A 53,401-nucleotide genomic window follows, 5' to 3' on the forward strand; every position below is an offset into this window, starting at 1 on the left:
CGGCGCACCAGCTTCGGCCGCATCACCGCCGCCGTCCAGGCGAGGTAGCCGCCCAGGTCGTGCCCGACGAGGGCGGCGTCGGGCTCGCCGAGGGACCGTACGACCCCGGTGATGTCGAGGGCCAGGTTGGCCGGGTCGTAGCCGCGCGGGGTGCGGTCGCTGCCGCCCACCCCGCGCAGGTCCATCGCCACCGCCCGGTAGCCGGCGTCGGCCAGCGCGGTCATCTGGTGCCGCCACGTCCACCAGAACTGCGGGAACCCGTGCAGGAGCAGCACCAGCGGTCCGTCACCCAGCTCGGCGACGTGGAACCGCGCCCCGTTGGCCGCGACGTCCCGGTGCGTGACTTCTCGCCCGCCGGGGAGGGCGATCCGGACCGCCGTGGCGGCGGTGGGGGGCGTACCGGACGAGCCGGAATCCGACGAGGGGGAGGTCATGAGGACGAGCGTGCCACACCCACGGCGTTGTCACTGACCGACCGGGCGTGGGGCTTGACGGTGCCGACGAGGGCCGCCGTCTCCTTGACCGAGGCGATGGTCTTCACCGGCGGCTTGATCTTCTTGAACTTCGCCATGGCGATCAGCCCGATCACGCCCGCGAGCAGCCAGAACGCCACGCCGACGATCAGGAAGGACCACGCCAGCCCGAGCCCGAGGTTGTGGATCCCGTAGGCCGCCGCGAAGCTCAGCACCGGCAGCGAGAAGAGGAGGAGCACGCCGGCGGCGATGGCGGCGCCGCTGCCGATGCCCGCGCGCTTGACGTCCTGCTTGATCTCCACCTTGGCGAGGGCGATCTCGTCGTGCACCAGGGCGGACATCTCGGCGGTGGCCGAGGCGACCAGCTGGCCGAGTGTGCGCTCGGCTCCTGGGGCCCCTTGGTCCACTGCGCTCATCGCTCTCTCCCTCTGTCGTCCGTCATCCGACTGCGACGGCTGTCCTGTCGTCAGGTCAGATCATGCCGGACGGCCGCCGTCGGCGCTGGACCCGCCCGCTGCTTCGGCCACCGCTCCGGCCCCTGATCCGGCCGCTGGTCCGGATACCGCTTCCCGCGCGCCGGCGGCGGCCTCCTCGGCCCTGCGCAGGTGCTCGGCGGCCTTGGCCTCGTAGATCTTCGCCATCCGCAGGTGGTACTCCGGCTTGTCCTGCTCGTAGATGTCGGGGATGCCGTCGAGGTCCTCGTCGCGCTCCTCGTCCTCGGTGAGCGCCTTGTACTTCCGGTTGCGCATCTTCAGCAGGATGCCCGCGAGGACCGCGGCGATCAGCGAGCCGATCAGCACGGCGGCCTTGATCTCGTCGGTCAGGACGGGGTCGTCGGTGAAGGCGAGCTCGCCGATCAGGAGCGAGACGGTGAAGCCGATGCCGGCGAGCGAGGCGACCGCGAACACGTCCGGCCAGGCGAGGTCGTCATTGAGCTCGGCCTTGGTGAAGCGGGCGGCGAGCCAGGTGCCGCCGAAGATGCCGAGCGTCTTGCCGACGACAAGGCCGAGCACCACGCCGAGCGTCTCGGGCCGGGTGAAGACCTGGCCGATGGCCTCGTCGGACAGGGAGACGCCGGCCGAGAAGAGCGCGAAGAGCGGTACGGCGAGACCGGCCGAGATGGGCCGGACCAGGTGCTCGATGTGCTCGCCGGGGGAGTGGTGCTCGCCCTCCTTGCGGTGGCAGCGCAGCATCAGACCCATGGCGACACCGGCGATGGTGGCGTGCACGCCGCTGTTGTACATCAGGCCCCAGATGACCAGGGCGAGCGGGACGTAGACGTACCAGCCGCGCACGTTCGCGCGGAGCAGGAACCAGAAGAGGACCAGGCCCGCGACCGCGCCGCCGAGCGCCAGGAAGTTGATCTCGCTGGTGAAGAACACCGCGATGATCATGATGGCGAACAGGTCGTCGACGACGGCCAGGGTCAGCAGGAACGCGCGTAGGGCGGACGGCAGTGAGGTGCCGATGACGGCGAGGACGGCCAGGGCGAAGGCGATGTCGGTGGCGGTCGGGACCGCCCAGCCGTCCGTGGAGCCGTTGCCGAGCACGTTGGTCAGTACGTAGACCAGCGCGGGTACGGCCATGCCGCAGAGCGCGGCGATCACCGGGAGCGCGGCCGCCTTGGCGTCGCGCAGGTCACCCGCGACGAGCTCGCGCTTGAGCTCGATGCCGGCGACGAAGAAGAAGACGGCGAGCAGGCCGTCGGCCGCCCAGTGCTGGAGCGAAAGGTCCAGGCCGAGGGCGGCGGGGCCGATGTGGAAGGAGCGGACGCTGTCGTAGCTCCCCGCGATGGCGGGCACGTTCGCCCAGACGAGTGCGGCGATCGCGGCCACGAGGAGAAGGACGCCGCCGACCGTCTCGGCGCGCAGGGCGTCGGCCACGAAGCGGCGCTCCGGCAGCGAGAGGCGGCCGAGGAACGTGCGGCTCTGGTGGTCGGTGGGGCTGGGCGCGGCCACGGGGGGCACCTCCGGGGTGGGTTGGACGGCATGGCGAAACACGTTGCCGACCAGACTTCCCGGCGCACCCTGTGGAGTAGTTCTTTAACCGTCTAATACTTTACAGGGTGTACGCATGGGCGTATCCGGCGATCGTCACTTTATGTGCGAAAAGGGCATCCGGCGCGCCGCGCCGGATGCCCCTTCGCCGTGTCGTACGGCTGCTGCCGATCCTGCCGGGCCCTGTGTCAGTCCTCGCTGCCGGCGGCCGGCAGCTTGCTCTGGATCAGGTCCATGACCGAGGAGTCCGCGAGGGTGGTGACGTCACCGACCGCGCGGTTCTCGGCCACGTCGCGCAGCAGGCGGCGCATGATCTTGCCCGAGCGGGTCTTCGGCAGCTCCTGCACGGGCAGGATCCGCTTCGGCTTGGCGATCGGGCCGAGCGTGGCACCCACGTGGTTGCGCAGCTCGCCGACCAGCGTGTCCGTCTCGGAGGCGCTGCCGCGCAGGATGACGAAGGCCACGATGGCCTGGCCGGTGGTCTCGTCGTTCGCGCCGACGACCGCCGCCTCGGCGACCGAGGGGTGCGAGACGAGCGCCGACTCCACCTCAGTGGTCGAGATGTTGTGGCCCGACACCAGCATCACGTCGTCCACCCGGCCGAGCAGCCAGATGTCGCCGTCCTCGTCCTTCTTGGCGCCGTCGCCCGCGAAGTACTTGCCCTCGAAGCGGGACCAGTACGTGTCGACGTACCGCTGGTCGTCGCCCCAGATGGTGCGCAGCATCGAGGGCCACGGCTCGGTGAGGACCAGGTAGCCGCCCCCGCCGTTCGGGACCTCGTTCGCCTCGTCGTCCACGACGGTGGCGGAGATTCCGGGCAGCGCGCGCTGGGCCGAACCGGGCTTGGTCTCGGTGACACCGGGCAGCGGGGAGATCATCATCGCGCCGGTCTCGGTCTGCCACCACGTGTCCACGATCGGGCAGCGGTCGCCGCCGATGTGCTTGCGGTACCAGATCCAGGCCTCGGGGTTGATCGGCTCTCCGACCGAGCCCAGGACGCGCAGGCTGGAGAGGTCGAACTTCGCGGGGATGTCGTCGCCCCACTTCATGAACGTACGGATCGCGGTGGGCGCGGTGTAGAGGATGGTGACGCCGTACTTCTGCACGACCTCCCAGAACCGGCCCTGGTGCGGGGTGTCCGGCGTGCCCTCGTACATCACCTGGGTGGCGCCGTTGGCGAGCGGCCCGTAGACGATGTAGGAGTGCCCGGTCACCCAGCCGATGTCGGCGGTGCACCAGTAGACGTCGCTCTCCGGCTTCAGGTCGAACACCGCGTGGTGGGTGTACGAGGCCTGCGTGAGGTAGCCGCCGGAGGTGTGCAGGATGCCCTTGGGCTTACCCGTGGTCCCCGAGGTGTAGAGGATGAAGAGCGGGTGCTCCGCGTCGAAGGCCCGCGGCGCGTGCTCGGCGCTCTGCCGCTCCACGATCTCGTGCCACCAGACGTCCCGGCCCTCGGTGAAGGCGGTGTCCTGGCCGGTGCGGCGCACCACGAGGACGTGCTCGACCTGCGGGCACTTGGCGACGGCCTCGTCGATGGCGGGCTTCAGGGCAGAGGGCTTGCCGCGGCGGTAGCCGCCGTCGGAGGTGATGACCAGCTTCGCGTCGGCGTCCTGGATGCGGGAGGCGACGGCGTCGGCGGAGAAACCGCCGAAGACCACGGAGTGGGCGGCGCCGACGCGGGCGCACGCGAGCATCGCGACGACCGCCTCGGGGATCATCGGCAGGTAGACGGCGACCCGGTCGCCGGCCTGCACGCCCAGCTCGGTCAGGGCGTTCGCGGCCTTGGAGACCTCGTCCTTGAGCTCGGCGTAGGTGATCGAGCGGCTGTCGCCGGGCTCGCCCTCGAAGTGGATGGCCACGCGGTCGCCGTTGCCGGCCTCGACGTGGCGGTCCACGCAGTTGTACGCGACGTTCAGCTTGCCGTCAGCGAACCACTTCGCGAAGGGCGGGTTGGTCCAGTCGAGCGTCTCGGTGGGCTCGGTGTCCCAGCTCAGACGGCGCGCCTGCTCGGCCCAGAAGCCCAGCCGGTCCGCGTCGGCCTGTGCGTACGCAGCCTCGGTCACATTGGCGGCGGCGGCCAGATCGGCAGGCGGTGCGAACCGCCGCTCCTCCTTGAGCAGATTGGCCAGGCTTTCATTGCTCACGACGCATCTCCCTTTCCCAGGGTGTCCGTTGTGTCCCCGGTTGTGTCCCCGGGCATAGCTCATCAGTCAATGGCCCGGGTGACAAGAGGTTGCCGTGAATTGGTGTAGACCTATTACCCCGCCGGGCCCACGTGCGAGTGGCCTCCTCCCGCGGCAGGGCGCGGAAGGAGGCCACCGAGTGGCACGGATACGGGAGGGTATCGGTTCGAAGATCCCGTCGGCCCCCACTGGGTCCTTGGTAGGTCAGGTCCCGCGGGAGGTTCCGCGGCGGGTGCTGCCCGCTCAGCGGCGCAGCGCGCCCGCGCCGACGGTGTCGAAGACCCGGCAGTCGAAGAAGTCCTGCCCCTCCGACAGCAGGTAGGCCTGCGCCTCGCCGACGTGGAAGTACATCCCGTGCAGCTCCAGCGTGCCCTCGGCGAGCCGTCGGGCCACCGATTCGTGGGCCTTCAGGTGCTCCAGCTGCTGCACCACATTGGTCAGGCAGAGCTGCTCCACGGCGTCCGCCGGCAGCCTCCCGGAGATCCGCGCCCAGGCGTGATGGCGGCTGGCCATCCGCTCCAGGCTCGGCAGCCCGTGCCGCAGCCACCTGCGCAGCGGGGTCATGGGCACCCCGGGCACGGAGTTGAGCAGTGCCTGCATGGCCCCGCACCCCGAATGCCCGCACACGGTGATGCTGTCCACCTGCAGGACGTCCACGGCGTACTCGATGGCCGCCGCGACCGAATCGTCCGTGGACTCGGCCCCCGGGAGCGGGACGAGGTTGCCGACGTTGCGGACCGTGAACAGGTCACCGGGGCCGCTGGCCGTGATCATGCTGGTCACCAGACGGGAGTCCGCGCAGGTGAGGAAGAGCTGCGAGGGCCGCTGCCCCTCCCGGGCCAGCCGGGCCAGCTCCTCGCGCACGTGCGGAGCCGTGTCCCGCTGGAAGGCGCTGATCCCGTTGGCCAGTTGACCGGCGCCGCGCCCGCGGGGCCCGGCCGGCGGTGCCGGGGCCGGGGCGGGGGCGGGGTCCGGAGCCGCGGCCGGGCTCCCGACCGTCGCCTCGTCCGTACGGGCCTCGTCCGTACGGGCCACCGTGCCGCGGTGGTCGCAGTGGTTCTGCCACGGGGTCCAGGGCCGGCAGCACTGGTGATCCCCTCGCTGGGCGCCCCGCTCGGCGCGCTGGGCCTGCTCGGCCTCGGCGATCCTGGCCCCCGACCGGCCGGTGACCTCCAGCGACCCCCCGTGGGCCAGGTGGGAGTCCTGCCAGTCCTGGAGGGTCTCGTAGGCGGCGTGGTCCATGAAGGAGCCGTCGAGCTCGATCACCGCGTGCCCGTGGTGCGGGATCTGGTTCAGCACCCGGCTCAGCCGCGGTACCGCGAGGAAGGTCAACTGCCCGCGGGCCCACACCCGGTGGACCCCGCTGTCGAGCTGCTCGACGGTGATCCGGGTCCGGGCCAGGCGGTGCAGGGCCAGGGCGACGGCCATCGCGATGCCGATGGCGACGCCCTCCAGGACCCCGCCGAGCACCACGGCCAGGATGGTCGTGGCGTAGACGAGGAACTCGCGGTGCCGGGTGACGGTGCGCAGGTGCGTGGCGCTCACCATCTGCACGCCCACCGCCATCACCAGCGCGGCGAGCGCGGCCAGCGGGATCAGGTCGAGGGCGGGGACGAGCAGCCCGGCGGCGAGCAGGATCCACAGCCCGTGCAGCATGGACGAACGGCGGCTGACGGCACCGGCCTTGACGTTGGCCATGCTACGGACGGCGCCGCCCGCGACGGGCAGTCCGCCCAGCGCCCCGGAGATGATGTTGGCGGCGCCCTGGCCGCGCAGTTCGCGGTTGAGGTCGGCCCGTGCGGGACGCGTGCCGGTGCGCCGCTGGGTGGCGATGAGCTTGTCGGTGGCCACCGCCGAGAGCAGGGATTCCACGCTGCCGACCAGGGTGATGGTCAGGACGGCGGCGATGATGCCGAGGACCGGGCCCTCGGGCAGTTCGGGCAGCGCGTGGCTGCGCCAGGACGGCAGGTCCACCCGGGGCAGGCTGAGCCCGGCCAGGGCGGCGCAGGCCGTGGCGACGGCGACGGCGGCCAGCGCGGCGGGCACCTTGCGCAGGTTCCGCCCGGTGCGGCCCGGCAGCCGCGGCCAGCAGAGCAGGACGGCCAGCGTGAGCACGCTGACGCCGAGCGCGGCGGGATGCAGATCGGCCAATTGGTCCGGAAGTCCGCGGACATTGGCCAGGGCGGAGCTCTGCGGGGTGCCGCCGAGCACGATGTGCAGCTGCGCCAGCGCGATCGTGACGCCGACACCGGCGAGCATCCCGTGGACGATCGCCGGGCTGACCATCAGCGCGGACCGGGCGGTGCGCAGCGCGGCCAGGCCGAGCTGGCAGAGCCCGGCGAGCACCGTGATGGCACAGGTGGTGCGCCAGCCGTAGTGCTGGATCAACTCGGCGGTGACGACCGTGAGTCCGGTCGCGGGGCCGCTCACCTGGAGCGGTGTCCCGCCGAGCCGTGCGGCCACGATCCCGCCGGCCGCCGCGGCGACGAGCCCCGCCTGGAGCGGGGCGCCGGTGGCCAGGGCGATGCCGAGGGAGAGCGGCAGGGCGATCAGGAAGACGGCGACGGAGGCGGAGAGGTCGGCCTGGAGGCCGGCCGGGACGCCTTTGGCGGAGGGAGGGGGGGGAGGGGAAGTGGGCGAGGGGGTGGCTGTCATAGGTCCCGTCTCCTCGGGGGAGGGGTGAAGCGGCGGGATTCTCAACACTCGGTAAATGGACGGTAATGGAGAGTAAAGCCCAGTGGGGGGAAATGCGGGCAAACGGCCTAGGAATTAGCGCTCACGAGTGATTAGGCATTTTGTCCGGCTTGTCACACCTTCCTTAAAACGGACCGCATGGGACGTTGCGGCGCGGAAGTCCTGCGATGGAACTGCGAGGGAAGAGGTGCGGCGGATGACTGCCACCACGAAGAGGCCCGCCACGAAGAAGGCCGCCAGGAAGAAGATCGCCGGCGGCCTGGTGGCCACGGCGCTGGTCCTGGGAGTGGCCGGGTGCAGCACCTCGGAGCCCGCCGGCCGTCCGGCACCCGGAGGTCAGGCGGCCAGGATGGGCGCGCCCGCGCCGGAAGGCGCGGCGCCGGGCAGCGTCAAACGGCTCATCGGGGACGGCTCGACCGCGTACACGGGCCTGCAGCCGAACGTGCGGAAGGCGGAGAAGCTGAAGCCCGGCGAAAAGCCGCCCCAGTTCGTCGTGTATTCGTGGGACGGGGCGGGCGAGGACAGCCAGAAGCTCTTCTCGCATTTCCGCGAGGTCGGCAAGAAGTACAACGCCCGTATGACCTACTTCCTCAGCGGCGTGTACATGCTCCCGGAGGAGAAGCGTTCCCTCTACACGGCTCCCCAGCACTCCGCGGGCCGCTCCGACATCGGCTTCGGCGACCCCCAGGGCATCAAGGACACCGCCGAGCAGGTGCGCGGAGCCTGGCTCGAGGGCAACGAGATCGGCACCCACTTCAACGGCCACTTCTGCGGACCCGAGGGCGGCGTCGGGACCTGGTCCGTCGAGGAGTGGAAGAGCGAGATCAACCAGGCGAAGTCGTTCGTCAAGAACTGGAAGACGAACTCGCCGGCCCTGGCGGGCATGGAGGCGCTCCCGTTCGACTACGAGAAGGAGATGATCGGGGCCCGCACCCCCTGCCTCGAAGGCCAGAAGAACTTCATGCTGGCGGCCAAGGAGATGGGCGGCTTCCGCTACGACTCCAGCGGCATCAGCAAGCAGATCTGGCCGAAGAAGACGGATGGCCTCTGGGACATCCCGCTCCAGCTGGTCCCCATGCCGGGCCGCGCCTTCGAAACGCTCAGCATGGACTACAACTACCTGGTCAACCAGTCCGGTACGACCACGCAGGGCGACCCCTCCCAGCACGCGTACTGGGGTGAGCAGATGCGCGACGGACTGGCCAAGGCCTTCGAGCGGACCTACCAGGGCAACCGCGCGCCGCTGATCATCGGCAACCACTTCGAATCCTGGAACGGCGGCACCTACATGCGCGCCGTCGAGGACTCCATCAAGACCATGTGCACGCAGAAGGACGTCCGCTGCGTGCCGTTCCGCGAGCTGGTGGACTGGCTGGACGCCCAGGACCCGAAGGCCCTGGAATGGATGCGCACCCTCGACGTCGGCGAGGCGCCGAAGGAGGGCTGGGACAAGTTCCTGACGGCGGGGCCGCCGGCCAAGCCGGCCGCCCCCGCCGGGGTCAAGCCGGCTGCGGAGCCGGCTGAAGAGAGTCAGAACGAGGAGTGAGCAGTTCCCGTAGGACGAAACCGGGGTCGACCTGCTCGGCCAGGTCGACCCCGGTCTTCGCGTTGCCCCAGCTCTCGGCGTTGCGCAGGTGGAAGTGGACCATCTGCTCGGTGTACCGCTCCCAGTCGCGGTGCGCGTAGGAGTCGTCCGCGGCGTCCTGCAGCGCCTGGAGGGCCAGCCGGTTGGTGGCCTCCAGCAGCTCGAAGGCGGCCGGGCGGCCCTTCTCCATCGCGCGCACCCAGTCCGACTGCCCGACGGTGACCAGCAGGTCCTCGCCGGCCTCGTCCTGGAGGAACTCGATGTCCTCCGGTCCCTGCACCTTGTTGCCGACGACCTTGAGCGTGATCCCGAAGTCCCGCGCGTACTCCTTGTACTGGCGGTAGACGGAGACGCCCTTGCGGGTCGGTTCGGCGACCAGGAAGGTCACGTCGAACCGGGTGAACATGCCCGAGGCGAAGGAGTCGGAGCCGGCCGTCATGTCGACCACGACGTACTCGTCCGGGCCGTCGGCGAGGTGGTTGAGGCAGAGCTCGACCGCGCCGACCTTGGAGTGGTAGCAGGCCACGCCCAGATCGGACTCGGTGAACGGCCCCGTCGCCATCAGCCGTACGGGCTCCCCGTCGAGCGTCAGGGTGCGCGCGCAGGCGTCGTAGACGGGGTTGTCCTCGTCGACGCGCAGCAGCCGGGAGCCGGTGCCGGGCGGGGTGGTCTTGATCATCGTGTCGGCGGAGGCGATGCGCGGGTTGGAGCCCCGCAGGTAGTCCTTGATGAGGGGCAGGTGCGCGCCCAGCGCGGGCAGCGAGGCCGCGTCGTCCTCGCTGAGTCCGAGCGCGGTGCCCAAATGCTGGTTGATGTCGGCGTCCACCGCGACGACACGGGCTTCATTGGAGGCGAGGTGGCGGATGAAAAGGGAGGACAGCGTGGTCTTGCCGCTGCCGCCCTTCCCCACGAAAGCGATCTTCATGTTCACAAAGCGTAGCGGGTCGGTGGCTTTGTGTGGTGTGCCTGAGTGAAGAAGGCCACTCCAAGGAGGGGTCGGTGCTATGGGGGAGCAGTGCGTAGGCTCCTTACTTATGAGTAGCGCCTCTGCTTCCGCCGCCTCTTCGGCCGCCGCTTCCGCTTCCGCCTCCGCCGACCCGCTCGCCCCGCTGTCGGCTCTGCCGGGCGTCTCCGAGTCCGTGGAATCCGTACGCAAGGCCGTGGACCGGGTCTACGGCCACCGCGTCATGCGCCGCCGCGCGGTGGCGGTCGCCTCGGAGGCCGCGCTGCGCGGAGCGCGCGGGAGCGCGGCGCTGTCGGGGGCCGACTGGGCGCTGGAGGAGGTCCGGCGCCGGAGCGACTTCGGCTCGGAGCCGGAGGCCCGCACGGTGGGCGCGGCCCTGCGGCTGACGGCCGAGGCGGGCCAGCTGCTGAGCATCTGGCGCCAGTCGCCGCTACGGGTCCTGGCGCGGCTCCATCTGGTGGCCTCGGGCTCCACGGCGGACGGTGACGTGGTCGGCCGGCCCCGACTGGCCGGTGAGCCGGTGGACGAGCCGCTGATCGATCTGCCCCTGCCCGACGCGCAGGAGGTGGCGGGCCGGCTGGACGGACTCTCCGGCCTGATCATCGCGGGCGGCTCCGCCCCGGCGCTGATCACGGCGGCGGTGGTGCACGGCGAGCTGCTGGCGCTGCGTCCGTTCGGTTCGTACAACGGCCTGGTGGCGCGGACGGCCGAGCGGATCGTGCTGATCAACAGCGGTCTGGACCCGAAGGCGATCTGTCCCGCGGAGGTCGGCCACGCGGAACAGGGTCGGGAGGCCTACCTGGAGGCCTTCAAGGGCTACGTCTCCGGCACCGCGGAGGGGATGTCGGCCTGGATCGCCCACTGCGGCCGTGCGATCGAGCTCGGGGTCCGGGAGTCGACCGCGGTCTGCGAGGCGCTTCAGCGCGGCGCGGCCTGACGTTGGGCGTGGCGGGGAGGCCTGTCGGGGCGGAGGCGGAGGCCCTGCGGGGGCGGAACCGGGCCCGGACATGGTTGCGGCGACACCGTATTACTCTGGTGTCGCCGCTGGCACTTACGCCCAGTTACCAAGCGTCCTCGATGATTGCCCATCAGGTCGGGAGCTTTGCCCGTCACCTGGTGCGGCTGGCCCGTAATCGACGGGTCGACGTCGCGTGGGTGCTCGGCGTTCATGCGTTTCGGTCCGTGGGCCATACTGCGTTTTAAAGATGATCCTCTCGGATGTTCTTTGGTCTCGCGGGCCTTGACTCCTTTGTACTCCGCTTCGGAGTGGAGCGAAACCCCTGGCCACATTTCTTTGCTTTCCGCCGCACATCAGGGCGTTTCGGGCGCCCTGTGTTCTCGCAGGTCAGCGGGGCGCGGCGGCGGCCAGTGCGCGTCGTCGGCTCGCGTACCAGACCAGTCCGGCGGTGGCCGCTGCGGCGCCCACCGCGGCGGCGGCGACCAGTGCCGGCCGTGCGGGCATCGACAGTCCCGGCAGCCGCTGCTTCAGCCGTACCGGCCGGTTGAACACCAGCACCGGCCACTCGCGGGCCACGGCCTCCCGGCGCAGGGCCCGGTCGGGGTTGACCGCGTGCGGGTGCCCGACCGCCTCGAGCATCGGGATGTCGGTCGCCGAGTCGCTGTACGCGTAGCAGCGCGCGAGGTCGTACCCCTCGGACTCCGCGAGTTCCCGTACGGCCTCCGCCTTGGTCGGGCCGTAGGCGTAGTACTCGATCTCGCCGGTGAAGCAGCCGTCCTCGCCCACGACCATGCGGGTGGCGACGACCCGGTCGGCGCCCAGCATCTCGCCGATGGGCTCGACGACTTCGGCTCCGGAGGTGGACACGATCACGACGTCGCGGCCCGCCGTGTGGTGGGCCTCGATGAGGGAGGCGGCCTCGTCGTAGATCAGCGGGTCGATGAGGTCGTGCAGGGTCTCGGCGACGATCTCCCGGACCTGCTGCACGTTCCACCCCTTGCAGAGGGCGGACAGGTACTCCCGCATCCTCTCCATCTGATCGTGGTCGGCGCCGCCGGCCAGGTAGATGAACTGCGTGTAGGCGGTGCGCAGCACGGCCCTTCGGTTGATCAGGCCGCCCTGGTAGAAGGACTTGCTGAACGTCAGAGTGCTCGACTTCGCAATGACCGTCTTGTCCAGGTCGAAGAAGGCTGCGGTGCGAGGCAAGGAGTGCGGCAAGGGCTGATTTTCCACGACCCGAGCATATGCGCCCACCATTCGGCGTAAAGTGCGGCGCGTGGGTTTGCCTGAGAAGCCTCTCGGGTACACCATGGAAGTCACGGATCGTTCGCGACCGTGCTAACCCGGTCTGGCTCCTCCCCCCCCGAGTCGGACCGTGGGGACGACCCCCGCTCTCCCCCCCGGCGGGGGTCGTCGCATGTCCGGACGCGGTTTGCGTCCCTGCCTTCGACCCCAAGTGATCATTCCTCGGGCCTCCTCGTCTTCGAGGGGCCTGCGCGTCGAAGGCCCTCACCCCCACGAACTCGTCACGTTGCGTAGTCGTTCCGGCGCGCTCCGGAACTCACCTGTTGGGGTGAGCGGGTTATTCACAATGGGGCGCCCGTCCACGGTTTTAGAGCAAGATCCACTTCTTTTTCCCGATCCCGTCACGGTGATTCCGGCCGCGAAGTCCGCGGCGCTGGATTTGCGGCGAGAAGGAGGCGGAGATCGTGGCTGGATCGAAGTCGTGTGAAGTCCGGGATCTCGTGGTGGACGGCGGGGGCGGGCCGAATCCCGGGGCCGGCGGGCCTGTGGCCGCCGGTGGACGGCCGCTGATCATCACCGAGAACCCCCTGCTGCTCGACGACCTGCTGCGGCTGTGCGCGGCCGCGGGGGCCGAGCCCCATGTGCACCACGCGGTGCCGGAGCAAAGCGGAGCCGGTCGTGACGGTGGCGACGGGAGGGGCGACGGAAGTGGCGACCGGAGTGGCGACTGGAGTGGCGCGGGCGCCGCGGGCGTCGCGGGTGTCGGCTGGGAGACGGCGCCGCTCGTCCTCGTCGGCGACGATGCCGCGCGGCGGGTGCGCGGTGCGCCCCGGCGGGCCGGGGTCTTCCTCGTCGGCCGGGACCTGGACGACCCCCACGTATGGAAGCGGGCGGTGGAGATCGGCGCCGAGGAGGTGCTGACCCTTCCCGACGCCGAGAGCCTGCTCGTCGACCGGATCGCCGATGTGGTGGAGGGGGCCGGGCGGCCCGCCCTGACGGTCGGGGTGATCGGGGGCAGCGGCGGAGCCGGAGCCTCCACCCTCGCCTGCGCCCTGGCCCTGCGGGCCGCCCGCGCAGGGGAGCGGACCATCCTCATCGACGGAGACCCCCTCGGCGGCGGTATGGACGTCCTTCTCGGGGGCGAAGCCGCCGAAGGACTGCGCTGGCCCGACTTCGCCGCCTCCCGCGGACGTGTCGGCGCCGGAGCACTGGCGGAGTCTCTGCCCGAACTGCACGCCCTGCGGGTGCTCAGCTGGGACCGCGGGGACCGCGTGGTGGTGCCGCCCGCCGCGATGCGCTCGGTGGTGGCCGCCGCGCGGCGCCGGGGCGGGGTCGTCGTGGTCGACCTGCCGCGCCGGGTCGACGAAGCCGTCGCCGAGGTGCTCGCGCAGCTGGACCTGGTGCTGATGGTGGTGCGGGGCGAGCTGCGGGCGGTGGCCGCGGCCGGCCGGGTGGCGGCCGGAGTCCGGATGGTGGCCCGGGACGTTCGCGTGGTCGTACGGGGCCCCGCGCCCGGCGGGCTCGACGCGGAGGCCGTCGCCGGACTCCTGGGGGTGCCGCTGGCCGGCGAAGTCCCCGTCGAGGTCGGGCTCCCGGGCCGGGTGGCCGAGGGCGAGCCCCCGGGAGCGCACGGCCGGGGCGCCCTGGCCCGCTTCTGCGATGGCTTCTGGCAGCGCGCGCTCGGCTCCGCCCAGGGGGTGTCGGTATGAGCGCCGTACTCCTCGACGCGGTGCGCCAGCGGCTCGCCGAGAGCGGGGCGGAGCCCACCCCGGCGCGGGTGGCGGCTGCCCTGCGCGCCCAGGGCCGGCTGCTGGGCGACGCGGAAGTGCTCGGTGTGGCCGCCGAGCTGAGGTCCGAACTGGTCGGCGCGGGCCCGCTGGAGGCACTCCTCGCCGACCCCGAGGTCACCGACGTCCTGGTGGCGGCCCCCGACCGGGTGTGGGTGGACCGCGGCGGCGGGCTGGAGCTGACCGGGGTGACCTTCGCCGACGCCGCCGCCGTGCGCAGGCTCGCCCAGCGGCTCGCCGCCGTCGCCGGGCGCAGGCTCGACGACGCCCGGCCCTGGGTGGACGCCCGGATGCCCGACGGCACCCGCCTGCACGCCGTACTGCCTCCGGTGGCCGTCGGATCGGCGTGCCTGTCCCTGCGGGTGGTCCGGCCGCGCGCCTTCACGCTGGAGGAGCTGGTCGCGGCGGGGACGCTGCCGCCCGGCGGGCAGCGGCTGCTGCGGGACATGGTGCGGGCCCGGCTGTCCTTCCTGGTCTCGGGAGGCACGGGCACCGGCAACCCGAAAACTGGGTTATAGCGCCCCTAGGTCGCGGTTGCAGAGGGTAGCCGGGCATGGGAAAGACCCCGGCCGACGGGGAGAAGTGTCGGCCGGGGATAGGTGGGTCTTACTCAGGCTGTCGACAGGCCTCGCACGCGACGTTCAGGGGGGCCTTGCTGCTCAGGTCCACCATCATCGTCACGCCGAATCCGTGCGGGCAGAGGCGGCGCGGGCGCCGTCCCTGCTGGCGCTGGATTCGGGTCGCGTTCAGGCCCGCCATCAACTCGCGGTACCGAGGGTCAACCCACTCGCGCGGTCCCGAGCTATCACTCACGGAGACACCTCCTGTACGGAACGCGTCGAGAGTAGCGGCTCAGGAGGCCGGCGGTGCGGCGCATCCGGAACCGCCACTAGTGCACTCGGAGTGCATGCAGTCCCCAGCGTGGATCTCGGTGTCTGCGAGCGGCCCCCACAGGTAGGCGTCCGGCTCGTACCCGGCCTCCCGGATGGCGTCCATCGTGCTGTCCAGGGTGTCGGCGTCCCGCCGCAGCGTCTCCGGGCCCTCGGGGCGGTGGTCCACGAACCGGCCGACCCCGCCGCACACCTCGCGGTACATCTCCGTGTGCAGGATCAGGGCATGCCAGCCCATGTCGACGGTCTTGGACGGGCGCAGGTGCCGCCCCGTAGAAGTGGCCGCGGCGGCCACGAACTTCAGGGCCTCGTCGACGATCCGCGCGGCGAGTGCCTCGTCGATGCCGTCGTTGTCGCGCTGTACGAGGTGCGTGACGCGGGTGAATCCCTCCTCGGTCAGGAGGTGCTGGGCGGAAGCGCTCAGGGCGGTCGGGGTTGCCATGATGGTGGCCCTTCCAATCGAGGATGCGGCCCGCCCCGGTCACCGGAAGGGGGGACGATCGGGTGCCGGGGCGGGAGTTCAGTGGGCAGTGCCGATGGCGATCGCGGCGAAGATGCAGAGCACGATCACCACGTACAGGAGCTGCCGCAGGCGCTCGGTCACTGGGCGCCTGACGGCTGCGGCTCGCCGAGCGTGGAAGCCATGGCTCGGATAATGCGGGCGAGGCCGCGGGCGTGGTTCCAGTTGGCGTGATCGCCGTGGCCCAGCGGGCCCGATTCGACGAAGTAGGCCCACTCGGTGAGGGCGGCGCCCGCGCGCTCGGTGCGCTGGGCCGCAGGGATCTGGTTCACCTGAGCGTGGAGCTTGTTCCCGGCGGTGATCAGGTCGTCGACCAGGTGCGCCACGCCCTCGGCGTCCGGCCGCTGGTCGTAGGACGCCAGGGCCCGCGCCGCGAGCTCTTCAATCGTCTGGGTCTCGCCGGTCATACCGGTGCTCCCTACCGTCGTCAGCGGGTGGTGTGACGAGCCTAGATATTCGGCCGGACGCCTCGAAGTGACCCGCAGTACGGGTACTTTGGAGGCCGCTCGCAGGCAAAGGGGGCACCATGCCCATCAACGCGAATCCCACCCTGACCGCCAGTCAGGGAACACGGCAGCGAAGCCGCACCGGCATCGTCTCCGGCTACGTCTTCCGCCTCATCCGGGAGCAGCTCGGCCACACCCAGGAGTCACTCGCAGAGGCGTTCAGCGTGTCCACGGACACGGTTGCTGGCTGGGAGTCCGGCCGCCGACCGCTTACGTCGCTGGCCGTCGGGCAGATGCTGTTCCACCGGCACCGGCTCATGCAGATGGGCATCAGCCCGACACTGCTCCTCGCCCTCGACAAGGCCTTGGAGGCCGACGTCCTCCTGGCGAGCGCGCTCGAGGATGACGGACCCACGAGCAAGAGCCCTATCGGCGCGTGGGTCATGCAGCGCGACCTGGTCGAGGTGTTGGCCTGGCCCCTGAACGGGGTGACCCCAGAACCGATGCGCACCCTCCAGCCCCCGGCTCGCCCGCGCCGCGGCCCGGCGCCCACCGGGCCGGAACTTGCTCCGGGGGATCGGCGCCGGTTCTTCCATCGCATGCGGCGCACAGCCGAGGAAGCACGTGGCGGGCCCTTCCTCCTTCGGCGCCAAGCCCTCTACCTCGCCGGATACGACGACGCGGCAGACACCTCCGAATGGCTTGCCCAGCAGCAGAAGGCTGAGCGCCCAGGTGACTGGCTGACCCAGTGGCTCAACGCGCGGTCAGTCGCTGCAGTTGCCGCCCGGCAGGGGGACCGCGACCGAATGAATCATTTCATCACGACCGCCCTTGAGGACGACGACGCCGGCGAGACCGCGAACCTCAGCTACTGGGCCTACTGGATCGGGGAGTCACCACACCTTCAGCTCGCCGATGACTTCATCGCAGACCCGACAGCCCGGACGTGGCACGGGCACAAGCTCCTTCAGCACCTCGTGACCGGGCTTTCTCCGGAGCAGGGGTTCTTCGACTTGAACGTGCACACCCTGTGGGCGCTTCTCGCTGCCAGGCCCAACCTCCTTCGGGCGCAGTCCAGTCCAGGCCGTGCTCTCCGGGATCGGTTGACCGTGCTGTTGGATGTCACCGAGCCCTCGACGCGCGCGCGGCGCGAGCTGGAGGGAATCCGGTACGCCATCCGCCTCGCCGAGGCGTGAGAAGGAGAACAGACGTGGCTGACGACCTGTCCGCAGTGGCTCGCTTCCTCTACGAGGCAGGCACCCTGAAGAACACGGCCCGCACGGGCTGGTGGATGGCCGGCGTCAAGCTGCCCGAGAGCGTCGCCGAGCACTCGTGGCGCACCTCGCTGATCGCCTCGATCATCGCGAAGCTGGAGGGTGCAGACCCGGCGCGCGCCGCGTTCCTCGCCACCTGGCACGACACCCAGGAGACCCGCACGGGGGACGTCAACTACCTCGGCAAGAAGTACGCGACCGGAGCCGACCCCGAAGCGGTGACCGCCGACCAGACGGCAGGGATGCCCGCGCTGCTGGCCTCGACGATCCAAGAGCTCGTCGCGGAGTACGAGGCCAAGGACTCGGCGGAAGCTGTCTGCGCACGCGATGCCGACAAGCTGGAGTGCCTGCTCCAGGGCATCGAGTACAAGGCTCAGGGGTACGAGGCGGCGCAGCGCTGGATTGACAACAGCCGGGCCAGGCTTACGACGGAGACCGGGCAGCGGCTCGCCGAGGAGCTGCTCGGGCAGGGCACGCTCGACTGGCTCCGGGCGGCCCTCGGCGAGAAGAGCTGATCCCGGACGCACGAAAGCGCCCCCTCCCAGCCCGAAGGCCGGAGAGGGGGCGCTGTGCTGTGCGGGGTCAGATGAGGATCCACTGGCCCCCGGAGGGGATGGCGGTGACGGTCTCCCACTGGGTCGTGATCACCTTCGTGGCGGCGCCGTTGATGGTCTGGCCGCCGGTCGTCGCCAGCGTGACCGTGTTGGCCGACGCGTCACCCTTCACGAACGTGTAGCGGTTCGGGGTGGCCACAGCCGAGATCAGCGTGATGACCCGATTGGCGGCCGACGCGTCCACGACGAGGACCTCGTCGATGATCCGGACCGTCTCGTCCCCGGTGACGGTTCGGACGGGGAACGGGGTCTGCCCGTTGATCACCTTGATGCCGCACGGGTTGGACACCGTCACACCCGACTCCGTGAAGAGCCCGGTGAGGCGCACGATGCCGCGGGCGGCGGCCATCGCCCCGGCGCTGCTGCCTGCGATGTTGGGGGTCCCCGACTCGGTGGACAGTTGGTCGATGTCGACGATCGGACCGATGCCAGCCGAGCCCGCGCCCATGATGTAGAGCTCGTTCGTGCAGGCCTCGATGGAGGCGTTCAGGATCTTGATGGCGTGGACGGAGCCGACTGACCCGGCGTAGGTCCCCACGAGCACGGCGCCTGCCCAGCAGTAGAGGGCCATGTAGCGGTCGATCATCGCGTGTTCGGTGATGAAGGCTGCGTAGGTGTAGCCGCCGCCGATCGAGACGTTCTTGCCGACGACGTTGTCGTTGTTACCGGGCGCTGGGAAGAGCAGGCCGACGCTGAGCCCGGTGCCGAACACGCCGGGCGAGGTGTAATCCGTGCTCGGGCTGGCCACCGTGCCGAGCGTTCCGATGCCCACGTTCTCGATGTGGGCGTTGGCGCAACCGTAGGCGTTGATCGCACCGTAGGTCAGGCCGAACGAGGAGTGCGTGGTGAGGATGGCCATGTTGCGAACTACCAGCATCACGTTGCTGTACAGCGCGGCCGCCCCGTAGCCCCAGCCCTCCTGGGGCCCGGACAGAACGCCCGGGTTGCCGTCGTTGTTGATGTTGGTGATCTGTGCGGAGGTCGACGAGTACACCCCGGCCGAGACCCAGCAACTGCCGGAGATCTGCGGCACGGTCTGCATCCAGTGCCGGACTGCGGCCGCGCCGTCGGTCTCTCCGCGGAACTCCAGGATCGGCTTCCGGCCGGCGACCGGGTACACGCCGAACACGATCTGCCCGTTGCCGCTGCGCGTGTTGTTCAACGGGCCCGCGATCATGTGCGGCTTCGGCGGGGTGTACACCTGCGCATAGCTGTTGCCCGCGGCGAGGTACGCCTCGGCGGCGTCCGTCGCGGCCTGGATCGCGCTCGTGTTGTCCGTTCCCCACACCACCTGGGCGCCGGTCACGGTCACCGCGGCGTTCGCGGACAGGGTGACCTGGGTGTCGCTCTGCCTGCTCAGGATCGTCGCCACCAGGCTCGTCACCCCGGTCGCTGCGGCGCCCTTCACGATGATGGACTTCCCGACCGGGCTCGACGCTGCGGTAAACGGGCCGGACGCCGACGTGAGGACGGCGCTGCCGGACGTCATGGCGCCGTCCGTCACGACCCGCACGTCCCCGACCGCGCCGTAGGCGCTGACGTCGAAGACCCACGGGGCGGCCGCCGTGAAGCGCGGGTCGTCGCCCGCGGCCACGGTGCCGGCCGTCGTGCCTACGGCGCGGGTCGCGCTGCTGCCGAGGCCCAAGCTCGTGCGGGCGGTCGACGGCGACGGCAGGTCGGCTAGGTTCTGCACCTTGGCGAGGTACTTGGAGGCGGCGTCTGCGCGATCGCCGTGCGGGTCGACGGCGCCAGCGTGAGCGTCGACCGCGGCGTCGGTGTACGCCTCTGCGTTCGCCTCGGAGCCATCGGCCCCCGGCGGCCCCTCGGGGCCCGGAGCGCCGTCAGCACCAGCCGGACCCTCCGGCCCCCGGACGTAGCCGACATCGCCCGGGTCCGCGTCGACGAGGTCGGTGATGTCGATGGAGTCGACGCCCGCGTCGAGCGCGAACGGGCGCCGCCGGTAGGGGCGGCCGTCGATCCGCTCTTCAAAGATCCATACCCTGCCAGTGGCGGGCTCGACCCCTGCGGCGTCGGTGGTCACGAGGGTGACGGAGAACGCGCCCGCGACGAGCTCGACCGTTGCGCCCCCGGTGAGGACCTGGTCCCCGGTCTCGTCCGTCCACACGCCCGGGTACGGGCTGATCACGACGCGGCCGGTCTGGTTGGCTCCGGTGGTGGGATTGACGTAGCGGCCGGTCACGACGCGCGTCGTGGGCAGCGGCATGACGGCCTCCTCAGTCGATCGAGTAGGGGATGAGCTCGGGCGGCACCGGATCGGGGACGGTGCCGGCCGCGCGGAGCTGGCGGTGCGCGGACCGGAGTAGGCGCATCGCGTGGCGGAGGAGCTTCTCCAGGGTGGTGACGCGGGTGGTCTGCTGCTCGACCAGCCTGGTGAGGTGGTCGACCTTCCCTTCGAGCGTGCTGATCTTGCCGCTCATGTCCCGCCAGATTTCCGGCGCGACCTCCAGCACGGGCGGCCCCTCGTCGCCCGCGCCGGCTCCGGTCGCCGCGGGCTTCGGCGCGGACAGCCGCGCCACGAGCACACTGCCTATGAGCCCGATCACCGCGATGATCACACCGAGGACGGAGTTCTCACTCCCCACGGCCCACCCCCTCACATGCGCATCTGCGCGTCCGCCCCCCTGTAAGAACTGCGATCACCACCACCATCAGCAGGGCTGCGACGTACAGCGGCACGGCCGTCCACGCAGTCCCGTAGGCGCCTGTGACCGCGGCCGCGGTGAAGGCCAGCGCCCACACGAGGAGCGGCCCCGTCAGCCCCGCGAACCCGGGCAGGTCCTGGCCCGGGCGGAGTGCTGCGGTGAGAACGCCGGCCAGGCCGCCCGCGATCCACACCCCGCCCCAGGCCTCCATGCACATGAGGCTCAGGAGTGGGCCGGTGGCGGCGACGATCCCGGGCCGGTCGGTGACGATGAGGCCGATGCCGTACCAGATCCAGCAGGCGCCGACCCCGGCCAGGGTGAGGCCGCGCCACTGGAGGTGCCGCCACAGGGCGGCCAGCACTACACGCCCCGGGCGGTCGACGCGGAGTTCTTGTCGCCGAACAGGCGGGCGGCGAGGCCCTTCACGAGGGTGCCCGCGGCGATGATCCCGGCCGTGCCGACGGACTGCCAGAAGGAACCGTGCAGCATGTCGGCCGGGCCGGCCGCGATGAGCACACCGCCGACCGCGACGGTGCCGGTCCATAGGATGCGCTCGGCGAGGTCCTTGGCGTAGGTGGCGCCGGTCTTGATGATGGCGTCGGAGGTGGGGAACGGATTGGTCACGGTGGCCTCCTAGTTGGTGGTGGGGGCGACGGTCACGGTGACCTTGAGGGTGCCGTCAGCGAGGGCCTGGCGGACCTCGCCGGGCGTCATCTTGGCGTCGCTGATGGCCGTCATGAGCTGTGCCTGGAACACGTCCTGCCAGACCAGCCACCAGAACGCCGCCTTCTTGGTGCCGTCCCGGCTGCCGTCCGGGCGGACGTTCGGAAGCTGGTGCTCCCACACCGCGGCTGCGATCTCCTGGGCTGTGGGCATGTCGTCCTCCTCGGACGGGTCGGGGGTCTCGCCGTGGGCGTATTCGAGGACGCGCGCGAAGTTGATGTTGCCGGGGTCGCCGTGGTCGTTCTCCGGCACGTGCTGGTGGCCGAGCCAGCCGTAGTAGGCGCCCCACTGCGCGCCCGACAGGCGGACACCGTTGGCACCGTAGGAGCCGCCGGTCTGGCCCTTCTTGTAGGCCTTCCACGTCACCGTGGACTCCAGGCGGATGCCGTGCTGGTCATGCGCCCACCGCACGATCCGGGCCAGCTCGGCAAGGAGCCAGTCCGGGGCGTCCGGCCAGAAGATGTAGTCGACGCCAGCGCGTTCGCCGTCCCACGAGCCGGCGTTCCGCTCGTCGCAGGTGCCCACGAGTTCGAACTGCACGGCGTTCGCGGTGTTTGTCTCGACCCCTCCAGCGAGGTTGACGAGCGCGCGGCTGGAGACGTCGAAGTCGTAGTGCTGGTAGACACGTAGCTTCCGGGCGGGGATGTCCGGCAGCAGCGTGAAGTTCGGGGCGTCCCGGCCACCGCGGTAGTCGGGGACGGTGCGGCCCTCGGTGGTGTGGAGGACGCCGACGTTCGACTCCATGGCGTTGCCCGGCCAGGCGTCCTGGAACCAGTAGGTGAGCGAGGCGCCGGGGTACTTCTGCGGTCCGGTCTTGGCCATCAGACGCGCTCCGGCCAGTGCCAGGAGCCGCCCTCATACGAGCCGTCCGCTTTGGGCTCGCCATGGGTCACTCCACGGTTGAAGAACATGCCCTCGGGATTCAGCACCGCGAGATCCACGAGGAACTGGCCGTGCACGGCCGTGATGATGGCGGCCCGGCACTGCGAGGTGTACTCGCCGCCCGGGGTGCCGTAGCTGACGTAGTGGACGATCCGCCCGACAGACGGGCGTGGTTCAGGCATGAGGGCCTCCAGGGCATGAGGAACGCCCCGGCCGGCAGCGGCGCGGGGCGTGAGGGTTCAGAGGTTCGGCTACCAGCCGGGTGGCAGCCGGCGCGCGGGCGGCCGGCGCGGGTCGTCGGCGGGAACCTCGAAGGGGAACTCGACCACCGACGGCACCGGGCACGTGCAGCCGCGGTTCTTGCCGGGCCCTGGGCACTTGGCCTCGTGGACGTAGGCGGCCGCCTCCGGGCTGAGCGCGTGGTCCGGGCACGCGAACACGGGCACCGTGTCCGTGGTCTTCTCGTCGGCCCGCTGGCGCCATTGCACCACCGCGGCCACACCGCAACTGCACGAGGCACTCATGCGTGAATCCATTCCACATACATCATCGACGCGGACTCGCCGACGAATGCGGTTGAGAGACTGCCGCCAGAGTTCTGTCCGCCAGCGCCTTCGACGTAATCCCCGACGCCCAGATCCAGCATGTGGCTGGCCTCGGAAATCCCCGCCAGCGTTCCGGCCCCCGCAAGGTTCGCGGCACCCTGAATGAAGCTGCCATTCAGGTGAATGCGGGCCCCCCTGCTGCCGGTCGCGTTGGTGGCGAACGCGGCCCGGACAGTGACCCGATATGTACCAGCGAGCTGGCATGTGTACCGGCTCGTGTTGGAGGTCGTGGAGTGGCCGCTGTAGGTGTCCTTGATTTCCGAGTCGAATGTGAGCACACCCCACGTCCCGTTGGGGACGGACTGCACGACCGTCTGTTGGAGAATCGCGACGGGCGGATTCTCCAGTTTATCGAGAAGCGCACCAAGGATGGATTGGCCCGCGTAGAAGGTCATCGACTAATCCCCCTTTCAGAGAGCTGCAATTGCGGGCTGTGCAAGGCCGACCTGTGCCCCAGCCGTATGCGCCTTGACGATTCCGTTGGTGCTGCGCGTCACGGGAATCCGCTGCGGCGACAGGACTGTCCAGTCGTGGAAGCGGATCTCCGGAGACACATTCGTGTTCCCGGTCAGGCCGGATCCTGCGAGGCCTACGAGACCCTCAGCGATCGGGCTGCTGGTCACGGTTTGGTCGACGTGCCACGTGCCCGGCTCATCGCCGGCCGTTGGCCACACCCGGCCCAGCACGCGGTCCCCGATGACCCGCATCCGCACCTGGACGATCGAGCCCGGTGTGTAGGTGACGCCCGTGGCGCTCGACCCGACCACGGTGGTGCCGAGCATCACGGACAGAGTGATGCCGCCGGCAGTGGTGCCCTCCACGCGGAGCCGGTAGTAGTCCGCGCTGGACGTCCAGCGGGCCAGGAGGGACGCGGCGAGCGATGCCCCGGTGGCCGTCGCCGAGAACGCCACAGCGGCCCGGACGTCGCAGTCCTGGCAGGACTCGGCGACGGTCATCTGGCGGTTGGTGGTGGGTGTCGCCGACAGCGTGATCACGCCGTATGTGGCTGCGACCGAGCGGTCCGAGGTGGGGCCGCCCGTCGCCGTCCACACGTGCCCGTCCGACGCAGTGCCCCAGGACCCTGCCCCCACGGACCGCGTGAACGTATCCGCTGCCAGAGGGAGTGCGGGGCCGGTTGCCGTGACGACCTCCCCACCGACCACCAGATCGAACGGGTAGTCGGCCGGACTCGGCGTCCACAGCACCGGCGGATAGCCATCCGTCTGCACCGTGTGCACCGTCAAAGACGTCCCCGTCGAGGTGACGCCCGTACCGAGCACGGAGCCCGTCGTGTCCCCGCGCGCCGAGTCGACGGCGGCCACCGTCCACGGGCCCGCCGGGCTGCAGTTCAGTACGAGGTCCCACGAGTTCGGGTGTCCGATGGTCTCGGTCCAGCCCTCGACGATCAGGTCGATCGGGCCCGGCGGCAGCCAGCTCGGGGGGTTGACGATCTGGATCCGGTCGCCGATGTCGAGCGCGAGGACGTCCTCGATCAGCGACGGTGCGGCCGCCAGGTCGATGTGGACCGTTGGGTAGCGGGCCTCATCCCACGTGCCCATGTGGAGTCGCCACCACGCGATGTGCGCGAGCTGGTTGTCCTTCGCGACCGAGATGGTTCGCGCGTCCTCGTAGACGCCGATCCCGTCGGGCGGCGCCAGCACGGACATCGGGCCCGTCTCCTGAACGGCCAGCGCAGAGCTACCGCCGGCCCGGCTCACGGTGACGGAGTTCCGTGCCCGCTGGTCGTCATCCGTCGGCTGCAGCGGCGGAGCAACGTGGCCGGCCTGCGCGTAGTCCAGGGTGAGTGCGACCGGCTGGTTGTACAGGGAGTCCTGCGACCGGTACTGCAGGGCCAGCCTGTCGCGGCGCTCATGCAACACACCACCGTCGGAGGCCTCACACTCGCCGAGGAGGGTGAGCAGCTTGTCGGGCCGCTGCGGCCCCATCGCCGCCAACGCCGAGGTCGAGGTGAGAGGCACACCCTCCTCGGTGCTGAGTCGCAGGAGTCGGCTGCCCGCGGCTTCGCCGAGCCAGCCGTCATCGGCGCGGTCGTACACCGTGGTGTTTGACGAGGCGAACACGCCGAGGTGGCCGAGGCGCACGTCGGCCGCGAGCGCACCAAACCCGGTGTTGATGCCCGTGACGGTGCCCGCGGTCGCGACGACGGTACCGTCGTTGCCGAAGCCGCTGCCCGACACGTCGACCCAGCCGACCCGGAACTTGGTGTTCCCGCCGGACTGCTCGGCCGTGATCTCTAGGCGCGTCCACGCCCCGTAGAACCCGAAGCCGGTGGCCAGCGCACTGACGTTGAACACGCTCGTATTCGACGGAGAGTACCCGTCGAGAGAGACACCGGTGCTGTCGACGGTGAGGACGATACGGGAAGCGGTGCCGCTGGTTGTGAAGTCCAGCAGCACGGTTGGCGAGGCGGGCGCGGCAGCCCAATAGAAGACCATGGCGACAAGCCACTGACCGGTGGCTGTGTGTGAAGGCACGGCCCCGGCCATGCGGGCCCCCGCCGTGATACGGGGCAGCGGGCTGGACCCGAGGAGCGAGTCATCGGCAGCAAACTCGAATCCGGTCACGGCCAGCGGGGCGGCGTTCGGCAAGGGCGAGTAGGCCTGGACTGCCTCCCGTCCGTCCTCCATCGGCCAGTACGCGCGCGGGTTACCGACCGTGGGAATGCGCCGGCGCAGTGGGGAGGCCAGGGGCTTGGCGCCCTGGCCGAGGCGGCGCAGGATCCCGGCTGCCTCGACCGGGACGTAAACGTCTCGCCCGGACTCGTCCCACCGTGGCGGCCACGAGGAGACCTCTGCGGTGCACCGGTACTCGCGGTTGCTCACGGCCGCGGTCCCGGCGAACGACCATGTCCGGCCCGCCGAGTCGAGGAAGCTGGAGTTGCCCGGGGGCAGCGCGCGGTAGTCCGGTGCCGCGACGACGGAGCCGCCGATACTGGCCCGCAGTTCGAAGCGGTGCCCGCGCCCGGCGAACGGCGCGCGCGGCGGGTTGGTGTCGGACTGCTCAGGGGCCACCCGCAGCGGCGCACCGCTGTTGTAGATGGACGTCGTGCCGACTCCGGTGGTGGTGCCCACGAGCGCCCACGGGCCGGCGAGGCTGGGCGCCTGGTACAGCGTGGCCGTCCACCCGGACGCCCCGTTGTTGACGTCCAGTGTCATGCGCAGGGCGGCGCGGCGCGGCAGCCGGGGCAGCGGGATCGTGGCGAACTGGCTGGTGGTGACAGCACCGCTGGTGGTCCAGTTGATGGTGCTGTTGCCGTTGAGTAGCCGCCACATCCAGCCGCGGTTCCCGTCGGATCCCCACTGACCGATGATCGTCTGGTTCAGCGTCGACGACCACCAGTCCGCCGTGAGCTCCGCGCGCACGTCGAGGTCGGTCACCGCGAACGAGGCGTGGTCCGTCGCGGCCGAGGTGTTCGCGGTGCCGCCGTCCATCGACAGATACGACTCGGTGCCCGGCACGGAAAACCGGATCGGTGTGTTCCTGCCAATGAGCCCGTAGTTCGGCGAGCTCGGATTGCGCGGGCTGTACTTGTTCTGCCGGTTGTCGAGCTGGAACGTAGCCCGGGTCGGGTCTACGCGAGCGGCCTCGTCCGGCCGGCCCCGCTCGATCGTGAGCGGGGACCGCGCATACAGGTCCGCCGTGATGTCGGTCCACACCCCGCCGATCTGCATCTCGGCGAGGAGCTCGATCGGGGTCTGAGGAAAGGCCACGGCGGGTCCTCCTTCCCTATTGGCCGTATGCGGTCTGCACGGAGCCCTGGCCGACGACGCGGACGGACTTGCGCATGAGCTTTGTGAGGTCGCTCTCTGCACCGGTGAAATCGAAGATCACACGCACCGCCTGTGGTCCGTACCCGGGCCGGGTCAGCGGCGCCGCGCCCGCACCACGGGCGAGTTGCTGTCCGGCGAGCACGGACTGGCCGGCGCTTGGGGTGGGGACGAGGGTGGCCATCGCATCGGCGACGTCGCCTTGCCGTGCCTCGATTCCAACGACGACCCCGGCCGGGATCCACTGGCCGAGCTCGGCCATCACCTTCGACGGCGACGCGATGCCGAGGGCTTTCGCGATCGGGCCGGGGATGAGGTTGCGGGCCCAGCCGATGAGGGTGGAGCGGAGCCAGCCGCCCATGGACTGGATGCCGCGCCACAGTCCGGAGACGACGTCGCGGCCCTTGTCGGTAAGCAGGTTCCCGAGGTTGCCGATCCCGGCGGAGATCATGCCGGGCAGACCACGGACCCAGTTGACCATCGCGGTGCCGCCGTTGATGGCGCCCTGTTTGATCGTGGCCCAGTGCTTGATCATCAGGCCGATCGGGGTGAAGTTGAGGAACGCGTTGTAGATCATCCCAGGCACGCTCATCAGCCAGCCGACGATCGCGTTCCACGCGGTGATCGCGCCCTGCTTGATCGTGTCCCAGTGCTGCCAGATGATCCCGCCCAGCGTCCACGTCAGGAAGAAGTTCCAGATCTGGTCGACGGCCCACTTGATGCCGCCCCAGACCGCGTTCCACGCGGCGACCGTGGCCGCCTTGATCTGGTCCCAGTAGGTATAGATCAGTGCGGCCAGCGCGATGACCCCGAGGATGATCCAGCCAATCGGGCCCATCGCGATCAGCCACTGCGCCGCCATCGTCGCCGCCCACACCACAGCCCGCGCCGCCATCATCACGAACTGGCCGACCGCGACGAGACCGGCCCGTACAACGGCAGCGACCCACGTGCCGATGGAGGTGAGCGCCGAGCCCAGCCATGCAGCGGACGTGGTCGCCGCGGAGACGACCGCGGCTCCGGCGATCCGGGCGTACATGCCGAGCCCGATCGCGTTCATCCGCAGCCAGTTCCCGATCACGGTCCAGCACGACGCGGAGATGATCGCGTGAGCACCGGCCACGACAGCGGACACGGCGGAGTACACCATCATCGCGCCCTTGACCACGAGCACCGTCGCGGCCAGAGCGAGGAAGGTGAGGACCAGGGGCTTGACGACGGTCTGGTGTTTCATGGCCCAGCCGACGACGGCGCCGCCCACCTCGGTGAGCTCGCCGATCGCCTTGCGCTTGAACGTCTCCAGCTGCGAGGCGGCCGAGCCGCCCACGGTGTCGACCATGCGGTCGGCGGCACCGGTTGCCTTGTCCATGCCGGACGCCGCTGCTGCGGTGGCCGGGTCGAGCGCGAACAGCGCGGCGCCAAGGACGTTGCCCGGGTCACCGAACAGGGCGGCCGCCGCGTTCAGCTTGACCTGCTCATCCTTCGTCCCGCGCATCTTGTCCATGGTGAGCTGCAGCGCTTTCTCCGCCTGCTCTCCACCGGCACCGATCATCTTCGCCATCGTCTTCGAGCTCAGCCCGATCGACTTGAACGCATCGTCGACCGGCTTCCCGCCAGCGAGCGCACGCTCACCGAATTGTCCGAGCGCATCGGCAACCTGGTCCGCGTCCCGGGCGCCGGCCTTCAGTCCCTGGGAGAGCAGCCCCGTTGCGGTCTGCGCGTCGAGCCCGATGCGCCTCCACTGAGTCGAGTACTCGTTGAGCGTTTCGAGGTAGTCGCCGCTCTTATCGGCCGAGGACTGCAGTCCGGCGGTGATGATGTCGAAGGCTTCGTCTGCGTCCTTCGCCAGGCCTGTCCGCAGCAGCTGGCCGACCGCAGCGGTGGCCATCGTCAGGTCCTGGTCGAAGGTGTCGGCCAGCGCGAGGGCCTTGGTGGTGATGCCCTCCAGTCCGCCCTTCGCCTTGCTCACGTCCCCGATGTTCTGGTACACGCCCTTGATCGCAAGGTTCACGGTCTCGGTGCTGTCGCCCCACGCGTTCTGGTAGACGCTCGCCGAGACCTTCGCCATCGAGGCCGCCTGCTCGGGGCCGAGCGCCAGCTGTGCCGCAAGCTTGGCGTTCGCGGCGCCCACGTCGAGCGCGCTCGTGATGCCGACAGCGAGTGCCCCCGCTACGCCAGCTCCGATCGCCGCGGACGCGGTCGTGACCCGCTCGCCGAACTTGCTGATCTCGCCGGACGCCCGGTCACGCGCGATCAGGTTGAAGACGAGCGAGGTATCGGAGGCCACGTCATCGCCCCCTCTCCATCTTCGCGGCCGCCTCGGCCTGGTCCTTCTCGTATGCGTCGAGCCAGCCGAGCAGTTGGTCCTCGTCCTCGACCGTCATCAGCTGCCACTCCCACGGGCGGACGCCGAGCAGGTGTGCCGCGTTGCCGAGGTGTCTCAGTCGACGACGGGCAGCTGGGCTTTTCCCTCGCTCGCCGGGTCGTCCTGAGCCGAGGCGATGTCGTCGTCGAGGCTGGCGAGGATCGCGTCCCGCTGGTCGACTGGCGCGTTCTCGGCGACCTGCGCGCGGATGAGGAGGAGTTCGCCGCGCGAGTGCTCCAGGTGGAGTTCCGACCACGCGAAGTCGACGTCTTCGAAGCGGGTGGTCGGGTGCTCCCGCTTGAGGAACACGAACAGCAGGGCGCGACGGCAGAGGCTGTTGCCCTTGACTACGGCGGCCGTGAAGTCCGACCAGTCCCGGCCGGTGATCTTCTCGATTCGCTCGCGCTCGGCGGACATGATCCGGCGCGGGTTGTAGTGCCACCGCTTAGGTTCGTCGCTGCCGTCCGGCTGGTACACCAGGTACATCGTCGTCCCCTTACTGGACCCGGTCGGCGATCCGCCGGGCCATCGCTTCCATTGCTTCGTGCACGGCCGCGGTGTACGTGTTCGTGTCGCCTTCCATGGCGCGGTCGAACCACTGCGTCTTGCCGTGCTGCTGGACCCACGGCTCCCGGCCGTAGGTGAGGTGCCGCCAACCCCGCGCCCTGTTCGTGCGCTTCGGGGCGTTGGCGAAGCCGCGCACGTTGCGGGTCTTGAATGCCTTGATCCGGGCGCCGCTCCAGTTCCCGCCGAGCTTGACCTCGGGGCGGATCTTCTTGGCGATCGCCGAGCGCAGCGCGGGCGCGGTGCCGGGGCCGGCGCTGGACATCGCCATGATTCCGGACTTGGCCTGGACGGCCGCCGGCTTCATCGCCTCGCGCATGTTCTTCGCGAGCTCCTTGCGGAGCTGCTTCCCGTCGGCCTCTGCCCGCAGCGCGCGGGCCAGGGTGTCGAGTCCCTCGTGCGTGACGGTGACCTCGAACGGCGGCCCGCCGGACATCAGGCCGTGGCGCGAGTGACGGCGCCTGACGTCGGGTAGCTGACGCCCACGGACGCCTCGTCGCCGACGCTGCCTTCGATCGGGTTCCACCCCTTGATCAAGATGCTGCCGGTGTACTTCGGGTTAGACGTGCCGACCGCGGCGGAGTCGGCGCGGACCTCGAACGTCACGACAGTTCCGAGCAGGGGCCACATGATCGAGTCGATCTTCGTGGCGGCCACATCCTGGAGGAACTCGACGCCGAGCTCGCCGGACTTCAGCCCACCCAACACCGCCTTCCACCCGAGGCTGCCGTAGGTGGTGACGTCCTTGTCCTCCACCTCGATCGTGAGCTCGGCCTTACGGGTGTAGTCCGACAAGTCGGTGCCGTTGATCGCGAGGTACTGGGAGAGCAAGACCATCTTGGCCATGGGGGATCACCTGATTCCGAAGCTGGTGGCGAACATGAACGAGGGGGTGGTGCCGGTGATCGTCCACGCGACCCGGAACCAGTCGTCGGTGATGGCGGACCCGATCGTCCGCAGCGCCTCGCCCCCGGCCGCGTTGGCCGCGGTGAACGTGAGCTGCGTGGTGGCCGACGGGAAACCGACCGCGTTGTCGGACTCGATCCGCGCGGTGATGCTCGGGGTGGTACCGGCCACGGACAGAACGTGGAGCGCGGCGTACAGCCGCTTGCCCGCGGGGATCGCGCCCAGCTGCACGGCGGTACCGACGCCGGTCGAGGTGCGTGCGGTACCGGCCGGGTGGGCCATCTGCCCGCGGACGAGCGGCCAGGACGAGGCGCCCTTTCCGGTCCACGGGGCGACGTCGCCGATCGAGCCGCCGAGCGCGTAGCTCGCGGTCATGCACTGGGTGATGTAGGCGAGGTCACCGACGGCCGCGTTGTCGGGGCACGCGGTCCACGGGCCGACGCCGCCGAGCCGGGCCCACATTGCGTCGTCGACCTTGCTGGAGTCGGCTGCTTCCCACTGTCCCTCGCCCGCGACCTCGGCCGAGCCGAGCCCGCCGATCACTTCCTTGTACCCGGCGGACAGGTAGTTGGTGGTCTCCTTGTCCTCGACCTCCGCCGTCAGCTCGATCTTGTTCGAGGCGCCGGTCAGGTCCGCGCCGACGGCGAACAGTCGGGCGTTGAGCAGGACGAACTTGCTCACGGGTCAGCTCCTTCCGTCGCCGATGATGCGGATGATCAGCTCAGCCCCGACGTACTGCGTGCCTTGGTGCTCGTACCAGCGGTAGCCCTGGATGCGCTTGATGTGGAAGGCGTCGCAGAGCCCACCGAGCGCGGCCTCACCGGGCGCCCCGCGGGCCGCTTCGATGCAGGTCTTGAGGCTGGCCGGTCCGGACCCGGAGAGCAGCGCGTCGAGGGTGCGCTGCGCAGAGACGTCGTCGGCCCGGCCGACGAGGACACGGCACGTGAGCTCGACCTCGTCGAGAGCGCGGCCCATCGCCTTGTCGAAGTCGAGCTCGTACTCGCCGGCGAAGAAGTGCGGGGCGACGACTGAGTCCGGGGTGTAGCCGGAGCACGTCAACTTGGGAAGCCCGGATGGCAGAACGACGGTCCGGGCCGCAGCCGCGATTGCCTCACGGATGGCGGACAGTTGCATGGCCGCCCCCTATCCGAAGCCGGGCAGCACGTAGTGCTCGATGAGCGCCCACACGTCCGGGTCGCGGCGGGACAGGCGGACAACGCCCCACTCGGCCGAGCCGGTTACACCCTCCGGGGAGTCCTTCCGCTTGAAGAGCCGGGACGCCTGAATCACGGTGGCCTGCACGATCTCGTCCGGGAAAGTCGGCCACCCCCACGGAGTCGTAACCCGCACGCGGGTGCCCCACCCACCAGACGGCAGGAGCAGGGAGGTGATGGGGCGGCCGCGGCTGAGCGCGTTCTCTGGCCCGGTCTCGTAGCCCGTCACCACGGACCACGAGCCAGCCGAGCCCGTCTCAACGAGGGTGGGTTCCGCACCTGCGTCGTCGATCAGGAGGCGGGTCCCGCTACCGTCGTAGACGGTCCGGCCTTCAGGGTTGTACGTGCGCGCGCTGGCCACGGCGTCCAGCCAAAACCGGCGGCCGCACGCAGTATCGATGGAGCGGGACGCGGAAGCGAGGGCCGCAGCCAGCAGCACGTCCCGGGAATCGTCGTCGTCCTCCAGGCCGAGGCTGGTCTTGAGGACGGAGAGGTCGGCGTACTCGTTGGCCATGGCCCGTGCCTCACTCTCGGACGATGTTGCCTTCGGTGTCGCGCGGCTTGCGGGGCCGGCCGCGGCCGCGCCGCTCCTCGGTCTCCGGCGCTGCTGCGTCCTCAGCGTCGGGCGGCTCGGTTGCTTCCGGCACTGGCGCGGTAGCGGTCTCTACCGGCGGTGCCTCGTCGCGGACTTCCTCCGCGATGCCGGCGCCGACGAGGTGTGCGGCCTCGGCCGTCGGCAGTTCGGCGACCTCGCCCCGCTTCGGCCAGGGCTCCCCGTTGCGGGTACCGGACATCTCGACCTTCATACGGATGCGCATGCCGCTCCTCTCAGTTCACCGGGGCGAAGCGGGGCGCGCCCAGCAGGATGCCCGCGGCGAGGATGCCGCCGGTGGTGGCGGTGGACGTGGTGGCGACGACGCGCAGGTACCGCCGTGAGGCGAGGACACCGAACGTGTAGACGGTGTCGTCGTTCGCTGCGACGACGGTGGGCAGCGAGCCCTGGATCTGGTCTGCGGCTACGGCCGTCCACCCGGTCGAGCCGTCGGCCGAGTCCTGGATCGTGATGGCGTGTGAGCCGTCGGTGACGGTGCCGGTCGACACGATCACCATGGCGTCCTGCATGCCACCGTTCACGGCCCGGTCGACGGCCACCCCGTTGGCGGTGCCGTCGGTACGCAGGGCCGGGGACAGGGTGCGCGCGTAGGCGGTCAGGTTGTACGTGGACATGAGGTCTCCTATCCGGAGCAGGGCGGCCCGGGGACGGGGGCCGCCCTGCCACGGGGCTCTTAGGCGGTGCCGCCGGTGAACGTCTTGATGGCGCCGGTCAGGTCGACGAGCGCCGCGTCCGCGCGCATCAGCGCCCGGAAGGTGACGAGGTCGTTGCCGAAGGCGAACTCGTCGGACCGCTCGAACCTGATGCCACCGGCAAGGCGGACGAAGTACTGGCTGAAGTCGCCGAACGCGACCGACTCGGCAGAGGCGGCGATGGCCGGCATGTTCGGGTCGGTCAGGACCGGCTTGCCGAGGATGGTGTCCGGCTGACCGGCGATCACGGACGGCTGCCAGATGTACTGACCTTCGCTGGTCTTGATCTTCCGGACGGCGCCCGCGGTGCTGTCGGCCATGAGCCAGCGGCACGACCCGGACATCCGGTACGGGGAGATCACCGAGTGGAACAGGGTGATAAGCAGATCCGCGCCCTGGCCCGCCGTGGCCTGTACACCGAAGCCACCGACCGGGGTCGCAGCGTTCGGGCCGGTCGCCCCGGCGGACGCGTCGGTCAGGATGCCGCGCGGCTTGGACGATCCGTCACCCGTGATGGCGTGCGCGCCGAACGCGTTGCCCAGGGCGCGGCCAGCCTGCATGGCGAGGTAGCCCTCCAGGTCGACGCCCGTGTCGGTGAGGAGCTCACGCGAGACCTGGATCAGGGTGCCGTACTTGTACGCGCCGAGGCTGACCTGCCCGAACGCCGGGTCGGACTCGCCGATGGATCCTGCCTCGGTGACGATCGCGGCACTGGAGTGCGCGGTCGTCTTGGGGACCTGGATGACCTCGCCGCTCGCGGTGTTCAGGACGGTGGCCCCGGCCTGAAGGATCGCGGACGTTTCGATGAGGTGCGCGACGAGCCGGTCGTAGAACGACGTCGGGACGATCGCGCCGCCCGCGCCCGAGCTCAGCTTGGACAGGTCACGGAAGTTCACCGGACCGGAGGGGTTCACGTCGATGGACCGCGGGCCCTCACCGCGCAGGAAGTTCCGGAGCGCGACGTCGCCGCCGTCCGGTCCGCCCTGGCCGCCAGTGCCGCCCTGCTTGCGGGGCTCCCCGCGCAGCGAGGACATGGCGTCCTCGGCATCCTTCGCGCGCTGCTCACCGTCGAGCACCGCCTTGATACGGACATCGAGCGCGTCGAGCTCGGAGTTCAGCGAGACCCACGTCTTCTCCTCCTCGCTGGAGAACTGGCGGTTCTCGTCGGCCGCGCGGTCCGCCAACTCCTTGGCCTGCTCCCACACATTGAGGCGCCGGTCGCGCAGCTTCTTGGCAACTTCGGACATGGTCTTACTCCCGTCGGGGTGTAGCTGAACGGGAGCCCACGACGCCCCGCACCGATCGGTGCCAGTGGCCGGCGCGTGCTGCAACCGGCGGTCGTCTGATCACTGCTCCGTGCTGCACGTGCCGACGGGGTTTCCAATCGGCAGGCCCGGCCGGATGCCGGGCCCCCGCCGCTAGGCGGGCGTACCTCATGCTGTGATTCCCCCGCGCTCACGCGTAGGGGTCGGTCTTCCGGGCGAGCAGCTGCATGCGGGCGGCCGCGCCGAAGCTCGTTTTCTCCTGCACCTTCGGCTTGCCCGTGGTGCGGTCGGTGCGGACGAAGAACTTGCGGAGCTCGTCCTCGTCGGCGAGCTTGCGCACCTCCTCGAAGTCCGCGTGCATGTGGCGGGCCAGCGAGCGCAAGCCGGCCGTGCTGTCGGGGTAGGCCGGGGTGTTGACCGGTGCGACGTCGACGAGCTGCACGCGAAGCAGGGTCCGCATGGGGAACCCCTGGTCGGTGGTATCCCACTGGTCTTCGATCGTGCGGAACGCGAACGAGGACTTGCGGACGTCGCCGCGCTGGACGAGTTCGAGGATGTCGGCGCGGGCCTTGGGCGGATCGACCTCGTAGTCGAGGCCCGTCCCGTCCACCATGATCCGCAGCGTGCCGGACCCGGTGCTGCCCAACAGCATGTTGTCGTCGTGGTTGTAGCGGGCAATCACGTCCGGCCAGCCGTCGCCCCGGGACGCATTGAACGCGGCCGGGTCGACGACCTCGACGAACCCGCCGAGGTTGCTGCTCTGCCGGTTGAAGACGGCCGCGTAACCGCCGATGGTGGTTTTCTTCTCGGACGCCCGCAGCTCGACGGGCACCTTCGTGTAGCGCCGCTCGGTGTCGCTCACCGGGGCCTCCTCACTCGGATGGGGTGGTACCGCCCGCAGGGTCTGCGTCGGGCTGTGCTTGCACGGCGGCCAGGAGAGCCACCGGCAGGTAGTCCTCGCCGTGCTGCCCGGCAGGCAGCGGCGAGAGGTCTTCGATCGCGCGGACTTCGTCGCGGTTGCGCCAGCCGTCCTGGAGCGCAATGCGGTGCGCCTCGTACCGGGTGCGCAGATCGACGCGGATCATCGCGTCAACGTTGAAGCGGACGAACTCCTTGCCCGGCATGAGCGCGGACAGCTTGGCTTCCAGCCGGGCGAGCCACGGCCGCAGGGTGAAGCCCACGAAGTTGATCGCGTTCTGCTCGACATTGGCATACGTCATCGAACCACCGGAGTCGCCGCCGACCATCTCCGGCGGGACGCCGTAGATCGCGGCGATCTGGCTCGCGTTGAGCCTCATGGTCTGGATGAACTGCGACTCTTCCGGGCTGACCTTCAGCGCCTCGAAGTCCCAGTCCGAGCCGAGCACCAGCGGCTTGCGCGCGCGGACCCTGGCGGACAGACGGTCGCTGATCTCAGCCGACTCGTCCGGGGTGATCGTCTTCGCCGAGTTCTTCAGGACGCTCGGCGGGGTGCCGCCGTTGTCGAACCAGGACAGCCCGTACTCAGTGGCGGACAGGCCGACGCCGATGGTCTGCGCGAAGTAGCTGACCGGCGACAGGCCCACGACCTTGCCAGGCATGACCACCCACGGAATGTGGATGATCTGCTCGCGCGGTACCTCGATGCCCTGCCAGTAGTAGACCGGCAGGGTCGGCCGCAGCTCGTCCACCCACACGTCGTCGGGGTTCAGCCACTCGATCATCGTTGGGAACCCGAAGTCGTCCCGCTGCGTGATCAGCCCGTAGGCGTTGCCGCGCAGCGCCATGGAAACCACGCACTTGTGGAGCCACTCGAACAGGTTGTCCCGCGCGGCCGGCGCGAACAGCAGCGACGGCACGAACGTGAGCATCTCCCGCGACGCGCCGTTCTTCCGGTACGTCTGCACCGGCAGCGACGCGATCGAGTCCGCGAGGATCCGCACGCACGCGAACAGCGGGATGAGCTGGAGCGCGCGGGCCGCGGCCGTCGACTGCGACGAAGTGCCGCCCCCGCCGAGCCACGGCAGCGAGGTGATGGCCCGCTTGCTGACGCCACCCATCCACCTGAACGGCGCGGCCAGCGCGCGGCCCATCCGGCGCCAGCCACCAGGCTCCGACGGCGGGGCGCCGCCCGGGTACCACACCCCATCGCGGCCAAGAGTCGGGCCCATGTAGATCCCTCCTCACAGCACCGAGTTCATGACGTCGTAGTCGTCGCGGACCAACGGCCCGCGGGTGAGCAGCGCCCACCGCGCCTGGACTGCTGCGACGAGCGGGGATACGTCGGCCAGGGACTTGCGCCGGTCGAGCACCCACGCATCGCCGACCGGCCGGGTCATCGCCCCATTCACAGCAGCGGTCAGCGGGGCCTGGTCGATATGGCGGACAGTGCCCTGTGTCATGGCGTCGGCCATCTGCCCGGACGCCTCGACCATGTCGCCGGTCCTCATCACCACCAGGTGACCCGGGAGCGGGTGGTCCTTCTCGTCGCCTTCCGGCACCCGTACCCCCGCCGCGACGAGGTCGTCGATGAGGGACGAGGACGGTGAGCCGGTGGCAGATATGGCCACGGCCACCGGGTCGTGAAGCTGCCGCAGCCGCACGACCGCGGGCACCACCCACTCCGTGCCAGCTCGGCGGTCGATGACCTCCAAGTGCACGTGGCCGTCGGACCGCAGTCCGGCCATCGCGATCGTCGACGTGCTTCGGTCCTGCGACACCTCGACCGCGAGGGCAAGTTCGGCGCCCGGCCGGGACCGCTCGTCGGCCAGCCCGGGCCAGTGCTGCTTGGGAACGTTCGCGTCCGACGGCGGCGCCGCCTTCCGCGTGCGGTTCAAGTAGGCACGATCGAATTCAGCAGGATCGAGTTTCTCCAGCTCGGCCCTGATGATGTCCTCCGACACCGTGTGTCCCAACGCTGGCAGCGCGGTACGCCACGTGGACGCTTGGTCGCGCGGCAGATGGTCGGGAGCGAACCACTCGAAGTACGCAACACGGGGCTGGTGGCCGGTCGCCCACATCTGCTGGATCAACTCGCGCCCAGCCTCACGCTTCTTGTTCAGCCAGACGCTGCGGTCCGTGCCGCCGGCGCTGGCCCACCAGAGCTGGGCCATCGGCTTGGTCAGCATGGCCGGAGAGAACGCCTGCTCAAGCCTGTCGTCCTCGGCGGCGAACGCCTCGTCGATGATGCCGAGATCCAAGGGCGGCCCGTGGCCAGCCTTCTCGGTGTTCGAGGTGATGCCGAGTAGGGATCGCGTGCTGCCCCAGATGATGGCCTCGTTGCCGGTGGTCTTCCGGGGTCGGTACTTGCCGAACAGCGAGGAGCCGTCGAGGGTGGCGAGGAACTCGTCCTCCCACCGTTTCTTGGCCATCGTCCGGTTCTGCGCGGCATAGGTCACGTTCTGCCGCTCCCACGCCATGATCCGGTGGACCATCACGGCCAGGATCTGCTGGGTCTTCCCCTGCTGGCGCGGAACGCTGAGCCCTACCTCGCGGTGCGCGAACACGCCCGTGTCCGGGTCCAGCTCCAACGCCACGTCGAGGACGTACCGCTGCCAGGGCATGGGCTCGAAGCCGAGCTTCCGCATGACCTTGGCCGCCTTGCCGCCGAGCGTCGGGTAGTCGAGGCGCCGAGGGGTTCCCCACCAGGGCGCGCACTCCAATCCGTACAGCTCCCGCAGCTGGTCGCCAAACTCAGTCGGGGCTGTCCAGATCGGAGAGGTCGTCATCGTCGTCCTCCGCCGGCCGCCCATCGACGAGCTGCTTCAGCGTGGCCCGCAGCTCCTTGTTCAGCGCGGGCATCAGCCGCCCGTCGTCACCCCCGCCCGCGTCCATGTCGGCCGCCAGGCGGTACGCCATCTCGGCGAGCGTGGGCTCGACACCGGCCAGGCCGCCGATCGCCTCGATGTCCTCGCGGACGGCTGTCTCCACCGGACCCATGGTGGCCTCCTCAAGATCACCGTCTGTGGTTTTGGGTCTCGCGCAAAAAAAGAAAAGCTGGGCGCGGGGCTGGGATGATGATCTTCCCAAAAAATCGGGCCGGATTCTCTGGCCGATCTTGATCTCAAAGATCAAATCGGTTTTGAAATCGCGAGATTTGGTGCCCAGATTGAGGCTCGGCATCTGCTTGCCGTGCGATTGAATCGGGCCGGACCGCAGTGCGTTGCACCCCCCTGACCTGCATGTTTGTGCAGTTCGGATTAAACGTGCAGGTCGGAGGCTCGGCCGGCGGTGCGGCATCCCCCTGGCGGGGTGGCGACGCTCTGACCTGGGGTTTTGTGGGCGCATGCGCAAACGCGCAGGTCAGGGCGTTGCGACTCTCTCGCGAGGCCCTCGATTTGCCCGCGGTCGTGCATCTGTGGGGGCGGGGTCGAAACGAGGCCCCGATCTCCATGTTCACGCCGCCCTGACCTGCTGTTTTGCGCCACCCCCGGCAAACATGCAGGTCAGGGGCTTGCCGCCTGGATGGTCCGTGAGGCCCGTTCGGGCGTCGCTCTGACCTGCGGTTATGTCCACAACTGCACAAACGTGCAGGTCAGGCGGTTGCGGTGCCGTTCAGTCTGGCCTCGCGCCTGATGAGGTCGCTGAACCACCCAGGGTTGTGCTGAGCGGCGATGCGCAGCGCCGTCTGGGCGGCCTTGCGGTGGGCCGCTTCCTGGATGGTCTGGGCGGTGAGAGGCGGGGTCTGAGGCGGTACCCAGCCTAGGGAGACGAGTAGCTCGGCCGTGGGCTGGGGCACTGTGACGGTGGCCTCGCCGTCGACCTCGGCCTCCCACACGACGATGTCGAGGGTGATGCGGGGCGGTCCCCCTGCCGCTGTCTGCTCCAGCCGGAGGCCCCGTACCGCGTGGCTGACATTGTGGCCAGCGATCTCTACGGTGCCGCCTCTGGAGTTCAGGGACAGCCGGGCGGTGCGCTCTAGGGGGGCTCCGGTCATCGGGTGTACCAATCGCGTGAGGTCTTGAGGCCCGCGGTCCGGGTGGCCGCGCCTTTCTCGCCGTTGCAGTTCCGGCCGCAGGTGGGGCAGCGCTTCACGCCGTGCGCGGGGAGCCAGTTGCTCGTGTCCTCGGGGTCGGCGCCGCGGGAGACGGGGCGGACGTGGTCGACGACGTCGGCGCCGGGGTGGCCGCAGAGGTGGCAGACGTTGGACTCGGCGAGGAGGCGGGCGCGCTGCTTGCGGTAGGCGTAGGTGGTGAGGTCGTGGCGCTTGGGCATCAGGCGCCGCCGTTGCCACGTACTGACCGCTTGATCGCCTCTCTGAAGATGGCGTCATCCGCTTCGAGCTTGATCGGAACGGTGATGGGTTCGGTGGGCGTGGTGTGGTCGCGCCAGAGCCTCGCGGCGTCGGTCTTGCCGATCCACCCCGTGTTGATGCCGCAGCTGCAGGCGACTGTTGCCAGGCCGGCGTCTTCGTTGACGGCCCACCCGTCCACGGGGTCAAGCTCTCGGATCATCGTGACGATGACGGGCTTGTGGATCACGGCTGCTCCCTTTCGGTGGGTTGCCGCCCGGGGCCCTCGTCCCGGGCGGCTGTACCCGCACCCACGCCGCACGCGTGGTCTGGGGCCCCGTTAGAAGGTGGGGCAGATGGCGGCTTGGGAGACGGCGAGGATCTGGGCGGCCTTGACCTGTCCGTGCCCGTCAGGGTGGGTCGGGCTGGTCCAGCGCTTCTCGGTCTGCTCGACCTGCTTGGTGAGGTCGCCGGGGAAGTTCTTGACGAGGCCGCAGGTGTCGATGCCGCGGCTGATGGCCTTGTCGTCCTTGCCGTGGACGATGTCCTTGTCGATGGCGTTGAGGCCGTCGAGGAAGGCCTTGCGCTGGGCGCCCTTGGGCTCGGGGGGAAGGCCGGCGGCGGCTCGGGCTGCGTCGCGGTCGACGGACGACGTTGAGGCCGGGGCTGCGGGGGACGGTGAACTGATGGGCATGGCATCGGGCTTGGGTTCGCTGGAGCAGCCGGTGAGGGCGATGGCGGCGGCCGCGAGCAGTACCGCGGCGGTGTGGTGTGTACGCATCGCGCCACTCTGTCCGGTGGTCCGGCACTGCGGGGCGGCTGTGACTGGTCTGTGACGCGCGAAAGCCCCGCACGATGGCGGGGCTTTCGAAGGTCCTGTCCGGGCACGCCGGACGTGCTCTCACTGTTACACCTGCTGCGGGTGTGAGTCAAGCAGCTTGACTCGGCATGCGGTTCTGGAGTTCGTGCAGGTCGATGAGTGTGCGGCCGGCCTTGTCGTGGCCGTGGTGGGTGAGGTGGCCGCGGTGGAGCCAGACGCGGATGGTGCCGGGTCGGATTCCTGTGGCGGCGTGGGCGGCGTAGGGGTCGACGAGGAGCGGCTCGGGCATGGCTCCAGTGTGGCTCAGAGCTCGTCGGGTTCCAGGATGAAGGAGAGGACCGCAGCGTCCTTGGCCCCCATGTGCTGGGCGGCGAACTCGTAGGCGTCGGAGTAGATGGCCTGTCGTGTCGCACCAGCGTTGGGCTCGATGGTGCCGTCCATGGTTTTGGTGTGAAGGCCGTCGTCGGCCGGCCACTGCAAGGTGATGATCCAGTGGAGTCGCATCGGGTTCTCCTCAGTGGGTGTGCGGCGGGTACCACCAGCCGCAGGTCGGGCAATAGGTGGTGACGGTGGCGTTGCACAGCCTGTGGATCAGGGTGTGGATGTGGCGTCGCATGGGCTTGTCCTGGTGGTCTACGGCCCGTTCTACGGGCGGTCTACAGCCCCTTCTGTAGCGCTGTGACCTGCGTCTACATCGCTGGAAGGGGGTGAGAGGGGTTCGAGGGGGAGTAGGGCTTCGATATCGGCGGCCTTGATCCCGGACCGGCCGGTGACGGCTCCGATGCGGATCTGGCTGATGGGGATCCCGCAGTGGGTGAGGAGCGCGCGGATCCTGGTGTCGTCGAGGTGCTGGCCGACCGGGTGGGCTTGGAGGGTGTCGTAGAGCTCGCGGAGGTGGATGCCGGGCCGGTCTCCGATCAACTGGAGGAGCCCGTCGAGAAAGTCGGCCTGCAGCTCTGCAGGGTCGGGCGGGATGGGGCGTCCTGCTCGCCAGGCGCCGATGGTCAGGGCAAGGGCGGCCGCGGGTCCGGCGAAGGGCAGCTGAGGGAGGGCTTGGCCGGCGGGGCCGAGTGCGTAGGCGGTCGCTCCGTACCGAAGGGCGAGGCTGCCGATGGTGTCGCCGGCGAGGCGGCGGCCGAGGTCTCGGGCGAGTGCTCGGCCGCCGTGGGTGAGTTGCTGGGCGTGGTCGGCCCGGCGGTGGAACCAGCAACTGCACGGGGGCCCGGGTGCCTCGCGGAGCGACGCGAGGTCGTCCGTGAGGTCGAGGGTGTCGTCCTCGGGCCCGATCACGTCAGGCGTTGCCGACGAACGTGGCGAGCATGCCGCCGACGCTGCCGAAGAGGCCGGCGACGAGCGCGCCGACTTGGGTGCCGGAGAGGGACAGCCCGAGGCCGAGGCAGACGAAGCCGGGGAGGAGGTGGAGCTTCTTGGTGTCCTTGCCGTGCTTGTGCATCTGCCAGGCCCAGAGGGCCAGGACGATGACGAGGAGGACGGAGATGGGGACGGAGCCGCTCTGGCCGGCGGGCGCGTTGGGCGCGGCCATGGTGTGGGCGCTGGCGGTGTCGATGGCGGCGAGCAGGTTGGTCTTCACGGGTGGGTCCTTCAGTACGAGAGGGCGACGATGGCCGCGATGAGGGCGAGGGCACCAAGGACGGCCCGGGCGAGGAGCCTGCGGGCGGCACTGCCGTTCGGGAGGAGCCGGAGGAGGGCGAGGGCGGCCGGGATGGTGAGGAGTCCCCAGTAGCCGAGCCCGTGGTAGGTGATCATCCGAGCCGCTGTGGCGCGTCGTCGGCCACCGTGGCGAAGGGGTAGTAGTCGGCGAACGCGCCAGCCTGGCTGGTGAGCAGGGCCACGGTGGCGCGGAGGGTCTCGTGCCAGCGCCGCGCCGTCTCGTCGTCGGCGAAGGTGTAGGCCGGCCTGGCCGCTTCGATGGCCTGAGCTGCGGCGTAGACCTGTGCCACGGCGGCTTCGGCCTCGACCACCTTGAGCGCCAGGCGCTCGCTCTTGGTCGGGGGCGCGGCCAGGGTGGCCGCCACGGTGGCTCGGGTGATGTCGAGGCGGCGGGCGATCTCGCGGTGGGACGTGCCGCTCTGGTCGAGATGGCGGACGGTGGCGCGCTGTTCGGCCACGCTGGCCGGGCTGGTCATCGGCCACCCCCGCCGAGGAGCTCGTCGAGCTGTCCGGCGAGCGTCCGGAGGTGCACGGCGTGGACGGTGAGGGTGGCGGCCAGCTGCCGGATCCCGGAGGGGGCGAGGGTGCGGGCGAACCCGGTCTGTTCGACGTACAGGCCGGTCTCGCGGCTTCCGCTGCCGAAGGGGTACTGGGTGAGCAGTGCGAGGAGCAGCTGCTCGCCGTTGAAGCGGAAGGCGTGCTCGGGCCCGGTGTGGCTGAGGTCGGCCTGGTACTGCGGGATCCGGGTGTCGTGGCTGGCGCACCAGGGCGGGCAGGTGAGGACGAGCGGGCCCTGGTCGATGGTGGGCACCGTGATCGTGCGCGGCGCGGTCACGCGGTCACCCCTTCGGCGACGAGGCGCAGAACGGCGGCGTACTCGTCGCGGGTGGCTCCGGGGCGGACGGCCGGCGCGTGGACGAGGAGGGCGCACTCGGTGGCGTGGCTGTCCTGCGGCGTCCTGTGGTGCCACCGCTCGGCGTACCGACGGGCGAGGCTGAGGCGCTCGCCCTCGTCCATCAGCCCGTCGGGGTTGACGACGATCAGGGTGTCGGCCATGCAGTGGAGCAGGGTGCGGTGCAGCTCGGTGGGCACGTTGATGATCTCGCCCATCACGCACCCCCGGTGGGGGTGATGGTGCCGGTGACGCCGGCCTGGGTGGCGCGCACGGTGATGGTGCGGCCGCCGAGGTGGCGGACGGTGCCGACGGCGACGAGGCGCCGTTCGGGGGTGGGGGCGTGCTCGTGAGCACGCGCCGTAAGCTTCGGCATAGCCGAGCCTCCTGGTTGTGTCAGGAAGTGCTTCGGTCAGGGGGTCGGGCGACGCGCGCGCCTTCCGGGTGTTCCACCACCTGGAAGAGCTGTCGTCCGGCCCCCGCTTTATTTGGTTGTGGTTGGGCCCGTTGTGCCGGGCCGGTTTTTCTTGATCGCCTTGTCGACGGCGCTCCAGGTCTTCCCGAGGTCCCTGGCTACTTCGGCCACGGTCCCGAGTTCGTCCACGCCTTCGAGTAGGGCTTCTGCTCTGCGTTTGGCGGCTTGCGACACTTGGAGTTGGAGCTGTTCCACCAGCTCTTCTTCCTGTCGGACGCGTTCCCGCCAGGGCTTCGCTTCCATCTCCATGAGCGTATCCAACCCTGGGTTGGATTGCAAGGCTGTAGCGGTCAACTCAACGTATCTGCTGAAGAGTTGGCCTTCGCGTGGATGGGATCAGCGGCGGTCTGGCCAGACGGCGGCGCTGGATTCCGCCCCACCGTGCTGGGCGCAGAATTCACGGTGGGGCGGAAGCTTGGGGGCGGCGGCTGGGTCACCACGTCCCAGGTGCCCAGCCGCCGCTCCTGCGGTCCACGCACGGGGGAATGGGCGTGCCGCAGGTCGCGCGCAGCGGCCCCTGACGTAGCCGCTGGCACGGGTGCGCTGGCGTGGGGGCTTCGAGGATCCCTGGCCAGCTCGTTGAACTTATGTGACGCGAAACCCTGGCGGGGGTTTCGGATCGGGATGTGGCCGATGGTCTAGTCCGAGGCCAGTGTCCAGGTGCCTGATCGGTGTAGGCCGGGCCGGGGTCGCCCGGTCGGCGCGTCATGATGCGCTCTGCCACTGCTCCTCCGCCCGCTCGTCGTGATCCATCCAGGTCTTCAGGCCCGGCCAGGTCGCTGGCGGGTAGGTGCAACCGCACCACTCACAGGCCACGGCCTTCGTGCCTGGGTGGTGACGCAGGATTGCTCCGCAGATCACCCCGCCGACGTCCACGGCGGGGCAGGCCCCAAGGCGAGTACCTCGGTCACCGCGGTCGCTCGGATCGACGATCGAGGCGATGTCGCGTTCGAGGGACCGGATCTCCTCGGCGAAGGTGCCAGCGTCCGGCCAGGACACCGCGATCCAGGCCATGTTCGCGGACAGGCCGGCGACAGCGGCGCGCAGCCGCGACTCCACGGACCCGACCGGCTGCGCCGCCTGCATGCGGCGTGCGTCGCGAACGGCTGCCAGCCAGTCCTCGACCACACCCACCACGCCGCCCGGGCCACGCAAGCTGAGCACCACCTCGGAGACGGGCAGCGGCGCCGACACGGCGGACGGGCGCCGGCCCGAGCTGCCGCTGCTCCCCGGGGCGAGGAACGGCAGCAGCTCGTCATACAGGCCCGGCAGGGCGTGCAGCCGGCCCACGGTGGCCTTCGTACAGCCGGGGCAAAGGTAGCCGCCGGTCTCGTCGGGCTGCTCGCACAGCAGGCACGTGCTCACTGGGCATCTCCAGAGCCGAGGAGCGCCCGCCAGCCATCGGTGGCCAGGTACTTCCTGGCCTTGGCCGTGGTCGCCTCGGCGTGGGTCTCGGTGCGACGGTTCAGCCGCACGGTGCTGACGGCGGACGCGACCACGCACAGCATCACGCCGAGCTGGGCGCCGGTGATGAGCCAGACGATCTCGCTGGGAGTCACGGCCGGTCCCTTCGGCCGCCTGCGTCGATGGCCTGCTGGATGCCGTCGGCGAAGTCGTGTTCCCCGAGGTTGCGTGCGGCGTCGCGGAGTCGTTCCATGCCTGCCCGGCCGATGGAGAAATCAGATCGTCCGAAGGCGTCGACGGTTGGGCGGGTGTCTATGCCGAGCGCCGCGGTGATGGACTTGAAGAGGGCGGCGTCAAAGGGCGGTGAGGAGGTCACTGCATGCTCCCGTCGGGTACGAGGCGGAGTGCTCGGGGTGGCGGATCGGATTGCTCCCAGCCGTTGAGCTCGAGGACGGTGGCGAAGAGGTCCGCTGCGGCGGCTCGGGTGACCAGCGTGCGGTCGGCGGCCCATGAGTCGGCCAGGGCATCGGCGCGGGCCAGGGCGCGGCTCATCTTCTCGGCGAGCTCGCGGGGCGTGGCGGTCATGCTGCGAGTCCCTCCAGGTCCGGCCACCGGCATCCATCCAGGCCGCGGCGCTGATCATCCGGAAGTACGGCCAGGGGCTGGCCGAGGTGGTGCAGGCCCATGGCGCAGAGGATGTAGGCGTCGGCCTGGTCGTAGCGGGCGGGGCCGTCGCAGTCGATTCCGTAGAGATTGCGGACGGCGTCGCGGACGGCGGCCTTGGAGCCGGAACCCTTGCCGGTGGCGTACAGGGCTCGGCATGACGGCGGCACGACCGCGTAGGGGATGCCGCGGCGCCAGCAGGCGTGGCGGACCATGACCCGGAGGCCGGCGAGATCCTCGTGGCGGTGGGCGACGCCGGAGCCGAAGGACGGCCCTTCGATCACGACGAGGTCGGCGGCCTTGATAAAGGACGTGACCCCGTCGACGATGTGCGCGAGCCGAGGGTGACCACGCAGGCCCTTCGGGCGGATGTAGTCGACCCAGCCCTCACCGGCCACGCCCGTGCACGTGAGGCTGAGGTCCAGGCCCACGACCAGGGGGCGGCGGGTCGGGCCGCTGTCGGTTGTAGTGCTCATTGCGATCCCTTCTTAAGCGGCGAGAGCGGTCTGGTTCCCCAGCAGGAGCGTGACCCGGTGGACGGCCTGGAGGTCCGACACGTCGCCGGCCGTGGCTCCCGGCGGCACCGGCACTCGGTAGTAGCGGCACCAGCCGCGTTGTCGTGAGCTCGGCGGTGTGGATCGCCAGGAGGCTGACCGCTGGAAGAACGAAGGGGGTACGAGCTTGCGGGCGTGGGCCTCGGTCCAGCGCATCGCGACGTCCAGGGTGGCGTCCGGGTCCTGCTGTGGGGCCTTCACGCCCTCGGCGGACGTCCATCGGCGGATGCGGAACAGGCCCGGCTCGGAGCCGCGGACGAGGAACAGGAAGACGTCGTCCTTCAAGGGCACGAACCAGGTCCCGCGGTCGGTCTGGAGCCAGCGGATGGGTGAGCTGTGGAAGAGGTCAACGTCCTCCCACTGCACGCCGCCCAGTGCGGCCGCGGCGGCCTCCTCAGCGGCGTCGACCGCCTCGGTGAGGTACTGGTCCTCTTCCGCGGTGGCGAGGTCCCGGCCGGTGAGGTCGACGATGGACGCGAGCTTGTGTCGGGTTGAGGCGCCCATCACGTCGAGGAGGAGGGCGTCCTTCTTGCCTTCCCACAGTCGGAGCGCGCGGCCGGCCATCTGGCAGTACAGACCTGCGGACTTGGTGGGTCGGGCGATGACCGCGCAGGACGTCCAGGGGGCGTCGAAGCCCTCGGTGAGCACCATGCAGTTGGTGAGGACTTGGACCTCGCCGGTCTTGTACCAGCCGAGGGCGGTCTGGCGGGCCTCGCGGCTCATGTCGCCCCAGATGGTGGTGGCCGCGATGCCGATGTCGTTGAGCGCGTCGGCCATCGACTGGGCGGTGGCGACAGTGGGGGTGAAGACGACCCCCTGTCGGTCCGAGGCGAACTGCCGGTAGGCGTCGGCAACGACGTCGGCGGCGCCGGAGTCCTCGAGGGCCTGCGCGAGCTGGCCGTCTTGGAGGTCGCCGGCACGGGTCTTGACCTTGTCGAGGTTGAGGCCGTCGACGACGACGCGCTTGCCGCGCACGTTGACGAGGTATCCGTCGCGGATCATGTCGAGGATGTCGAGGGTGTAGACGACGTCCTGCCAGACGTCGGCGAGCCCGCCGTCGGTGCGGGTCATGGTGGCGGTGAAGCCGGCCGTCGGTATGCCGCGCCAGGCTCCGAAGTGTTCGAGGACGGTCATGTAGGTCTTGGCTGCGGCGTGGTGGCACTCGTCGACGACGATCATGCCGATGTCGTGGATGGCGTTGCGCCGGCGCTTGACGGCGAGGGTCTGGATGCTGGCGACGATGACGTCGGCGTCCTGGTGCTCGTCGCGCTCGGCCTTGACGATGCCGACTCGCAGCTCGGGTGCCACGGCGCGGATCTTGTCGGCGGCCTGCTGGATCAGTTCCTCGCGGTGCGCGATGACCAGCGTGCGGCCGGCGCGGCCGGTCTGGGTGGCGAGGATCAGGTTGGCGAAGACGACCGTCTTGCCTGCGCCGGTAGGGAGGACCACCGCGAGCCGGTTGTTCGGGCCCTGCCAGCCGACGGTGAGGGCTTGGATGGCTGCGGTCTGGTAGGGGCGGGGGGCGAAGCTGCCGTTCATGGCGACCACCTCGTCATCGGATGCAGGGACTTTGCAGGGACTGCAGGGACCCGCAGGAAGGTGTGCAGGAACCGGGGGAGCGCATCAGGTGTGCTCTGACCTCGGGTTTTGCAGGAACGCAGGGACTTGCAGGAAGAAAGCTGTATGCCTGCATGTCGGGGAGCTTGGTGGGTGCTGTGTTGCACGCGTTGATACGTGTGTTGCGTGATGTGCATGTGTGGTGCGCGCTATAGGTGGGGTAGGGGCTCGTTCCGGCAAGTCCCTGCCTCCCTGCAAATCCCCAGCTGGGGACCTGTGCAGGGACTCGCGCGGGTTCCTGCACAGGTCCCTGCCAGGTCCCTGCGGTTCCTGCCGCGACCGCCTGGGGGGTCATTGCATGGCCGGCTGGGTTGCGCGCCCGTGCACATCGACGCGGTACGTGTTTTGACAGCGGTGGGAGTCGTAGATCAGCTTGATCTTGCGGTCCCCGAAGTACCTGCCGTCCCTGGCCTTCAGCCAGTTGCCCAGGACTTTGGCCGTGGGCGCCTCGCCGGTCTTGGCGTGACGAGGGACGTGCTCGGCCAGGCTGGTGAGGGCCGTTCCGGCCGTGACGACGTTGTCTTCGAGCTTTTCGCTCCAGGCGATGAGGAACGCCGCCCACTCCTGCGTCTCATCGTCTTGCTGGATCGCGTCGCCCCGGTCTCCCATCCATCCCGGGATGCCGAGGTGGCCGAGCAGGCCGGCGACGATCGTGGCCCACTCCGAGTAGTCGCCCTTGCGTGTGCGGATCGTTGGGGCGCCAGCTGCGACCCAGGAACGGACCATGGTGACGAGGGCGGCCACGACGGTGGAGGCGTTGGCGCGCAGCCATGGCCGGAGGTCGCCGACGCGGAAGCCGTCGCGCTGATCGGGGTCGGGGCAGTTGGGGTCGAGCCGTACCCACATGGCCCGGCGCCCGTTGTCTCCGCCGGTTCGCAGCCCGTTGCCCGTGACGATCCAGAGCCGGTTGTTCGGCATGGTGACGGAGGCGGTGGAGCCGAGGACGCGGTCGCCCCAGTGCTCTGCGGTCAGGAGGCTCGACAGGACAGGGGATTTGATGATGTGGCCGTTCGGCAGGTTGTCGAGGACGACGACCGGTTGCCCGGTGGTGTAGAGCTGCGTGGTGATGCTCTTGCGGAGCTCGGTGTCGTTCTCTGGCCATGCGGTCTCGCTGATGCCGAAGCAGGACTTGAAGATGTCCTTCAGGAGGCTCTTGCCGCTGCCTGGGGCGGTGGCGGAGACGATGAACATCGGGGTCGGCCCGTGGAAGTACGGGCGCAGGATCGGGGTGAGCAGGGCGCCGATGAAGTGCGCCCGGTCTGACGGTTGGGCCCAGGGGAAGTCGGCCAGCATCTGGCCAAAGATGATCTCCTTGGCCTTCTCCAGGCTGGCTTCGGAAACGTGCGGCTGGAGTCGGCGCAGCGGGACCCGCGGCTGTAGGTACAGGCCGGTGTCCGTGTCGTATCCGGGCGCCTGCAGCAGGGTTCCGTCGAGCCGGATGACGGGGGAGGTGACGATCCCGCGGAGCGGCGGGAGGGGCCAGTCCTTCCGGCCGAGGACGGTGCCGCACGTCTTCGGCATGAGGAGCTCGCGCACTTCCTTGGTGCCCTCGGTCAGCGGGTCCGTGACGACCTGGTAGGTGGTGACGTGGTCGGCGAGATAGGCGCGCAGGTTGTCGTTTCCGAGCTGCTGTGTGAGCGGGTTGCCGTTGTCGTCTTGGTGGACCCAGCACGGCCCGCCGGAGCGCTTGTACAGGTCGGGAAGCTGCCCGCTGGACATGATGGCGAGGAGGCCGTCCACGGCGTCTGCCTCGTTGGTGATGTCCAGTTCGGGCCGTGTGGCGTGTACGACGTGTAGTTCGGGCCCGGTCTCGAAGTCGGGCTCCGTCTCCTCCGCGACGGCGGGGTGCAGTGCCGAGGATCCGTTGCTGAACGGGGTCCCGCCCTGGTGTGGTACGGAGCTCAGTCGGCGCCGTGGTGCCTCCGAGCCGAACCCGCGGCGCCGGAGTTCGGCGGCGGCCTGCTTGAAGTTGTCGCTGCTGGTGCTGCCGTAGTTGAGGAGCGTGTATGCGGCGAACTTGTCGTAGGGGACTTCTGCTTCGAAGGCGGTGGAGGTGGTGAACACGTACAGCCGGTCCCGGTCGGCGGCGTGGCCGGTGGTGGCCGAGATGCCCTTCGCCTTGCCCTTGCGCCGCCAGTACGTCGTGTTGCCCCGGGTGGTGACGGCGTCGAACTCGTCACCGATGATCTCGGCCCAGTCGACCTTGTTCTCGAAGTCCTCGCCGGGGCGAACGCTGCCCGCAGGGAGTTCACGGCGGGGGCGCGGTGCGGTCTTCGCTTTCTCCTCGCGCGGGAGGCTGTCGACCATCCGGCAGACGTCGTGGATGGCGGAGAGGGTTTCTGCGTCGAGGGTGGGGATGGTGGTGGGCCCGCCGGCCAGCCGCAGATAGGGGCGGCCGGAGGCGTGGACGGTGCCGCAGGAGGGTTCGACGAGGCCGTAGCCGCCTTCACCGCGGGTCTCGATCTGCACCCGCACGATCTTGGTGTGAGGCTTCTCCGCGATCCTTTGCCGCTCCTCGGCCGTGTACTCGTCTTCACGGGCGAGTCGCGACGCGAGCTTGGTGTTGGGCGGCACAGGCCCGCCCTCGACGCGGACGCGGATGTGAGGACCGCCGGACGGCGACTGGGTGACCCATCCATTCAGGAGGCTGGCCCACTCCTCGCCCAGACCTGAGGCTTGCATGATCTCGGTGACCTCGTCGAGGACGCCGTCGGCGACAGCGTGTCCCTCGAATTCGATCATCTCGATGTTGCCGGAGACTGCGCCGTAGACCACGGCGAGGCCGCGGGGCCGCTTGCCGTCGAACCACTCGTCGTGTTCGGCGGTGGTGCTGCGGTTCACCTTGTAGGGGGTCCAGCTGCGGACGTCCGCGGCCTTGCTCCCGTCGGCCTTGATGGGGAGGAGGCACAGGCCGGCGTCGTGCATCTCACGGGCGGAAGCCCGGAGGTCTGGGGTCTGTGCGTCGCTCACGAACGGGGCTCCTGTGGTGCGCAGCGGGCGTGGTGGTCGGTCCGGATGGAGGCGTTGAAGGCGATGACGGCGGCCTCCCCGAATACGGGCCCCTCGGTGGTGCGACAGAGGAGGCACTCGTAGCGGGCCCGGATGCCGACCATGTCGATGAAGAGGCCGCCGGTGAGGGCCTGGCCCCGCTGGCCGAGAGCGTTGCCCTCGGCCAGCGGGGTACGGGGGGCGACGGTCATGCCGCCTCGCTGCGGTCGGCCTGCTGAAAGATTCCGCGCAGCCGGACGCGCTGGGCGGGGGTGAGCTCCGGGGCCGCGGCGACGTTGGCGTCGATCCGCGCCCAGTAGGCGGCGTTGCGCTCCGGGTCCGGGTGCCGGACCGGCCGGCCGAGGGAACCCTCGGCCGACGCGGTCTTGGCGGTGGCGGTCATCCGGCGGACGCCTCAGCGGTGGTAACCAGCGCCTCGACGTTGTCTAGGTGCGTTCGGAGCTCCGCGATCCGGATGCGAGCCGCAGCCGGGGTGAGGTCCAGGTCCAGGAGCCCCACGATGGTCGTGCCCCTGAAGTCGGTCAGACCGGCGGACAGAACCGGATTTCCGAAGTGGTCCGGGGTGGGGGCCTCGATGAACTTCGAGTAGTGCTCGAAGTGGTCGCCTGTCTCGACGCACCAGGCGTGAACCGTGCACGGCCTTGCGGGGGCCCGCGCAGCCAGGATGATGTCCTGGACCTGGGCGAGGACCGCCGTGGCGTCGCCTGCTTCCCAGATGTGGCTGGCGAGGAGGTTGAGGAAGGCGATGTAGTTCTCGTCCTGCCCGACCTTCATCTCCTGGATCTGCACGAGAACGCGGAGACTGCCCGGGGTGAGTGGGGGCTGGTCGGCCCGGCGGCACGCCTCGACGGAGGTCGCGGTCGCGTCGGAGGAGAAGGCGTTCATGCGGGCACCCCCTCGATCAGGGGGCTGACCTCGACCGCGAACGGCGTCGGCAGCGGGGTCATGTCGAGCTTGTACGCCTGGGCGATCAGGTAGCGGGTGAAGAAGTCCGCTTCGAACTCTCCGAGGTTCGGGGAGAGCATGATGCTGATCCTCTGGTAGCGGACGATGACGCAGCCGAAGAAGCTCGGGTCGGTCAGGTCCTTCGAGGTGATGACCTTGACGTGCAGCTCGGCGGTCAGCTGGTCGAGGCTGGCCTCAAAGACGCGGTCGAGGGTGGGGATGGTGGCCGACAGCGGGGTCACGGGCTGGCCGGGTTCCGCCTTGGCGAGGAAGGACGGGGCTTCTACACTGGGCATGAGCGTTCCTGACTTCTGCATGCAGCTGGATTCGTTTCGCTCGACAGATGGCGTCGCGGTTGCATCCGCGGCGCTGTCGTCGTTCTGGGCCAGGTTCCGGCCCCTCGGGCCGATCACGCGGCGCCCTCCTGTGAGCCGACGAGCGCCTGTTCGAAGCGCTCGATCTCGGCAGCGGCGTAGAGGACCTTGCGCCCGACCTTGATGCCGACCGGTCCGTAGCCGGTGTGCCGCCAGTAGCGGACCGTGGCCGGGCTCGTCCGGTACCTCCTGGCGACTTCCACGGTCGTCAAGTACTGCTCCACCGGCAACCTCCAGAGGGATGACGGGATCAACATCCCGATACTGGAGGAGCATGGTGGCCGGATCGTCGCCTGTCAACCTTTACAAGGATGCGCTCTCGGGTAGCCTTCATCCTCATGAGGGATAAGCGTCAACCAACGCCAGCCAACGGAGATGCGGTGGCGCAAGCCCAGGTCTTGCCGATCGCTGATGTGCCGAGAGCTTTCGGCGCGCGGCTGCGCGCCGCGCGGCAAGAGGCTGAGTTGTCGCAGGATGGTCTGGCCAGGGCGATGGCGGCATGCGGCTTCAACTGGCGGCAGACCACGGTGGCCAAGACTGAGGCGGCAGATCGCCCTGTCCTGTTCGCTGAGGTTGTGGCGCTGTCGCGCATTCTCGAGACTGGAATTGATGAATTCCTGTCCGAGACCACTCCCTTGGATTCTCTTCTTGCGGGGATCCAGCGTTCAGCGCTGGAGAGGGGAAAGGATGTGCATAATGCTGAACAGGCCCTGCAGATCGCCCGATGGAACCTGCATAATGTCGAGGCTGGGTTGCGTCTCACGCAAGCGATCTATGCCTACCGGCGGGACTCGGACTCGGGTCCGCTAAGGGCCGATATCGAGCTGATCCTGGAGCAGTATGGCGAAGCCGTGATCAGGGCATATGCCGTGTATGAGGCCGCCCGGATCCCGATCCCGCGAGTTGTGGATGCGGAGGCCAAGGCTTTGCAGGAGGCGGCAAGGGGGGAATTGGCAAGATTTAACCGCCTATCAGAATCGGATATGGAATCCGAGTCCGGAGAGTGGTTGCTCGCTGTCGCGAGCGCGGCTGAAGGGAATAAGCCCGTGGCCGCTATAAGGGATCAGTTGTCACTGGAAAATGGGTACCGCGTGCATCTAGCCGAACTCTTGACGGACCTTGTCGTCGAGTATGTGCACGCCTAGGAACGCGCCTCCATGCCTCGCAGCCACACGAACTTGACGGCTTCGTAATCGAAGCGACCGCCGTCGGGCATGGGGCCGAGCCGCGGAGGCGTGAGCGTCACGGTGACGAGCGTGCGGAGGACGCCGCGCTTCTCCTCGAGGGGTAGGGCGTGCCAGGCCTTGCCGACGTTCTTCGCGCCGACGAGCTTCACCAGCGGGTCCTTCACCGCGGCCCGGGCCATCTGCTGGGTCACCCCGTCGAGCTGTGCGCGGGCTACGTCCGAGCCCTCGGTGAACTGGTTCATGTCGATCTGCCCAGACCCGAACAGGGCGGCCAGGTCGGTGAGGCGCCGGCGGATCTGTTCGCTCTCCACCTGCAGCGCGGCGACGTTCACGTCGGACGGTCCGGGCAGCAGCAGGTCGACCGCATCCTCGCGTGACAGGCGGGCGATGACCGTGTCCTGCACGTACTCGTCGACCTTCGCCGCCTGGCGGCCGCCACCGTGCGCGGTCTTGCACCGGTAGCTCGGGTAGCGCCGGCCACCGGACTGCGTCACGTACACAGTCTCCGTGCAGTCGCCCCGCCCGCACCGGTACAGCAGGGACCCCAGCCACTTGGGCTGAGCGCCGGGCGTCGTCCGCCGGTTCGGGTCCATCAGGACCGCGACGACAGCGCGGTGCTTCTCCTCGGGGACGATCGCCGCCCAGTTCCCGGGCCCGATCTCCTCGCCTCT

65 protein-coding genes and 1 pseudogene (2 of these 66 cut by a window edge) are annotated in these 53,401 nt (G+C 69.7%); 7 read left to right on the forward strand and 59 right to left on the reverse strand.

Features of this window, described 5'->3' with window-relative positions; translation table 11 throughout:
• From OG435_RS25205 to OG435_RS25225, 5 genes are all read right to left on the reverse strand, one after another.
• On the reverse strand, window positions 1-434 hold the 5' end (the start) of the coding sequence (locus tag OG435_RS25205) for an alpha/beta fold hydrolase (RefSeq protein WP_266879985.1). 535 nt of this gene lie to the left of the window's left edge; 434 of the gene's 969 nt are visible here — the first part of the coding sequence; the start codon lies at window positions 432-434; its stop codon lies beyond the left edge, outside the window.
• Window positions 431-889 carry a phage holin family protein gene (locus tag OG435_RS25210; protein ID WP_266879987.1) on the reverse strand — a complete coding sequence of 153 codons (459 nt, stop codon included), beginning with the start codon at window positions 887-889 and terminating at the stop codon, window positions 431-433. The genes OG435_RS25205 and OG435_RS25210 overlap by 4 nt, the downstream gene beginning before the upstream one ends.
• A 60-nt stretch (window positions 890-949) precedes the next feature.
• Complete coding sequence (gene nhaA, locus OG435_RS25215; protein WP_266879989.1) at window positions 950-2,431, reverse strand: Na+/H+ antiporter NhaA; 1,482 nt, start codon at window positions 2,429-2,431, stop codon at window positions 950-952.
• Window positions 2,432-2,658: 227 nt separating this feature from the next.
• Window positions 2,659-4,614 carry an acetate--CoA ligase gene (gene acs / locus OG435_RS25220; RefSeq protein ID WP_266879991.1) on the reverse strand — a complete coding sequence of 652 codons (1,956 nt, stop codon included), beginning with the start codon at window positions 4,612-4,614 and terminating at the stop codon, window positions 2,659-2,661.
• Window positions 4,615-4,896: 282 nt separating this feature from the next.
• Complete coding sequence (locus tag OG435_RS25225) at window positions 4,897-7,308, reverse strand: SulP family inorganic anion transporter (protein ID WP_266879993.1); 2,412 nt, start codon at window positions 7,306-7,308, stop codon at window positions 4,897-4,899.
• Window positions 7,309-7,543: 235 nt separating this feature from the next.
• On the opposite strand from OG435_RS25225, the gene OG435_RS25230 reads away from it, so the two are divergent.
• The gene (locus tag OG435_RS25230; RefSeq protein ID WP_266879995.1) at window positions 7,544-8,893 is read left to right on the forward strand and encodes a hypothetical protein; all 1,350 of its coding nucleotides are present in this window, start codon (window positions 7,544-7,546) and stop codon (window positions 8,891-8,893) included.
• On the opposite strand, the gene OG435_RS25235 is transcribed toward OG435_RS25230, so the two are convergent.
• The gene (locus tag OG435_RS25235) at window positions 8,847-9,857 is read right to left on the reverse strand and encodes an ATP-binding protein (protein ID WP_266879997.1); all 1,011 of its coding nucleotides are present in this window, start codon (window positions 9,855-9,857) and stop codon (window positions 8,847-8,849) included. The two genes, OG435_RS25230 and OG435_RS25235, sit on opposite strands and share 47 nt — an antisense overlap.
• A gap of 109 nt (window positions 9,858-9,966) precedes the next feature.
• Between OG435_RS25235 and OG435_RS25240 the strand changes: the two genes are divergently transcribed.
• Window positions 9,967-10,833 (forward strand): oxidoreductase, encoded by an 867-nt coding sequence (locus OG435_RS25240; protein ID WP_266879999.1) that lies wholly within the window; start codon window positions 9,967-9,969, stop codon window positions 10,831-10,833.
• A gap of 408 nt (window positions 10,834-11,241) precedes the next feature.
• On the opposite strand, the gene OG435_RS25245 is transcribed toward OG435_RS25240, so the two are convergent.
• A complete protein-coding gene (locus OG435_RS25245) occupies window positions 11,242-12,111 on the reverse strand; it encodes an HAD family hydrolase (RefSeq protein ID WP_266880001.1) in 870 nt (289 codons plus the stop codon).
• Between the two features lie 488 nt (window positions 12,112-12,599).
• Between OG435_RS25245 and ssd the strand changes: the two genes are divergently transcribed.
• Both ssd and OG435_RS25255 read left to right on the forward strand, forming a co-directional pair.
• Window positions 12,600-13,808 carry a septum site-determining protein Ssd gene (gene ssd, locus OG435_RS25250; RefSeq protein WP_430625776.1) on the forward strand — a complete coding sequence of 403 codons (1,209 nt, stop codon included), beginning with the start codon at window positions 12,600-12,602 and terminating at the stop codon, window positions 13,806-13,808.
• Window positions 13,805-14,383, forward strand: a pseudogene (locus tag OG435_RS25255) (ATPase, T2SS/T4P/T4SS family); the annotation flags it as partial. The gene ssd and the pseudogene OG435_RS25255, both read left to right, overlap by 4 nt.
• 355 nt (window positions 14,384-14,738) lie before the next feature.
• Here OG435_RS25255 and OG435_RS25260 read toward each other — a convergent pair.
• A complete protein-coding gene (locus OG435_RS25260) occupies window positions 14,739-15,218 on the reverse strand; it encodes a hypothetical protein (protein ID WP_266880003.1) in 480 nt (159 codons plus the stop codon).
• Window positions 15,219-15,376: 158 nt separating this feature from the next.
• Complete coding sequence (locus OG435_RS25265; RefSeq protein WP_266880005.1) at window positions 15,377-15,703, reverse strand: DUF6415 family natural product biosynthesis protein; 327 nt, start codon at window positions 15,701-15,703, stop codon at window positions 15,377-15,379.
• 119 nt (window positions 15,704-15,822) lie between these two features.
• On the opposite strand from OG435_RS25265, the gene OG435_RS25270 reads away from it, so the two are divergent.
• Together OG435_RS25270 and OG435_RS25275 are read left to right on the forward strand one after the other, a co-directional pair.
• Entirely contained in the window at window positions 15,823-16,938 is a 1,116-nt protein-coding gene (locus tag OG435_RS25270; protein ID WP_266880007.1) for a helix-turn-helix domain-containing protein, read from the forward strand.
• Window positions 16,939-16,952: 14 nt separating this feature from the next.
• A complete protein-coding gene (locus OG435_RS25275) occupies window positions 16,953-17,531 on the forward strand; it encodes an HD domain-containing protein (RefSeq protein ID WP_266880009.1) in 579 nt (192 codons plus the stop codon).
• A gap of 67 nt (window positions 17,532-17,598) precedes the next feature.
• Here OG435_RS25275 and OG435_RS25280 read toward each other — a convergent pair whose 3' ends face one another.
• From OG435_RS25280 to OG435_RS25520, 49 genes are all read right to left on the reverse strand, one after another.
• A complete protein-coding gene (locus tag OG435_RS25280) occupies window positions 17,599-19,854 on the reverse strand; it encodes a hypothetical protein (protein WP_266880011.1) in 2,256 nt (751 codons plus the stop codon).
• A 10-nt stretch (window positions 19,855-19,864) separates the two neighbouring features.
• Window positions 19,865-20,233 carry a hypothetical protein gene (locus OG435_RS25285; RefSeq protein WP_266880013.1) on the reverse strand — a complete coding sequence of 123 codons (369 nt, stop codon included), beginning with the start codon at window positions 20,231-20,233 and terminating at the stop codon, window positions 19,865-19,867.
• On the reverse strand, window positions 20,223-20,654 hold the full coding sequence (locus OG435_RS25290) for a hypothetical protein (RefSeq protein ID WP_266880015.1): 432 nt from the start codon (window positions 20,652-20,654) through the stop codon (window positions 20,223-20,225). Before OG435_RS25290 ends, OG435_RS25285 begins: the two co-directional genes overlap by 11 nt.
• Window positions 20,654-20,917 carry a hypothetical protein gene (locus OG435_RS25295; RefSeq protein WP_266880017.1) on the reverse strand — a complete coding sequence of 88 codons (264 nt, stop codon included), beginning with the start codon at window positions 20,915-20,917 and terminating at the stop codon, window positions 20,654-20,656. The genes OG435_RS25290 and OG435_RS25295 overlap by 1 nt, the downstream gene beginning before the upstream one ends.
• 9 nt (window positions 20,918-20,926) lie before the next feature.
• The gene (locus OG435_RS25300) at window positions 20,927-21,838 is read right to left on the reverse strand and encodes a hypothetical protein (RefSeq protein WP_266880019.1); all 912 of its coding nucleotides are present in this window, start codon (window positions 21,836-21,838) and stop codon (window positions 20,927-20,929) included.
• Window positions 21,838-22,080, reverse strand: coding sequence for a hypothetical protein (locus OG435_RS25305; RefSeq protein WP_266880021.1), 243 nt, complete (start codon window positions 22,078-22,080; stop codon window positions 21,838-21,840). The genes OG435_RS25300 and OG435_RS25305 overlap by 1 nt, the downstream gene beginning before the upstream one ends.
• Window positions 22,081-22,149: 69 nt before the next feature.
• The gene (locus OG435_RS25310) at window positions 22,150-22,422 is read right to left on the reverse strand and encodes a hypothetical protein (protein ID WP_266880023.1); all 273 of its coding nucleotides are present in this window, start codon (window positions 22,420-22,422) and stop codon (window positions 22,150-22,152) included.
• The gene (locus tag OG435_RS25315; RefSeq protein ID WP_266880025.1) at window positions 22,419-22,898 is read right to left on the reverse strand and encodes a hypothetical protein; all 480 of its coding nucleotides are present in this window, start codon (window positions 22,896-22,898) and stop codon (window positions 22,419-22,421) included. The genes OG435_RS25310 and OG435_RS25315 overlap by 4 nt, the downstream gene beginning before the upstream one ends.
• A 15-nt stretch (window positions 22,899-22,913) precedes the next feature.
• Window positions 22,914-26,234 (reverse strand): hypothetical protein, encoded by a 3,321-nt coding sequence (locus OG435_RS25320; protein ID WP_266880027.1) that lies wholly within the window; start codon window positions 26,232-26,234, stop codon window positions 22,914-22,916.
• Between the two features lie 16 nt (window positions 26,235-26,250).
• Window positions 26,251-28,578, reverse strand: a complete 2,328-nt coding sequence (locus tag OG435_RS25325; RefSeq protein WP_266880029.1) for a phage tail tape measure protein — start codon at window positions 28,576-28,578, stop codon at window positions 26,251-26,253.
• Window positions 28,579-28,731: 153 nt separating this feature from the next.
• Entirely contained in the window at window positions 28,732-29,142 is a 411-nt protein-coding gene (locus OG435_RS25330) for a hypothetical protein (RefSeq protein ID WP_266880031.1), read from the reverse strand.
• A 10-nt stretch (window positions 29,143-29,152) separates the two neighbouring features.
• Entirely contained in the window at window positions 29,153-29,656 is a 504-nt protein-coding gene (locus OG435_RS25335; protein WP_266880033.1) for a hypothetical protein, read from the reverse strand.
• Window positions 29,656-30,066, reverse strand: a complete 411-nt coding sequence (locus OG435_RS25340; RefSeq protein WP_266880035.1) for a hypothetical protein — start codon at window positions 30,064-30,066, stop codon at window positions 29,656-29,658. The genes OG435_RS25335 and OG435_RS25340 overlap by 1 nt, the downstream gene beginning before the upstream one ends.
• Before the next feature lie 6 nt (window positions 30,067-30,072).
• A complete protein-coding gene (locus OG435_RS25345) occupies window positions 30,073-30,807 on the reverse strand; it encodes a hypothetical protein (protein WP_266880037.1) in 735 nt (244 codons plus the stop codon).
• 3 nt (window positions 30,808-30,810) lie between these two features.
• Window positions 30,811-31,185 (reverse strand): hypothetical protein, encoded by a 375-nt coding sequence (locus OG435_RS25350; RefSeq protein ID WP_266880039.1) that lies wholly within the window; start codon window positions 31,183-31,185, stop codon window positions 30,811-30,813.
• An 84-nt stretch (window positions 31,186-31,269) separates the two neighbouring features.
• Entirely contained in the window at window positions 31,270-31,854 is a 585-nt protein-coding gene (locus OG435_RS25355) for a phage gp6-like head-tail connector protein (protein ID WP_266880041.1), read from the reverse strand.
• Window positions 31,855-31,864: 10 nt separating this feature from the next.
• Window positions 31,865-32,158 carry a hypothetical protein gene (locus OG435_RS25360; RefSeq protein ID WP_266880043.1) on the reverse strand — a complete coding sequence of 98 codons (294 nt, stop codon included), beginning with the start codon at window positions 32,156-32,158 and terminating at the stop codon, window positions 31,865-31,867.
• Window positions 32,159-32,168: 10 nt separating this feature from the next.
• Window positions 32,169-32,567: a hypothetical protein gene (locus OG435_RS25365; protein WP_266880045.1), complete on the reverse strand. Its 399-nt coding sequence runs from the start codon at window positions 32,565-32,567 to the stop codon at window positions 32,169-32,171.
• A 59-nt stretch (window positions 32,568-32,626) separates the two neighbouring features.
• Window positions 32,627-33,892 carry a phage major capsid protein gene (locus tag OG435_RS25370; RefSeq protein WP_266880047.1) on the reverse strand — a complete coding sequence of 422 codons (1,266 nt, stop codon included), beginning with the start codon at window positions 33,890-33,892 and terminating at the stop codon, window positions 32,627-32,629.
• Between the two features lie 208 nt (window positions 33,893-34,100).
• Window positions 34,101-34,772: an HK97 family phage prohead protease gene (locus OG435_RS25375; RefSeq protein ID WP_266880049.1), complete on the reverse strand. Its 672-nt coding sequence runs from the start codon at window positions 34,770-34,772 to the stop codon at window positions 34,101-34,103.
• 10 nt (window positions 34,773-34,782) lie between these two features.
• Window positions 34,783-36,060 (reverse strand): phage portal protein, encoded by a 1,278-nt coding sequence (locus OG435_RS25380; RefSeq protein WP_266880051.1) that lies wholly within the window; start codon window positions 36,058-36,060, stop codon window positions 34,783-34,785.
• A gap of 12 nt (window positions 36,061-36,072) precedes the next feature.
• The gene (locus tag OG435_RS25385) at window positions 36,073-37,617 is read right to left on the reverse strand and encodes a terminase (RefSeq protein ID WP_266880053.1); all 1,545 of its coding nucleotides are present in this window, start codon (window positions 37,615-37,617) and stop codon (window positions 36,073-36,075) included.
• On the reverse strand, window positions 37,583-37,828 hold the full coding sequence (locus tag OG435_RS25390) for a hypothetical protein (protein WP_266880055.1): 246 nt from the start codon (window positions 37,826-37,828) through the stop codon (window positions 37,583-37,585). Before OG435_RS25390 ends, OG435_RS25385 begins: the two co-directional genes overlap by 35 nt.
• Before the next feature lie 595 nt (window positions 37,829-38,423).
• Window positions 38,424-38,825, reverse strand: coding sequence for a hypothetical protein (locus tag OG435_RS25395; protein ID WP_266880057.1), 402 nt, complete (start codon window positions 38,823-38,825; stop codon window positions 38,424-38,426).
• Window positions 38,822-39,103, reverse strand: coding sequence for an HNH endonuclease (locus OG435_RS25400; RefSeq protein WP_266880059.1), 282 nt, complete (start codon window positions 39,101-39,103; stop codon window positions 38,822-38,824). The genes OG435_RS25395 and OG435_RS25400 overlap by 4 nt, the downstream gene beginning before the upstream one ends.
• Complete coding sequence (locus OG435_RS25405) at window positions 39,103-39,369, reverse strand: hypothetical protein (RefSeq protein WP_266880061.1); 267 nt, start codon at window positions 39,367-39,369, stop codon at window positions 39,103-39,105. The genes OG435_RS25400 and OG435_RS25405 overlap by 1 nt, the downstream gene beginning before the upstream one ends.
• 90 nt (window positions 39,370-39,459) lie before the next feature.
• On the reverse strand, window positions 39,460-39,900 hold the full coding sequence (locus OG435_RS25410; protein WP_266880063.1) for a hypothetical protein: 441 nt from the start codon (window positions 39,898-39,900) through the stop codon (window positions 39,460-39,462).
• Window positions 39,901-40,048: 148 nt separating this feature from the next.
• Entirely contained in the window at window positions 40,049-40,228 is a 180-nt protein-coding gene (locus OG435_RS25415; RefSeq protein WP_266880065.1) for a hypothetical protein, read from the reverse strand.
• A 14-nt stretch (window positions 40,229-40,242) separates the two neighbouring features.
• The gene (locus OG435_RS25420; RefSeq protein WP_266880067.1) at window positions 40,243-40,443 is read right to left on the reverse strand and encodes a hypothetical protein; all 201 of its coding nucleotides are present in this window, start codon (window positions 40,441-40,443) and stop codon (window positions 40,243-40,245) included.
• A 141-nt stretch (window positions 40,444-40,584) separates the two neighbouring features.
• The gene (locus tag OG435_RS25425; RefSeq protein ID WP_266880069.1) at window positions 40,585-41,229 is read right to left on the reverse strand and encodes a hypothetical protein; all 645 of its coding nucleotides are present in this window, start codon (window positions 41,227-41,229) and stop codon (window positions 40,585-40,587) included.
• 1 nt (window position 41,230) lies between these two features.
• A complete protein-coding gene (locus OG435_RS25430) occupies window positions 41,231-41,530 on the reverse strand; it encodes a hypothetical protein (RefSeq protein WP_266880071.1) in 300 nt (99 codons plus the stop codon).
• Window positions 41,531-41,541: 11 nt separating this feature from the next.
• Entirely contained in the window at window positions 41,542-41,706 is a 165-nt protein-coding gene (locus OG435_RS25435; protein ID WP_266880073.1) for a hypothetical protein, read from the reverse strand.
• The gene (locus OG435_RS25440; RefSeq protein WP_266880075.1) at window positions 41,703-42,086 is read right to left on the reverse strand and encodes a hypothetical protein; all 384 of its coding nucleotides are present in this window, start codon (window positions 42,084-42,086) and stop codon (window positions 41,703-41,705) included. Before OG435_RS25440 ends, OG435_RS25435 begins: the two co-directional genes overlap by 4 nt.
• Complete coding sequence (locus tag OG435_RS25445) at window positions 42,083-42,445, reverse strand: DUF6907 domain-containing protein (RefSeq protein ID WP_266880076.1); 363 nt, start codon at window positions 42,443-42,445, stop codon at window positions 42,083-42,085. The genes OG435_RS25440 and OG435_RS25445 overlap by 4 nt, the downstream gene beginning before the upstream one ends.
• Window positions 42,442-42,720, reverse strand: coding sequence for a hypothetical protein (locus OG435_RS25450; RefSeq protein ID WP_266880078.1), 279 nt, complete (start codon window positions 42,718-42,720; stop codon window positions 42,442-42,444). Before OG435_RS25450 ends, OG435_RS25445 begins: the two co-directional genes overlap by 4 nt.
• Window positions 42,720-42,878, reverse strand: coding sequence for a hypothetical protein (locus OG435_RS25455; protein WP_266880080.1), 159 nt, complete (start codon window positions 42,876-42,878; stop codon window positions 42,720-42,722). The genes OG435_RS25450 and OG435_RS25455 overlap by 1 nt, the downstream gene beginning before the upstream one ends.
• Window positions 42,879-42,986: 108 nt before the next feature.
• Window positions 42,987-43,220 (reverse strand): hypothetical protein, encoded by a 234-nt coding sequence (locus OG435_RS25460; protein WP_266880082.1) that lies wholly within the window; start codon window positions 43,218-43,220, stop codon window positions 42,987-42,989.
• A 462-nt stretch (window positions 43,221-43,682) separates the two neighbouring features.
• Complete coding sequence (locus tag OG435_RS25465; protein ID WP_266880084.1) at window positions 43,683-44,342, reverse strand: hypothetical protein; 660 nt, start codon at window positions 44,340-44,342, stop codon at window positions 43,683-43,685.
• Window positions 44,339-44,536 carry a hypothetical protein gene (locus tag OG435_RS25470; protein WP_266880086.1) on the reverse strand — a complete coding sequence of 66 codons (198 nt, stop codon included), beginning with the start codon at window positions 44,534-44,536 and terminating at the stop codon, window positions 44,339-44,341. The genes OG435_RS25465 and OG435_RS25470 overlap by 4 nt, the downstream gene beginning before the upstream one ends.
• Window positions 44,533-44,757, reverse strand: a complete 225-nt coding sequence (locus tag OG435_RS25475; RefSeq protein WP_266880088.1) for a hypothetical protein — start codon at window positions 44,755-44,757, stop codon at window positions 44,533-44,535. Before OG435_RS25475 ends, OG435_RS25470 begins: the two co-directional genes overlap by 4 nt.
• A complete protein-coding gene (locus tag OG435_RS25480; RefSeq protein ID WP_266880089.1) occupies window positions 44,754-44,966 on the reverse strand; it encodes a hypothetical protein in 213 nt (70 codons plus the stop codon). Before OG435_RS25480 ends, OG435_RS25475 begins: the two co-directional genes overlap by 4 nt.
• Entirely contained in the window at window positions 44,963-45,520 is a 558-nt protein-coding gene (locus tag OG435_RS25485; protein ID WP_266880091.1) for a hypothetical protein, read from the reverse strand. Before OG435_RS25485 ends, OG435_RS25480 begins: the two co-directional genes overlap by 4 nt.
• Before the next feature lie 12 nt (window positions 45,521-45,532).
• Entirely contained in the window at window positions 45,533-47,137 is a 1,605-nt protein-coding gene (locus tag OG435_RS25490; protein WP_266880093.1) for a DEAD/DEAH box helicase, read from the reverse strand.
• A gap of 369 nt (window positions 47,138-47,506) precedes the next feature.
• Window positions 47,507-50,185, reverse strand: coding sequence for a bifunctional DNA primase/polymerase (locus OG435_RS25495; protein ID WP_266880095.1), 2,679 nt, complete (start codon window positions 50,183-50,185; stop codon window positions 47,507-47,509).
• Window positions 50,182-50,415, reverse strand: a complete 234-nt coding sequence (locus tag OG435_RS25500) for a hypothetical protein (protein ID WP_266880097.1) — start codon at window positions 50,413-50,415, stop codon at window positions 50,182-50,184. Before OG435_RS25500 ends, OG435_RS25495 begins: the two co-directional genes overlap by 4 nt.
• On the reverse strand, window positions 50,412-50,606 hold the full coding sequence (locus tag OG435_RS25505; protein ID WP_266880099.1) for a hypothetical protein: 195 nt from the start codon (window positions 50,604-50,606) through the stop codon (window positions 50,412-50,414). Before OG435_RS25505 ends, OG435_RS25500 begins: the two co-directional genes overlap by 4 nt.
• The gene (locus tag OG435_RS25510) at window positions 50,603-51,109 is read right to left on the reverse strand and encodes a hypothetical protein (RefSeq protein ID WP_266880101.1); all 507 of its coding nucleotides are present in this window, start codon (window positions 51,107-51,109) and stop codon (window positions 50,603-50,605) included. Before OG435_RS25510 ends, OG435_RS25505 begins: the two co-directional genes overlap by 4 nt.
• Window positions 51,106-51,465 carry a hypothetical protein gene (locus tag OG435_RS25515; RefSeq protein WP_266880103.1) on the reverse strand — a complete coding sequence of 120 codons (360 nt, stop codon included), beginning with the start codon at window positions 51,463-51,465 and terminating at the stop codon, window positions 51,106-51,108. Before OG435_RS25515 ends, OG435_RS25510 begins: the two co-directional genes overlap by 4 nt.
• Before the next feature lie 113 nt (window positions 51,466-51,578).
• Complete coding sequence (locus OG435_RS25520) at window positions 51,579-51,800, reverse strand: helix-turn-helix transcriptional regulator (RefSeq protein ID WP_266880105.1); 222 nt, start codon at window positions 51,798-51,800, stop codon at window positions 51,579-51,581.
• A 123-nt stretch (window positions 51,801-51,923) separates the two neighbouring features.
• On the opposite strand from OG435_RS25520, the gene OG435_RS25525 reads away from it, so the two are divergent.
• Window positions 51,924-52,688, forward strand: coding sequence for a helix-turn-helix domain-containing protein (locus tag OG435_RS25525; protein WP_266880107.1), 765 nt, complete (start codon window positions 51,924-51,926; stop codon window positions 52,686-52,688).
• On the opposite strand, the gene OG435_RS25530 is transcribed toward OG435_RS25525, so the two are convergent.
• Window positions 52,685-53,401, reverse strand: the 3' end of a protein-coding gene (locus tag OG435_RS25530) for a recombinase family protein (protein ID WP_266880109.1). Its footprint extends 786 nt past the window's final position; the window shows 717 of its 1,503 coding nt (coding positions 787-1,503); the start codon falls outside the window, past its right edge; the stop codon is at window positions 52,685-52,687. The two genes, OG435_RS25525 and OG435_RS25530, sit on opposite strands and share 4 nt — an antisense overlap.

Source organism: Streptomyces sp. NBC_01264, assembly GCF_026340675.1.
GTDB lineage: Bacteria > Actinomycetota > Actinomycetes > Streptomycetales > Streptomycetaceae > Streptomyces.

Bases quoted from the DNA above. Each gene is read 5' to 3' on its own strand.
- OG435_RS25210 (WP_266879987.1), bottom strand. From the start codon at position 889: ATGAGCGCAGTGGACCAAGGGGCCCCAGGAGCCGAGCGCACACTCGGC.
- OG435_RS25225 (WP_266879993.1), bottom strand. From the start codon at position 7,308: ATGACAGCCACCCCCTCGCCCACTTCCCCTCCCCCCCCTCCCTCCGCC.
- OG435_RS25230 (WP_266879995.1), top strand. From the start codon at position 7,544: ATGACTGCCACCACGAAGAGGCCCGCCACGAAGAAGGCCGCCAGGAAG.
- OG435_RS25235 (WP_266879997.1), bottom strand. From the start codon at position 9,857: ATGAAGATCGCTTTCGTGGGGAAGGGCGGCAGCGGCAAGACCACGCTG.
- OG435_RS25240 (WP_266879999.1), top strand. From the start codon at position 9,967: ATGAGTAGCGCCTCTGCTTCCGCCGCCTCTTCGGCCGCCGCTTCCGCT.
- OG435_RS25245 (WP_266880001.1), bottom strand. From the start codon at position 12,111: ATGGTGGGCGCATATGCTCGGGTCGTGGAAAATCAGCCCTTGCCGCAC.
- OG435_RS25260 (WP_266880003.1), bottom strand. From the start codon at position 15,218: ATGGCAACCCCGACCGCCCTGAGCGCTTCCGCCCAGCACCTCCTGACC.
- OG435_RS25265 (WP_266880005.1), bottom strand. From the start codon at position 15,703: ATGACCGGCGAGACCCAGACGATTGAAGAGCTCGCGGCGCGGGCCCTG.
- OG435_RS25270 (WP_266880007.1), top strand. From the start codon at position 15,823: ATGCCCATCAACGCGAATCCCACCCTGACCGCCAGTCAGGGAACACGG.
- OG435_RS25280 (WP_266880011.1), bottom strand. From the start codon at position 19,854: ATGCCGCTGCCCACGACGCGCGTCGTGACCGGCCGCTACGTCAATCCC.
- OG435_RS25300 (WP_266880019.1), bottom strand. From the start codon at position 21,838: ATGGCCAAGACCGGACCGCAGAAGTACCCCGGCGCCTCGCTCACCTAC.
- OG435_RS25305 (WP_266880021.1), bottom strand. From the start codon at position 22,080: ATGCCTGAACCACGCCCGTCTGTCGGGCGGATCGTCCACTACGTCAGC.
- OG435_RS25310 (WP_266880023.1), bottom strand. From the start codon at position 22,422: ATGAGTGCCTCGTGCAGTTGCGGTGTGGCCGCGGTGGTGCAATGGCGC.
- OG435_RS25315 (WP_266880025.1), bottom strand. From the start codon at position 22,898: ATGACCTTCTACGCGGGCCAATCCATCCTTGGTGCGCTTCTCGATAAA.
- OG435_RS25330 (WP_266880031.1), bottom strand. From the start codon at position 29,142: ATGTACCTGGTGTACCAGCCGGACGGCAGCGACGAACCTAAGCGGTGG.
- OG435_RS25335 (WP_266880033.1), bottom strand. From the start codon at position 29,656: ATGTCCGGCGGGCCGCCGTTCGAGGTCACCGTCACGCACGAGGGACTC.
- OG435_RS25340 (WP_266880035.1), bottom strand. From the start codon at position 30,066: ATGGCCAAGATGGTCTTGCTCTCCCAGTACCTCGCGATCAACGGCACC.
- OG435_RS25355 (WP_266880041.1), bottom strand. From the start codon at position 31,854: ATGGCCAACGAGTACGCCGACCTCTCCGTCCTCAAGACCAGCCTCGGC.
- OG435_RS25360 (WP_266880043.1), bottom strand. From the start codon at position 32,158: ATGCGCATCCGTATGAAGGTCGAGATGTCCGGTACCCGCAACGGGGAG.
- OG435_RS25365 (WP_266880045.1), bottom strand. From the start codon at position 32,567: ATGTCCACGTACAACCTGACCGCCTACGCGCGCACCCTGTCCCCGGCC.
- OG435_RS25370 (WP_266880047.1), bottom strand. From the start codon at position 33,892: ATGTCCGAAGTTGCCAAGAAGCTGCGCGACCGGCGCCTCAATGTGTGG.
- OG435_RS25380 (WP_266880051.1), bottom strand. From the start codon at position 36,060: ATGGGCCCGACTCTTGGCCGCGATGGGGTGTGGTACCCGGGCGGCGCC.
- OG435_RS25385 (WP_266880053.1), bottom strand. From the start codon at position 37,617: ATGACGACCTCTCCGATCTGGACAGCCCCGACTGAGTTTGGCGACCAG.
- OG435_RS25390 (WP_266880055.1), bottom strand. From the start codon at position 37,828: ATGGGTCCGGTGGAGACAGCCGTCCGCGAGGACATCGAGGCGATCGGC.
- OG435_RS25395 (WP_266880057.1), bottom strand. From the start codon at position 38,825: ATGACCGGAGCCCCCCTAGAGCGCACCGCCCGGCTGTCCCTGAACTCC.
- OG435_RS25400 (WP_266880059.1), bottom strand. From the start codon at position 39,103: ATGCCCAAGCGCCACGACCTCACCACCTACGCCTACCGCAAGCAGCGC.
- OG435_RS25410 (WP_266880063.1), bottom strand. From the start codon at position 39,900: ATGCGTACACACCACACCGCCGCGGTACTGCTCGCGGCCGCCGCCATC.
- OG435_RS25415 (WP_266880065.1), bottom strand. From the start codon at position 40,228: ATGCCCGAGCCGCTCCTCGTCGACCCCTACGCCGCCCACGCCGCCACA.
- OG435_RS25420 (WP_266880067.1), bottom strand. From the start codon at position 40,443: ATGCGACTCCACTGGATCATCACCTTGCAGTGGCCGGCCGACGACGGC.
- OG435_RS25435 (WP_266880073.1), bottom strand. From the start codon at position 41,706: ATGATCACCTACCACGGGCTCGGCTACTGGGGACTCCTCACCATCCCG.
- OG435_RS25440 (WP_266880075.1), bottom strand. From the start codon at position 42,086: ATGACCAGCCCGGCCAGCGTGGCCGAACAGCGCGCCACCGTCCGCCAT.
- OG435_RS25450 (WP_266880078.1), bottom strand. From the start codon at position 42,720: ATGGGCGAGATCATCAACGTGCCCACCGAGCTGCACCGCACCCTGCTC.
- OG435_RS25455 (WP_266880080.1), bottom strand. From the start codon at position 42,878: ATGCCGAAGCTTACGGCGCGTGCTCACGAGCACGCCCCCACCCCCGAA.
- OG435_RS25460 (WP_266880082.1), bottom strand. From the start codon at position 43,220: ATGGAAGCGAAGCCCTGGCGGGAACGCGTCCGACAGGAAGAAGAGCTG.
- OG435_RS25480 (WP_266880089.1), bottom strand. From the start codon at position 44,966: ATGACCGCCACGCCCCGCGAGCTCGCCGAGAAGATGAGCCGCGCCCTG.
- OG435_RS25485 (WP_266880091.1), bottom strand. From the start codon at position 45,520: ATGAGCACTACAACCGACAGCGGCCCGACCCGCCGCCCCCTGGTCGTG.
- OG435_RS25490 (WP_266880093.1), bottom strand. From the start codon at position 47,137: ATGAACGGCAGCTTCGCCCCCCGCCCCTACCAGACCGCAGCCATCCAA.
- OG435_RS25500 (WP_266880097.1), bottom strand. From the start codon at position 50,415: ATGACCGTCGCCCCCCGTACCCCGCTGGCCGAGGGCAACGCTCTCGGC.
- OG435_RS25505 (WP_266880099.1), bottom strand. From the start codon at position 50,606: ATGACCGCCACCGCCAAGACCGCGTCGGCCGAGGGTTCCCTCGGCCGG.
- OG435_RS25510 (WP_266880101.1), bottom strand. From the start codon at position 51,109: ATGAACGCCTTCTCCTCCGACGCGACCGCGACCTCCGTCGAGGCGTGC.
- OG435_RS25515 (WP_266880103.1), bottom strand. From the start codon at position 51,465: ATGCCCAGTGTAGAAGCCCCGTCCTTCCTCGCCAAGGCGGAACCCGGC.
- OG435_RS25520 (WP_266880105.1), bottom strand. From the start codon at position 51,800: ATGTTGATCCCGTCATCCCTCTGGAGGTTGCCGGTGGAGCAGTACTTG.